Origin of the sequence: Kibdelosporangium persicum, assembly GCF_013280595.1 — a bacterium.
GTDB lineage: Bacteria > Actinomycetota > Actinomycetes > Mycobacteriales > Pseudonocardiaceae > Kibdelosporangium > Kibdelosporangium persicum.
Genome location: NZ_JAAATY010000008.1, coordinates 115343 through 171454, shown reverse-complemented (window position 1 = coordinate 171454; position 56112 = coordinate 115343). Strand labels below are relative to the sequence as shown.

General features: G+C 68.4%; 56 protein-coding genes (2 of these 56 only partly in view). 27 read left to right on the top strand and 29 right to left on the bottom strand.

All coding sequences use genetic code 11. From position 1 onward, the window contains the following. A protein-coding gene (locus GC106_RS16890; RefSeq protein ID WP_173131108.1) for an MFS transporter crosses the window boundary here: on the top strand, positions 1-1218 show its 3' portion. It extends 42 nt beyond the left edge of the window; only the last 1218 of its 1260 coding nucleotides appear in the window; its start codon lies beyond the left edge, outside the window; the stop codon is at positions 1216-1218. A gap of 7 nt (positions 1219-1225) precedes the next feature. On the opposite strand, the gene moaC is transcribed toward GC106_RS16890, so the two are convergent. Both moaC and moaA read right to left on the bottom strand, forming a co-directional pair. After that, complete coding sequence (gene moaC, locus GC106_RS16885; RefSeq protein ID WP_173131105.1) at positions 1226-1732, bottom strand: cyclic pyranopterin monophosphate synthase MoaC; 507 nt, start codon at positions 1730-1732, stop codon at positions 1226-1228. 7 nt (positions 1733-1739) lie between these two features. Beyond that, positions 1740-2774, bottom strand: coding sequence for a GTP 3',8-cyclase MoaA (gene moaA / locus GC106_RS16880; protein WP_217280598.1), 1035 nt, complete (start codon positions 2772-2774; stop codon positions 1740-1742). A gap of 295 nt (positions 2775-3069) precedes the next feature. Between moaA and GC106_RS47820 the strand changes: the two genes are divergently transcribed. Both GC106_RS47820 and GC106_RS16870 read left to right on the top strand, forming a co-directional pair. After that, positions 3070-4512, top strand: coding sequence for a cellulase family glycosylhydrolase (locus GC106_RS47820; RefSeq protein ID WP_312872692.1), 1443 nt, complete (start codon positions 3070-3072; stop codon positions 4510-4512). A 264-nt stretch (positions 4513-4776) separates the two neighbouring features. Then, positions 4777-5166 carry an alpha/beta hydrolase gene (locus tag GC106_RS16870; protein ID WP_173131099.1) on the top strand — a complete coding sequence of 130 codons (390 nt, stop codon included), beginning with the start codon at positions 4777-4779 and terminating at the stop codon, positions 5164-5166. Positions 5167-5211: 45 nt separating this feature from the next. Here GC106_RS16870 and GC106_RS16865 read toward each other — a convergent pair whose 3' ends face one another. Then, positions 5212-5724: a hypothetical protein gene (locus tag GC106_RS16865; protein WP_173131096.1), complete on the bottom strand. Its 513-nt coding sequence runs from the start codon at positions 5722-5724 to the stop codon at positions 5212-5214. Between the two features lie 129 nt (positions 5725-5853). On the opposite strand from GC106_RS16865, the gene GC106_RS16860 reads away from it, so the two are divergent. Next, positions 5854-6837: a Gfo/Idh/MocA family protein gene (locus GC106_RS16860; RefSeq protein ID WP_173131093.1), complete on the top strand. Its 984-nt coding sequence runs from the start codon at positions 5854-5856 to the stop codon at positions 6835-6837. Positions 6838-6900: 63 nt separating this feature from the next. Here GC106_RS16860 and GC106_RS16855 read toward each other — a convergent pair whose 3' ends face one another. Then, positions 6901-7326: a MarR family winged helix-turn-helix transcriptional regulator gene (locus GC106_RS16855; protein WP_173131090.1), complete on the bottom strand. Its 426-nt coding sequence runs from the start codon at positions 7324-7326 to the stop codon at positions 6901-6903. A 61-nt stretch (positions 7327-7387) separates the two neighbouring features. Here GC106_RS16855 and GC106_RS16850 point away from each other — a divergent pair, with 61 nt between their 5' ends. The 5 genes from GC106_RS16850 to GC106_RS16830 all read left to right on the top strand — a co-directional run bounded on the left by GC106_RS16850 (position 7388) and on the right by GC106_RS16830 (position 10781). Continuing rightward, positions 7388-7759, top strand: coding sequence for a VOC family protein (locus tag GC106_RS16850; protein ID WP_173131087.1), 372 nt, complete (start codon positions 7388-7390; stop codon positions 7757-7759). A 9-nt stretch (positions 7760-7768) separates the two neighbouring features. Continuing rightward, positions 7769-8149 (top strand): fluoride efflux transporter CrcB, encoded by a 381-nt coding sequence (gene crcB / locus GC106_RS16845; protein WP_173131084.1) that lies wholly within the window; start codon positions 7769-7771, stop codon positions 8147-8149. After that, on the top strand, positions 8146-8469 hold the full coding sequence (crcB, locus tag GC106_RS16840) for a fluoride efflux transporter CrcB (protein WP_173131081.1): 324 nt from the start codon (positions 8146-8148) through the stop codon (positions 8467-8469). The genes crcB (GC106_RS16845) and crcB (GC106_RS16840) overlap by 4 nt, the downstream gene beginning before the upstream one ends. Before the next feature lie 92 nt (positions 8470-8561). Further along, positions 8562-9620: an ATP-dependent DNA ligase gene (locus tag GC106_RS16835; RefSeq protein ID WP_312872691.1), complete on the top strand. Its 1059-nt coding sequence runs from the start codon at positions 8562-8564 to the stop codon at positions 9618-9620. A gap of 9 nt (positions 9621-9629) precedes the next feature. Further along, positions 9630-10781: an alkaline phosphatase family protein gene (locus tag GC106_RS16830; RefSeq protein WP_173131079.1), complete on the top strand. Its 1152-nt coding sequence runs from the start codon at positions 9630-9632 to the stop codon at positions 10779-10781. Here GC106_RS16830 and GC106_RS16825 read toward each other — a convergent pair. Beyond that, entirely contained in the window at positions 10732-12003 is a 1272-nt protein-coding gene (locus GC106_RS16825; RefSeq protein ID WP_173131076.1) for a sensor histidine kinase, read from the bottom strand. The two genes, GC106_RS16830 and GC106_RS16825, sit on opposite strands and share 50 nt — an antisense overlap. Before the next feature lie 4 nt (positions 12004-12007). After that, entirely contained in the window at positions 12008-12700 is a 693-nt protein-coding gene (locus tag GC106_RS16820) for a response regulator transcription factor (protein WP_173131073.1), read from the bottom strand. Positions 12701-12785: 85 nt separating this feature from the next. On the opposite strand from GC106_RS16820, the gene GC106_RS16815 reads away from it, so the two are divergent. Both GC106_RS16815 and GC106_RS16810 read left to right on the top strand, forming a co-directional pair. Further along, positions 12786-13379 (top strand): DUF998 domain-containing protein, encoded by a 594-nt coding sequence (locus GC106_RS16815; RefSeq protein ID WP_173131070.1) that lies wholly within the window; start codon positions 12786-12788, stop codon positions 13377-13379. Further along, positions 13376-15316 carry a glycosyltransferase gene (locus GC106_RS16810; RefSeq protein WP_173131068.1) on the top strand — a complete coding sequence of 647 codons (1941 nt, stop codon included), beginning with the start codon at positions 13376-13378 and terminating at the stop codon, positions 15314-15316. Before GC106_RS16815 ends, GC106_RS16810 begins: the two co-directional genes overlap by 4 nt. 57 nt (positions 15317-15373) lie before the next feature. On the opposite strand, the gene GC106_RS16805 is transcribed toward GC106_RS16810, so the two are convergent. The 3 genes from GC106_RS16805 to GC106_RS16795 all read right to left on the bottom strand — a co-directional run bounded on the left by GC106_RS16805 (position 15374) and on the right by GC106_RS16795 (position 17751). Next, positions 15374-15580 carry a heavy-metal-associated domain-containing protein gene (locus GC106_RS16805; protein ID WP_173131066.1) on the bottom strand — a complete coding sequence of 69 codons (207 nt, stop codon included), beginning with the start codon at positions 15578-15580 and terminating at the stop codon, positions 15374-15376. 201 nt (positions 15581-15781) lie between these two features. After that, complete coding sequence (locus tag GC106_RS16800) at positions 15782-16993, bottom strand: LCP family protein (protein ID WP_173131065.1); 1212 nt, start codon at positions 16991-16993, stop codon at positions 15782-15784. Beyond that, complete coding sequence (locus GC106_RS16795; protein ID WP_246366021.1) at positions 16990-17751, bottom strand: polysaccharide deacetylase family protein; 762 nt, start codon at positions 17749-17751, stop codon at positions 16990-16992. The genes GC106_RS16800 and GC106_RS16795 overlap by 4 nt, the downstream gene beginning before the upstream one ends. A 175-nt stretch (positions 17752-17926) precedes the next feature. Here GC106_RS16795 and GC106_RS16790 point away from each other — a divergent pair, with 175 nt between their 5' ends. The 4 genes from GC106_RS16790 to GC106_RS16775 all read left to right on the top strand — a co-directional run bounded on the left by GC106_RS16790 (position 17927) and on the right by GC106_RS16775 (position 21278). After that, complete coding sequence (locus GC106_RS16790; protein ID WP_173131061.1) at positions 17927-18505, top strand: hypothetical protein; 579 nt, start codon at positions 17927-17929, stop codon at positions 18503-18505. Beyond that, positions 18502-19182: a two-component system response regulator CseB gene (gene cseB / locus GC106_RS16785; protein WP_173131059.1), complete on the top strand. Its 681-nt coding sequence runs from the start codon at positions 18502-18504 to the stop codon at positions 19180-19182. Before GC106_RS16790 ends, cseB begins: the two co-directional genes overlap by 4 nt. Continuing rightward, entirely contained in the window at positions 19179-20408 is a 1230-nt protein-coding gene (locus GC106_RS16780; RefSeq protein ID WP_173131057.1) for a sensor histidine kinase, read from the top strand. The genes cseB and GC106_RS16780 overlap by 4 nt, the downstream gene beginning before the upstream one ends. A 66-nt stretch (positions 20409-20474) precedes the next feature. Next, positions 20475-21278, top strand: a complete 804-nt coding sequence (locus GC106_RS16775) for a thioesterase family protein (protein WP_173131055.1) — start codon at positions 20475-20477, stop codon at positions 21276-21278. A 160-nt stretch (positions 21279-21438) separates the two neighbouring features. Here GC106_RS16775 and GC106_RS16770 read toward each other — a convergent pair whose 3' ends face one another. Continuing rightward, positions 21439-21789: a hypothetical protein gene (locus GC106_RS16770; RefSeq protein WP_173131052.1), complete on the bottom strand. Its 351-nt coding sequence runs from the start codon at positions 21787-21789 to the stop codon at positions 21439-21441. 212 nt (positions 21790-22001) lie between these two features. Between GC106_RS16770 and GC106_RS16765 the strand changes: the two genes are divergently transcribed. From GC106_RS16765 to GC106_RS16755, 3 genes are all read left to right on the top strand, one after another. Continuing rightward, positions 22002-22904: a shikimate dehydrogenase family protein gene (locus GC106_RS16765; protein ID WP_217280597.1), complete on the top strand. Its 903-nt coding sequence runs from the start codon at positions 22002-22004 to the stop codon at positions 22902-22904. Positions 22905-23096: 192 nt separating this feature from the next. Continuing rightward, positions 23097-24125, top strand: a complete 1029-nt coding sequence (locus GC106_RS48815; RefSeq protein ID WP_173131048.1) for an NlpC/P60 family protein — start codon at positions 23097-23099, stop codon at positions 24123-24125. Between the two features lie 144 nt (positions 24126-24269). Next, on the top strand, positions 24270-26531 hold the full coding sequence (locus GC106_RS16755; RefSeq protein WP_173131045.1) for an ATP-binding cassette domain-containing protein: 2262 nt from the start codon (positions 24270-24272) through the stop codon (positions 26529-26531). 53 nt (positions 26532-26584) lie between these two features. Here GC106_RS16755 and GC106_RS16750 read toward each other — a convergent pair whose 3' ends face one another. From GC106_RS16750 to GC106_RS16740, 3 genes are read right to left on the bottom strand one after another with little or no spacing between them, the layout of a single operon-like run. Further along, positions 26585-26998 (bottom strand): CoA-binding protein, encoded by a 414-nt coding sequence (locus GC106_RS16750; RefSeq protein ID WP_173131042.1) that lies wholly within the window; start codon positions 26996-26998, stop codon positions 26585-26587. A 20-nt stretch (positions 26999-27018) separates the two neighbouring features. Beyond that, a complete protein-coding gene (locus GC106_RS16745) occupies positions 27019-28200 on the bottom strand; it encodes an RNA polymerase sigma factor (RefSeq protein WP_173131039.1) in 1182 nt (393 codons plus the stop codon). Further along, positions 28197-28556: a YciI family protein gene (locus GC106_RS16740; protein WP_173131036.1), complete on the bottom strand. Its 360-nt coding sequence runs from the start codon at positions 28554-28556 to the stop codon at positions 28197-28199. Before GC106_RS16740 ends, GC106_RS16745 begins: the two co-directional genes overlap by 4 nt. Positions 28557-28656: 100 nt before the next feature. Here GC106_RS16740 and GC106_RS16735 point away from each other — a divergent pair, with 100 nt between their 5' ends. Continuing rightward, positions 28657-29091, top strand: a complete 435-nt coding sequence (locus GC106_RS16735; RefSeq protein ID WP_173131033.1) for a YybH family protein — start codon at positions 28657-28659, stop codon at positions 29089-29091. Positions 29092-29145: 54 nt separating this feature from the next. Here the strand turns inward: GC106_RS16735 and GC106_RS16730 are convergent, their stop codons facing one another. Next, on the bottom strand, positions 29146-30324 hold the full coding sequence (locus GC106_RS16730) for a cytochrome P450 (RefSeq protein ID WP_173131030.1): 1179 nt from the start codon (positions 30322-30324) through the stop codon (positions 29146-29148). Positions 30325-30723: 399 nt separating this feature from the next. After that, positions 30724-32889: an ATP-binding protein gene (locus GC106_RS16725; RefSeq protein ID WP_173131027.1), complete on the bottom strand. Its 2166-nt coding sequence runs from the start codon at positions 32887-32889 to the stop codon at positions 30724-30726. Between the two features lie 280 nt (positions 32890-33169). Here GC106_RS16725 and GC106_RS16720 point away from each other — a divergent pair, with 280 nt between their 5' ends. Next, positions 33170-33880, top strand: a complete 711-nt coding sequence (locus GC106_RS16720; protein WP_173131024.1) for an AfsR/SARP family transcriptional regulator — start codon at positions 33170-33172, stop codon at positions 33878-33880. Between the two features lie 10 nt (positions 33881-33890). Here GC106_RS16720 and GC106_RS16715 read toward each other — a convergent pair whose 3' ends face one another. The 9 genes from GC106_RS16715 to GC106_RS16675 form a co-directional block, all read right to left on the bottom strand. After that, positions 33891-36698: an AfsR/SARP family transcriptional regulator gene (locus GC106_RS16715; protein ID WP_173131021.1), complete on the bottom strand. Its 2808-nt coding sequence runs from the start codon at positions 36696-36698 to the stop codon at positions 33891-33893. A gap of 148 nt (positions 36699-36846) precedes the next feature. Then, positions 36847-37455, bottom strand: a complete 609-nt coding sequence (locus GC106_RS16710) for a GTP-binding protein (RefSeq protein WP_173131018.1) — start codon at positions 37453-37455, stop codon at positions 36847-36849. Further along, positions 37433-37795 carry a DUF742 domain-containing protein gene (locus tag GC106_RS16705; RefSeq protein WP_173131015.1) on the bottom strand — a complete coding sequence of 121 codons (363 nt, stop codon included), beginning with the start codon at positions 37793-37795 and terminating at the stop codon, positions 37433-37435. Before GC106_RS16705 ends, GC106_RS16710 begins: the two co-directional genes overlap by 23 nt. An 11-nt stretch (positions 37796-37806) precedes the next feature. Then, the gene (locus GC106_RS16700) at positions 37807-38238 is read right to left on the bottom strand and encodes a roadblock/LC7 domain-containing protein (protein WP_033389312.1); all 432 of its coding nucleotides are present in this window, start codon (positions 38236-38238) and stop codon (positions 37807-37809) included. After that, complete coding sequence (locus GC106_RS16695; protein ID WP_173131012.1) at positions 38235-40835, bottom strand: sensor histidine kinase; 2601 nt, start codon at positions 40833-40835, stop codon at positions 38235-38237. The genes GC106_RS16700 and GC106_RS16695 overlap by 4 nt, the downstream gene beginning before the upstream one ends. A 14-nt stretch (positions 40836-40849) precedes the next feature. Then, positions 40850-41641 (bottom strand): ABC transporter ATP-binding protein, encoded by a 792-nt coding sequence (locus tag GC106_RS16690; RefSeq protein WP_173131009.1) that lies wholly within the window; start codon positions 41639-41641, stop codon positions 40850-40852. After that, positions 41638-42576: an ABC transporter permease gene (locus GC106_RS47810; RefSeq protein WP_173131006.1), complete on the bottom strand. Its 939-nt coding sequence runs from the start codon at positions 42574-42576 to the stop codon at positions 41638-41640. The genes GC106_RS16690 and GC106_RS47810 overlap by 4 nt, the downstream gene beginning before the upstream one ends. Next, entirely contained in the window at positions 42573-43586 is a 1014-nt protein-coding gene (locus GC106_RS16680; RefSeq protein WP_312872690.1) for an ABC transporter substrate-binding protein, read from the bottom strand. Before GC106_RS16680 ends, GC106_RS47810 begins: the two co-directional genes overlap by 4 nt. A 74-nt stretch (positions 43587-43660) precedes the next feature. After that, positions 43661-44023: a hypothetical protein gene (locus GC106_RS16675; protein WP_173131003.1), complete on the bottom strand. Its 363-nt coding sequence runs from the start codon at positions 44021-44023 to the stop codon at positions 43661-43663. A 266-nt stretch (positions 44024-44289) separates the two neighbouring features. Here GC106_RS16675 and GC106_RS16670 point away from each other — a divergent pair, with 266 nt between their 5' ends. The 4 genes from GC106_RS16670 to GC106_RS16655 all read left to right on the top strand — a co-directional run bounded on the left by GC106_RS16670 (position 44290) and on the right by GC106_RS16655 (position 48827). Then, positions 44290-46650 carry a PEP/pyruvate-binding domain-containing protein gene (locus tag GC106_RS16670; protein ID WP_312872689.1) on the top strand — a complete coding sequence of 787 codons (2361 nt, stop codon included), beginning with the start codon at positions 44290-44292 and terminating at the stop codon, positions 46648-46650. Between the two features lie 130 nt (positions 46651-46780). Beyond that, on the top strand, positions 46781-47167 hold the full coding sequence (locus GC106_RS16665) for a GntR family transcriptional regulator (RefSeq protein WP_173130997.1): 387 nt from the start codon (positions 46781-46783) through the stop codon (positions 47165-47167). Then, positions 47164-47973, top strand: a complete 810-nt coding sequence (locus GC106_RS16660) for an ABC transporter ATP-binding protein (RefSeq protein ID WP_173130994.1) — start codon at positions 47164-47166, stop codon at positions 47971-47973. The genes GC106_RS16665 and GC106_RS16660 overlap by 4 nt, the downstream gene beginning before the upstream one ends. Then, positions 47970-48827: an ABC-2 membrane transporter-related protein gene (locus GC106_RS16655; protein WP_173130991.1), complete on the top strand. Its 858-nt coding sequence runs from the start codon at positions 47970-47972 to the stop codon at positions 48825-48827. Before GC106_RS16660 ends, GC106_RS16655 begins: the two co-directional genes overlap by 4 nt. A 130-nt stretch (positions 48828-48957) precedes the next feature. Here the strand turns inward: GC106_RS16655 and GC106_RS16650 are convergent, their stop codons facing one another. Further along, on the bottom strand, positions 48958-49806 hold the full coding sequence (locus GC106_RS16650) for a DUF4429 domain-containing protein (RefSeq protein ID WP_173130988.1): 849 nt from the start codon (positions 49804-49806) through the stop codon (positions 48958-48960). Positions 49807-50061: 255 nt separating this feature from the next. On the opposite strand from GC106_RS16650, the gene GC106_RS16645 reads away from it, so the two are divergent. Beyond that, on the top strand, positions 50062-51114 hold the full coding sequence (locus GC106_RS16645; RefSeq protein ID WP_173130985.1) for a chitinase: 1053 nt from the start codon (positions 50062-50064) through the stop codon (positions 51112-51114). Positions 51115-51122: 8 nt separating this feature from the next. Here the strand turns inward: GC106_RS16645 and cobF are convergent, their stop codons facing one another. Together cobF and GC106_RS16635 are read right to left on the bottom strand one after the other, a co-directional pair. Then, complete coding sequence (gene cobF / locus GC106_RS16640) at positions 51123-51902, bottom strand: precorrin-6A synthase (deacetylating) (RefSeq protein WP_173130982.1); 780 nt, start codon at positions 51900-51902, stop codon at positions 51123-51125. A gap of 92 nt (positions 51903-51994) precedes the next feature. Further along, positions 51995-52777: an SDR family NAD(P)-dependent oxidoreductase gene (locus GC106_RS16635; protein ID WP_173130979.1), complete on the bottom strand. Its 783-nt coding sequence runs from the start codon at positions 52775-52777 to the stop codon at positions 51995-51997. A gap of 80 nt (positions 52778-52857) precedes the next feature. Here GC106_RS16635 and GC106_RS16630 point away from each other — a divergent pair, with 80 nt between their 5' ends. Beyond that, complete coding sequence (locus tag GC106_RS16630; RefSeq protein ID WP_173130975.1) at positions 52858-53556, top strand: tyrosine-protein phosphatase; 699 nt, start codon at positions 52858-52860, stop codon at positions 53554-53556. A gap of 226 nt (positions 53557-53782) precedes the next feature. Continuing rightward, entirely contained in the window at positions 53783-54322 is a 540-nt protein-coding gene (locus GC106_RS16625; protein WP_246365947.1) for an AAA family ATPase, read from the top strand. Here the strand turns inward: GC106_RS16625 and GC106_RS16620 are convergent. Then, positions 54288-55628, bottom strand: coding sequence for an MFS transporter (locus GC106_RS16620; protein WP_173130970.1), 1341 nt, complete (start codon positions 55626-55628; stop codon positions 54288-54290). The two genes, GC106_RS16625 and GC106_RS16620, sit on opposite strands and share 35 nt — an antisense overlap. Positions 55629-55667: 39 nt before the next feature. Then, positions 55668-56112, bottom strand: partial view of a hypothetical protein gene (locus GC106_RS16615; RefSeq protein WP_173130967.1) — the 3' portion only. It continues 323 nt past the right edge of the window; 445 of the gene's 768 nt are visible here — the last part of the coding sequence; its start codon lies beyond the right edge, outside the window; it ends in the stop codon at positions 55668-55670.

Genomic DNA, 56112 nt, shown 5'->3' with positions numbered 1-56112 from the left:
CTCGGTCTCAACCTCAGACCGGCTGTGACCAGCCTCGGCGCCGCTCTCGAAGATGTCTCGGCAGCACCGGGCATGACCGCCGCCGTCGGCGCGGTCCTGGTGGCCCTGCCGTTGTGGGCAAGTGGAATCGGCGGTTGGGGGACACCTTGGCTGCGTGCGCGCACCGGTATTCACCGGGCCGTCACATGCGCGCTCATCATTCTTGGCGTGTCGTTGATCCTCCGGGTCCAGGGTGGTCCCGAACTGTTGATCGCCGGGACTTTGCTCGCCTGTCTCGCAATCGCGGTCGTCGGCACCGTCCTCCCGGTTCTCGTGCAACCCGCGTCGGCGCGGACGAGAGCCAGTTACACGCTCGCGCTCGGCAGCGGCAGCACAATAGGCGCACTGGTGACGCCCACATTGGTCGCGGCTTTCTCGTGGCAGTTCGCCCTCGCCTGCTGGGCATTGCTGGCCGCGGTGACCGTCCACGTGTGGCAGAGCGCGCCACGGTCCAGCATGGTCTTCGTGCACAGTGCGCTCAGCCCGCGGAAACTGTTCCACTCGCGAGCCGCGTGGCACCTCACCGTCTATTTCGGACTTGTGTCCACATTGACTTTCCTGGTGATGGGCTGGCTGCCGGTGATCCTGCGGGACGCCGGGCTTTCCGCGAGCACCGCGGGTTTCTGCCTGGCCGTGTCGATGGCGATGGGCCTGCCGATGATGTGGCTCGTGCCGTTCTGTGTGCACAGATGGCGCAACCAATGGATTCTGGTCGTGTCGCTCGTCGCGGTGAACGCCGTCGGTGTCGCCGGATTGCTCGTCGCTCCGGCGTTCCTGCCCTGGGTCTGGTCGATCGGGCTCGGCATCGGAATGGGCGGCCTGGCCATGGCCCTCACCACCATCTCGGTGAAGGCGGCGGGCAGTTCCGATGTGACCACGGCGTTGTCCGGAATGGTGCAGGGACTCGGCTATTTCATCGCCGGAGTCGGCGCGCTCGCGTGCGGCCTGGTGCACAGCATCACCGACGGCTGGACAGCGCCGTTGGTGATGGCCCTTGTCGTCCTGGCCGGACAGGTCTGGTGCGGCGTGCAGGCGACCCGGCCCGGTGTCATCGCGCCGAAACCGGAACCCGTGTTCGTGCCCGTACCCGGGAGCTCGATGCTCGTCGAGCCGCCGATCCCGCTGCCGCGGCTGCCGATCGTGCCGACCCAGCAGGAACGAGTCGGTCAGGAGGGATGACGCCTGTTCACCGCCGGTAATCGCCGCTGCGGCCACCGGACTTCGCCTCGAGCCGGACGTCGCCGATCACCATGTCCTTGTCGGCCGCCTTGCACATGTCGTAGACGGTCAGCGCGGCCACACTCACCGCGGTGAGCGCCTCCATCTCCACACCGGTCTTCCCGGTGACGGAGACGGTCGCCGTGATGGTCAGGGTGCCCGGCCCGGTCGGGCCGAGGTCGACGGTGACGCTGTCGAGGCCGAGCGGATGACACAACGGGATCAGCTCGCCGGTCTTCTTGGCCGCCATGATCCCGGCGATCCGCGCGGTCGCGAGCACGTCACCCTTGGCGATCCTGCCGCCGGTGATCAGCTCGAGCGTCTCCGGCTTCATCGAGACCACACCGGACGCGACCGCGACGCGGCGCGTCACCGGTTTCTCGCCCACGTCCACCATGCGAGCCCGGCCCGCGGCGTCGAGATGGGTCAGCCCTGGTGTGTCGATGCTCGGCCCTGCGAGCTGGTCGCCGGACATGGTGCGCTCATCCTCCACGGGTGTGCATTTCCAGGTGCGGGTCTCGCTTCAGGGTCTCCACGCTGACGAAGACCTGCTGCCCGCGGGCGCGCTGGCCGACCCGGTCGACCGCGCCACGATCGCGTCGCTGCTGCCACGTGCCGGTGATCAGCTCACGCAGCTCGTCGGGTGACGCGCCCGCACGCAGCGGCGCGCGCAGATCGGTGCCGGTCATCGCGTACAGGCAGCGTAGCCACATCCCGTCGGCGGTGAGCCTGCTGCGGTCGCAGGTCGCGCAGAACGGCTGGGTGGTCGACGAGATGATCCCGAAAACCGTTCCGTCCGGCAGCTGGAACCGGTCGGCCGGTGCCACATCCGTTTTGCGAAGTTCTTCGACCGGACCGTACTCCCGCGCCAGGGTTTCCAGGATCTCCTTGCGGGAGAAGACTTTTTCCGGCGTCCAGCCGGTCGCGCCGCCGACGTCCATGTACTCGATGAACCGGACCTCGGCCGACATCTTCTTGCCGAATTCGACCAGATCGGCCAGTTCGTCCTCGTTGACCCCGCGCATGACGACCGTGTCGATCTTCAGGTCGGTCAGCCCGGTCGCCACCGCCGCGTGGATCCCGGCCATCACGTCGGGATACGTGCCGCGCCTGGTCAGCTCGGTGAACCGGTCCGGCCGCAGGGTGTCCAGGCTGATGGTGAGCCGGTGCAGGCCCGCTTCCCGCAGGTGTTCGGCGTGCCGGGCCAGCAGGACTCCGTTGGTGGTCATCGCGAGGTCCTTCACGCCCGGCAGCCCGGCCAGCCGCCGGACCAGTTCGGGCAGGTCACGGCGTAAGAGGGGCTCGCCGCCGGTCAGCCGCACCTTGTCGGCCCCGAGCGACACGAACACCTCGGTGAGACGTTCGATCTCCTCGAAGGTCAGCAGGTCCTCGCGGGGCAGCCAGGCGTACTCCTCCTCGGGCATGCAGTACCGGCACCGGAGGTTGCACCGATCGGTGAGGGATATCCGCAACGCGCCCATCGGGCGGCCGAATACGTCGACTGGAATGCCGTCCACACCCGAGGCTAACACCTTGATCGTGGGGCAAGTGTGAGGCGGCGACGTGATGAACGCTGCGTTGACCTGCCGCGCTCGCGGCGTCACCGGCCGCCTTCGTTCCGGATGACGGAAGAACGATGCGGCGCCGGATTGTCCAGGCCATTCAACAAGGCACATCCGGCCGTTCCGGTTGCCGATTGACAGACGGGCCGGGCAGGTGGTGTGATTCGGCTTACTGTTAGGAAAGTTTCCTATCCAATTGAGGAATCGATCCCCCGCAAGCCGCCGCCCCCGACCCCTGCAGGAGGCATCAGTGGCACGCTCGAGACGGGTCGCAGCCGTGCTCAGCCCGGCGCTGGTCACGACCGCGATCACCGCAGCCGTGTTCACCGTTCCCCAGACCGCGTCCGCCGCGCCGGTCACGTACCAGTCCGAAAGCGCGACGATCTCGCGAGGCGTGGTGGAGTCCAACCACACCGGGTTCACCGGCTCCGGGTTCGTCAACTTCGACAACGTCACCGGCAGCTACGTCGAGTACACCGTGAACGCCGCGGCCGCGGGCCGCCACTCACTGGTCTTCCGGTACGCCAACGGAACCACGGCCAGCCGCCCGGTGGACGTCACCGTCAACGGCACCCCGGCGGTGTCCGGCCTGTCGTTCCCCGCGACCGGCGCGTGGACGAGCTGGCAGACGGTCAGCACGAACGTCAACCTCGTGGCGGGCACCAACCGCATCCGCACCACCGCGACCAGCGCCAACGGCGGCCCGAACGCCGACTCGTTGACCGTGGACGTCGCGGGCACCGAGCCGCCTCCCGGCCCGGCGGACAGCCCGGTCGCCCTCAACGGCCAGCTGCACGTGTGCGGCACCAAACTGTGCAACGAGCGCAACCAGCCGATCCAGCTGCGTGGCATGAGCACGCACGGAATCCAGTGGTACTCCCAGTGCGTCAAGAGCCAGTCGCTGGACGCGCTCGCCACCGACTGGAAGGCCGACATCTTCCGGATCTCGATGTACATCCAGGAAGGCGGCTACGAGACCGACCCGCGCAAGTTCACCGACATGGTGCACGGCTACATCGAGGAGGCCACCAAGCGCGGCATGTACGCGCTGGTCGACTGGCACCAGCTGACCCCGGGCGACCCGAACTACAACACCGCGCGGGCCAGGACGTTCTTCACCGAGATCGCCCAGCGGCACAAGGACAAGAAGAACGTCATCTACGACATCGCCAACGAGCCCAACAACGTCAGCTGGGCCAACGTCAAGCGCTACGCCGAGGAGATGATCCCGGTGATCCGCGCGCAGGACCCGGACGGTGTCGTGTTCGTCGGCACACACGGCTGGTCGACGTTCGGCATCTCGGACGGCAAGAGCGAGACCGAGGTGTTCAACAACCCGATCAACGCCACCAACTTCATGTACACGTTCCACTTCTACGCGGCGACGCACCGGGACAACTACCTCAACGCGTTGTCCCGCATCGCCGACCGCGTCCCGGTCTTCGTCACCGAGTTCGGCACGCAGACCTCCAGTGGTGACGGCGGCAACGACTTCGCCATGTCGCAGCGGTACATCGACCTGATGGCGCAGAAGAAGATCGGCTGGACGAACTGGAACTTCTCGGACGACTTCCGTTCGGGCGCGGTCTTCAAGAGCGGTACGTGCGCCGGCACGAGCTTCGCCGGCACCGGCCCGCTCAAGCCGGCCGGCGTGTGGGTGCGTGAGCGCATCCGTACTCCGGACAACTTCTAGCACCGCGTTCCTCGTCAGGGAAACGCCCCCGGACGTGGCCGTCGCCGCGTTCGGGGGCGGCTTTTCGCCCGGGCTTTCCCTGAGACGATCTCAGGGTCACGTCATACTCACGTCGGTAGCCCCCGCGGTGATCAACTTGGCAGGGCGGTTGCTCACAACCTGGCCGGGGAGGAAATCCGTTGCGACCGATCATGCGGGTGTTCGGGGTGACACTCCGCGGAGTACAAGGCCCTGGAGACCGCCGAGAACACCCTCGCGCCGGACATGCGTGGCGGGGCGCTCGGGCACCGGGCGGTGACCTCGTGCGTCGGCGTCGAGGATTCCGTGAAGAACCCGCAGCACAGGCTGACCATCCGCAACGCGCCGAAGATCCTGATGCTGAACTCGTTGTACGACCCGGCGACGCCGTACTCGTGGGCCGTCAACGCCCACCGGCAGTCGAAGGACACGACGGTTCTGCTGACCTACGAGGGCTGGGGCCACGGCGTTTACGGACGCAGCGAGTGCACCACACGTCCCGTTGACGAGTACCTGATCACCCTGAAGACGCCGACCGTCAGGCGGTGCGCGGCTGTCGAGCCTCCGGCTGGGGAGAGCATGTCGGCCCACGTTCCGGTGGGACCGCAGCCCGCCATTCCGGGCTGGCTGCGTTAGCGTTCGCCAGGGTGGCCCGGCGGTTCCGCCGGGCCACCCCGCTCGTCAGCCGGCCAGCGGCCAGGCCGGGCAAGCGCGGGCGACGTACTCCGGCGGCAGCGGGATGTCGAGCTGTTCGAGCAGGATCGTGACGCGGCGTGCGTAGCTGATGAGGTCGCCCGCGCTGCCGAGCACGTGCTCGGTGCTGTTCTCGTACTCCCGCAGGCTGTAGAGGCTCATCAGCACACCGGTCGCGATGCCGTGGGCGGCGTTGACCAGACCGAGCATGGCACGGCGTTGGATTTCCGCGAGGTACGGCTCCACGGCCTTGTCCACGAGGTATGCGCAGACGTCTTCCGGGTCGCAGACGACGACGTCAGGTGCGTCCATGTCGGAGAACTCGTAGCCGGTGAGGGTGTCGGCGAGGGCCGCGCTGACCTCCTCGTGCGACGGGGCGGACAGCAGGGTGGTGGCGTGCCATTCGGCTTCGGCCGCGAGTTCCGGGTGCGAGCGCAGCAGATTCGTCAGGACTTGGGCCTGCTCGGACGTTCTGAGTGCGGCCAGTGCGGTCGCTGCCACGGGAGGTTCCTCCGATGTGTACCTGGGTGATGACATCTCATTCAGCCACTGCCCGGTTACCTGCCGGTAGTGCCGGAAGACCTACTCCATTCGTGCCGGGCGCGGGCCGTGGCGTGACATGATCGGGCGATGCTGCGAATCGGGATGCTGGGCGCGGCCAGGATCGCGCCCGCCGCGTTGATCAGACCGGCCAAGGCGGACACCGGGGTCGAAGTCGCCGCCGTCGCCGCGCGGGACACCGCGAAGGCGCGGCGGTTCGCGGCCACACACGGGGTCTCGAAGGTGCACGAGAGCTACCAGGACCTGGTGGACGATCCGGAGATCGACGCGGTCTACAACCCGTTGCCCAACGGTCTGCACGGCCGGTGGACGCTCGCCGCGCTGGCCGCGGGCAAGCACGTCCTGTGCGAGAAACCCTTCACCGCCAACGCGGCCGAAGCGAAAACGGTCGCGGACGCGGCCGGATCCAGCGGCCTCGTCGTGATGGAGGCGTTCCACTACCGCTACCACCCGATGCTCAAGCGGGCCATCGAGGTGATGCGGGACGGCGAACTCGGGGTGATCGAACGGATCGAAGCCGCGATGTGCTTCCCGTTGCCGAAATTCTCCGACATCCGCTACGACCTCGGGCTCGCCGGCGGCGCGCTGATGGACGCCGGCTGCTACCCCGTCCACTTGGTACGGTCACTGACCGGCGAGGAGCCGAAAGTCCTGTCCGCGCGGGCGAAACTGCACAAGCCGAACGTCGACCGCGCGATGACCGCGGAGGTCCGGTTCGACGAGGGCTACACCGCGGAGATCACGTGCTCGTTATGGTCGGCCTCGCTGCTGCGGATGTCGGCGACGGTGTACGGCTCGGACGGCCTGATGAGCCTGACCAACCCGTACATGCCCCAGATGTGGCACCGGATGACGGTGATGTCCAACGGCGGCAAGCGGACCGAGCGGTTCACCAAGCGGCCCACCTACGCGTTTCAGCTGGATGCCTTCAAGAACGCGGTGGAGAAGGGCGAGCCGACGCTGACTCCGCCGGAGGATTCGGTCAGGAACATGGCCGTGATCGACGCGATCTACACGGCAGCGGGGCTGGAGCCGAGGGTACCGAGTAGCTAGCGCTGAACAAACCTCGTGAGTGTTTATCCGGGTTCTAACCCTGACAAACACTCACGAGGTCGTTCAGGCCTGCTGGAAAGCGTTGTGCTGTAAGCGGTTCAGCACCTGTTCGAGGACGTGGACCTCGCTGTCGCTGATGCCGTCCCGCAGCCGCGCGTCGAAATCCTGGGCGACCCGGACAAGTCGTTGCCAGAGCGCCTCGCCTGCCTCGGTCAGCTCCACCAGGTGAACCCGGCGGTTGGCCGGATCGCGCCGCCGGGTCACCAGTCCGTCGGCCTCGAGACCGTTGAGGTGGTGGGTGAGTGTCGCGCCCTGGATCGCCGCCGCCTCGGCCAGTTCACGCTGGCTGGCCGTGGCGCTCGTCTTGAGTGCGAAAAGAATGGTCCATGTGGACAGTGAACCGCCCGTCTCGGCCAGCACGTCGTCGAACGCGCGCCCCAGCACCTTCGCCGTGCGCGCCACGGTCAACCCCACGGGAACCTCGGACATGGGGGAATGGTAACCGTCGAAACGTTTGACGGCTAATCGTTAGACGTCTAACGTCGAAGTCATGGCTATCGACCTGAACCACATCATCGTTCCGGCCACCGACGCCAAGGCATCCGCGCGGTTCCTCGCCGACATCCTGGGGCTCGAAGCCGGTGCCCAGTGGGGCCCGTTCTTCCCGGTCCAGACCGCCAACGGGGTCACGCTGGACTACGCGGACAACACGGACTTCTCCAGGCAGCACTGCGCGTTCCTGGTCACCGACGAGGAGTTCGACGCCTGTTTCGCCCGGATCAAGGAGAAAGGCGTGCCCTACTGGGCCGACCCGCACCACGACAAGCCGAACGAGATCAACCACCTCTACGGCGGCCGTGGCGTGTACTTCGACGACCCGGACGGCCACGTCATGGAGATCATCACCGCGCCGTACGCCTAGTCTGGCGGCGTGCCGGTAGTTCTCGCTGTCTCGCTGGGCGGTGGCCTGGGCGCCTTGGCCCGGTACGGCGTCGGCTTGGCGTTCCCGGCCGCACCGGGCGCCTTCCCGTGGGGCACGTTCGTCGTCAACGCCGCCGGATGCTTCCTGATGGGCGTGCTGATGGTGCTGGCGACCGAACTGGTCAGGGCGCATCGGCTGGTGCGGCCCTTCCTGGGCGTCGGCGTGCTCGGGGGTTTCACCACGTTCTCGACCTATGCGGTGGAGACCCGTCAGTTGCTGGCCGACGCGCCGGGAGTGGCCGTCGCCTACCTCATCGGGACCGTGCTCACCGCCATCGTGGCGGTTCTGGCCGGGGTCTGGCTGGTCAGAAGGCTGGCGAGGCGTCCGTGAACGCGGTGTTCGTGGTTCTCGGCGCGATGGTCGGCGCGCCGCTGCGGTATCTGGTCAGCCGGGCCGTGGCGTCACCGTGGGGCACGTTCGTGGTGAATGTCGCCGGGTGTTTTGTGCTCGGGCTGCTTACGGGAGTCTCAAGCGGACTGCACGCCCTCATCGGCATCGGATTCTGTGGCGCGCTCACGACATACAGCACATTCGCCTACGAAACGCTCCAACTCGTCGAACGGAAGGCCTACCGGACGGCCGTGGCGAACGTGGTGCTGAGCGTCGTGGCCGGGCTGGGCACCGCAGCCCTGGGCTACCTGGCCGCCTAGCCCGCACAGTCCATAGTGGATTGTCAGGATGCGGCGATGCCGACAGGGCGGATCCGCTCGCATCGCCCTGACCTGTGCTTTAGGGTCGAGGTGTGGACCTGCCCGTGATGCCGCCGGTGAAACCGATGCTGGCCAAGGCCGTGCACGCGGTACCGCGCACGCCTGGCCTGAGCTACGAGCCCAAGTGGGACGGGTTCCGGTGCATCGTGTTCCGGGACGGCGACGAGATCGAACTGGGCTCGCGCAACGACCGGCCGCTGACCCGGTACTTCCCGGAACTCGCCGAGTTGCTGCGCGAAGCCCTGCCGCACCGGTGTGTCGTGGACGGTGAGATCGTCATCGTCACGGGCACCGGCCTGGACTTCGAGGCCCTGCAACTGCGGCTGCATCCCGCGGCCTCGCGCGTGCGCAAGCTGGCCGAGGAGACCCCGGCCAGTTTTGTCGCCTTCGACCTGCTGGCGCTCGACGACCGATCGCTCATGGACGAGCCGTTCGCGCGGCGCCGCCGCCTGCTGGAGGACGTGCTCGACGACAAACTCGCGCGGGTCCACCTGACGCCGTTGACGACCGACCCGGACGTCGCGACCGACTGGTTCACCCGGTTCGAAGGGGCGGGATTCGACGGCGTGATGGCCAAGCCGACGGATTTGCCGTACGAGCCGGACAAGCGCGTGATGTGGAAGGTCAAACACGAGCGCACAGCCGACTGCGTGGTCGCCGGGTTCCGCTGGCACAAGGACGGCGAGTCCGTCGGGTCGTTGCTGCTCGGGCTGTTCGACGACGAAGGCACGTTGCATCACGTGGGCGTGGCCAGCAGCTTCACCGCGGCCAGGCGGCGCGAACTGGTCGACGAACTGGCGCCGCTGCGCGAGAACGCGCTGGCGGGCCATCCGTGGCGGGAGTGGGCGCAGGCGCACGCCGAGCAACGGATCCCCGGCGCGTACAGCCGTTGGGCCGTCGGCAAGGACTTGTCCTGGGAGCCGTTGCGGCCGGAATGGGTGGCCGAGGTCCGTTACGAGCATGTTCAGGGACGGCGTTTCCGGCACGGCAGCAGGCTGGTGCGGTTCCGTCCGGACCGCACCCCCGAATCGTGCACGTATGCGCAGCTCGACCAGGTCGCGCCCGCCGAACTGGCAACACTTTTCGGCTAGGTTGGGATCATGGGATCGCCCTTGGTACCCCGCTACGGCAGCGGTTCGTTGTCCGATGTGGTGCCGTCGATCATGGCGGGACTCGGCGTCCCGGGCCTGACCCCGGCCGTACCGCTGCCGGAGGCCCGCAAGGTCTGCCTGCTGCTGGTGGACGGCCTCGGCTGGGCGCAGCTGAAAGCACATCCCGGGGACGCGCCGTTCCTGACCAGCCTGGCGGGCGCCGAGATCACCGCCGGTTTCCCGGCGACCACCGCGACCAGCCTGACCACGATCGGGACCGGCGTCCCGGCAGGCAGGCACGGCATCGTCGGCTACACGTTCGCCGCGTCGGACGACGAACTGATCAACGCGTTGAGCTGGGGCCTGCACGCGGGCGGCCGGACCGAGGACTTCCGGGAGAAGTACGTGCCCGAGCAGTTCCAGCCGGTCGAAACGCTGTTCCAGCGGGCGGCGGACCACGGGGTGCGCGTCCGGGTCGCCACCCACCGGACCTTCGAGGGCAGCGGCCTGACCAGGGCGGCGTTCCGCGGCGGCGACTTCGGCGGCACCCTCGCGATGGGGGATCTGGCCATGACCGCCGTCGAAGCCCTGACCAGCGGTGACCGTACGTTCTGCTACGCGTACCACTCGGAGCTCGACCTGCTCGGGCACGTGTTCGGGCCGGGCAGCATGGCGTGGCGGTTCCAGCTCAGGCAGGTGGACCGGCTGGCCGAGACCATCGCCGGGGAACTCCCGCCGGACGGCCTGCTGGTCGTCACCGCCGACCACGGCATGGTCGCGGCGCCCGAGGAGGACCGGATCGACTTCGACTCCGCCGAAGACCTCCGGTCAGGCGTGCGGATGCTCGGCGGTGAGGCGCGGGCGCGGCACGTGTACACCGAGCCTGGGGCGTTGGCGGACGTTCAGGCGGCGTGGTCCGCTCTGCTGGACGGCCGGGCGTGGCTGCTGCCCCGCGACGAAGCGATCGCGGCCGGGTGGTTCGGGCCGGGCGTCACGGACTACGCCCGTGGCCGCATCGGCGACCTTGTCGTTGCCGCGCAAGGGACTTCGGCGATCATCCGGTCCAAGGTGGAACCGAGGATGTCGCTGCTGAGCGGGCAGCACGGGTCGCTCACGGCTGAGGACCAGCTGATTCCGTTGCTGACGGCAACAGCAGCGTGAAGGTCGAGCCTTCGCGGTGGGTGAGCCGCCCGCCGTCGGCCTCGGCCAGGCTGCGGGCCAACGCCAGGCCGATGCCGTGTCCGTTGTGCACACGCCGGGCGAAGACGTCGTGCCGCGACGAGATTCCGGGGCCGTCGTCGGACACGTCGATCGCCAGCGCGTCCCCGGCATCCCGGGCGGTGACCCGGACCGTGCCCGCGCCGTGCGTGAAAGCGTTGTCCACCAGGACGTTCAGGATCTGACGGACCGCCGCCTCGGCCGCCCGCGGCTGCGGGGCGCCGTGCGCGTTGATCTCCAGCGCACGCCCGGACGCCGCCAGTGGCTCGCCCCAGGCCGTGGCCACGTCGGTGAGCAGCGCGTCGAGGTCGGCGACCGGCGCGGGAGAGCGATCCCTGGTCAGCGTGAGCAGGTCGTCGACTGTCCGTTCCAGACGGTCGACTGCCGCCACGCTCTTGCGGATCGCGGGACGCGGGTCGTCGGGCGACTCGAGCGCGGCCTCCAGTTGCAGCCGCAGCCCGGCGATCGGGGTACGCAACTGGTGAGACGCGTTGGCCGAGAACGCCCGCTCGCGGTCCATCGTGTCCCCGATGCGCTGAGCCGTGCTGTCCAGCGAAGCGCCGACGGAGTCGATCTCAGGTACCCCGCTGCGGCTGGTCCGCACCGTGAAGTCGCCGTCGCCCAGCACTTTCGCGGCCGCCGACAGCTCCTCCAGCGGTGCCGCGAGGCGCGCGGCCATCCGGCGGGCGAGCAGCAGTGCCACGCCGACGGACACCACCGCGAACCCGATCATGAAAAGCCACATGACGGCGGTACGGACACTGGAGTACCGGTGTGACTCCGTCGCCCGCAGCACGCCGACCAGGGTGCTGCCGTCCCAGATCGGGACCGCGACCACCATGCTGTCCTCGACGTCCATCACCTCGATCTCGCCGGCGGCGGCCCGTCGCACGGCTTGGTCCGCCATGACAGGCCCGCCGCCGGTGCGCAGTTCACCGGTCGGGGCGTAGAGCCCCAGCATGATCTCCGGGGGAGTGATCGGCAGCGTGGCCGTCCCCGGCAGATCCCTGGCCACGGCGATCGCCGCGATGGCCGTGGCGCGTTCCAGGTCGGTCCGTTCGTCGTCCCAGTTGTACTTGGCCACGAACGCCGCCAGCGGGAAGCCGAACAACGAGATCGCCAGTGCCACGGCGGTGATCGCCAACGTGACTATTCGCCTGCGCATCCGTTCACCTCACCGGTCGTTCCAGCCGGTAACCGTGCCCGCGCAGGGTCGAGATGCGCGGCGCCTGTTCCGGCGACGGCGCGACCGCGGCGAGTTTTCGCCGCAGTGACGCGATGTGCACGTCCAGAGTCTTGGTGGAGCCGTACCAGTGCGCGTCCCACACCTCGGTCATCAGGGTGTCGCGGCTCACCGCGTTGCCGACCGCGTCGGCCAGCCGGGCGAGCAGATCGAACTCCTTGGCCCGCAACACGACCTCCTGCCCGGACACGGTGACCTGCCTGCTCGCGGTGTCCACGACCAGCTCACCGACGGAGATGGTGTGCCGCGCGCTGGACGGGCCGCGCCGCAGGTGCGCCCGCACCCTGGCCAGCAGCTCACCCAGCCGCACCGGCTTGACCAGGTAGTCGTCCGCGCCTGCCTCCAGGCCGACCACCACGTCCATCTCGTCCTGGCGCGCGGTCACGATCACCAGCACGGCCTGCGGCTGCACGGACCGTAGCCTGCGGCACACCTCGACCCCGTCGAGGTCGGGCAGGCCGAGGTCGAGCAGCACCAGGTCGAACGTGCTCCGTTGGGCCTCGTGCAGCGCGACCGCACCCGCACGGGACCAGCTCACCTCATAGCCGTGCAGGCGCAGGCTGGATTCCAGCGCCTCACCGATCGTGCGGTCGTCCTCCACAAGAAGCAGTCTGGCCACGACCGCCACAGTAGTCAGTAAACGACAGCCGTCCGGTAACCCGAGATAACCATCCGTTTGCCTTCGGCTTCCTAGCCTCGGTTCTGTGCCTCCCGTCCTGAACCTCAGCCGTGTCGCCCTGCTGGCGTCGGCGGGCGCCCTGCTGATCACCGCGTACCTGAACTTCGCGTGGGTCCAGCAGGTCGACCCGCTGCTCGACCCGGTCAGCGACTACGTCTTCCACAACGGATTGCTGTTCGTCGCCTCGGTCCTGTCGCTGATGGCCGGTGGTTTCGCGGTCACCACGGGGATGAAACGGGCGGGCATCGACTACCCGAAGGTCGCTTTCGGACTGTGGTTCGCCGGACTGGCGCTGGTCGCGATCTTCCCCGGCAATCCGAGCGTGGACGTCTCCACGGTCGCCGGGGAGATCCACCGCTTCGGCGGCGCGATGTTCCTGGCGTCCCTGCCGGTGGCCTGCTGGCTGCTGGCTCGGACGATGGCCGCGGATCCCGTGTGGACCGTCGCGGCCGGACCGATTCGTGCCGTCGCGGTGGTCGGCGCGCTCACGGCGGCGTCGTTCGGGGCCTCCCAGTTCGTCGTGTGGCTGCCGCTGGGACTGCTCGAACGGTTCGCGCTGGCCGCTGAGATCGCGCTCGTCGTCGTGCTCGCACTGACTATCCGGAGGGCCGCCCGATGATCGTCCTCGCGGTGTTCCTCGCGGTGGTGGCCGCGTGCTGCTTCGCGATCTCGGTCGCGATGCAACACGGCGCCGTCCAGGAAACCGGCTTCTCGCTGCGGGTCCTGCGGTCCCGGCGGTGGCTGATCGGCACCTCGCTCGCCGTTCTGGGCGCGGGACTGCACGTCGTGGCGTTGTGGCTGGCGCCCTTGGTGATCGTGCAGCCGATCGGCGTGCTGAGTCTCTTGCTGACGGTGGTGCTCAACGGTCGCGGCAACGTCCTCGCCCTGATCGCGGTCGGTGTCGGCACGGCCGGGTTCGTCCTGGTCGCCGCGTCCACCGGCGCGGACATGAGCGGCGTGCAGACCGGCTCCATCCAGACGTTCGTGCTGGGCGCGTTGGCGTTCGCGTGCGTTGCCGTGCTGGTCCGGAACTGCCTGCTGCTGGCCGGCTCCGCCGCGGTCCTGTTCGGACTCGGCGCGGCCGTGATCCGGGCGGCGACCGCCGAATTCTCGATCCTGCTCGGTGCCGAGTCGGCCCTGCTGATCCTGCTCGGCGGTTGGCTGGTGCACCAGGCTTACGCGGTCGGATCGACCGCGGTGGTGGTCGGCAGCACGACCGTGCTCGACCCCTTCACCGCTGTGGCCGTCGGCCTGTGGGTCTACGGCGAAGCAGCGTTGTTCTCACCCGTCCAGGCCATCGCCTTGGCTGTGTTCGCCCTGTTGTCCGTGGCCGGCGTGATCGTGCTGGCCAGAACCCCTGAACCTGAGGAGACGACCATGCTCGCGAAAGACAACCGGCTGAGGATTCTGATCGGCGCCGACACGTTCCCGCCGGATATCAACGGCGCGGCGAACTTCGCGGGACGCCTGGCACACGGTTTGGCCGATCGCGGCCACGACGTGCACGTCGCCTGCCCGCAGCACGCCGTGCCCGTCGAGGACACCGCGATCACCATGCATCCGTTGACGTCGAAGAAGACGCCGTTCCACCCGACGTTCCGGATCTCGCTGCCGTGGCAGGCCGCGCGCGAAGCCGAGGCGCTGATCCGGCGCGTCCAACCGGACATCGTGCACGTCCAGTCGCACTTCCCGGTCGGGCGCGCGGTGTTGCGGGCGGCGCGGCGGCACGGCATCCCGGTCATCGCCACCAATCACTTCATGCCGGAGAATCTCCTTGGCTACGTTCGGATCCCCCGGCCGCTGCGGGCGGCTGCGATCCGCTGGGCCTGGCGTGACCTGGTCAAAGTCTTCCAGGCCGCCCAGCTGGTGACCGCCCCCACCCCTCGTGCCGTGGACCTGTTGACCGCCAACGGCCTGCCGGGCTCGCCGCGGGCGATCTCCTGCGGTATCGACCTCGGCCACTATCCCGCCCGGCAGACCAACGGCAAGCAGGTGCTGTTCGTCGGACGGCTCGACGAGGAGAAGAACGTCCACGAACTGATCCGCGCGGTGGCCCGGCTGCCCGAGATCCGCGCCGAGATCGTCGGCGACGGGGCGTGCCGGGCCAAGCTCACGGCACTCGCCGAGAGCCTCGGCGTGAGCGACCGGGTGGAGTTCCGCGGCTTCGTGTCCGATGAGGAACTCGTTCGTGCCTACCAGCGTGCGGACCTGTTCTGCATGCCGGGGACGGCCGAGTTGCAGAGTCTGGCCACCATGGAGGCCATGGCCGCCGGGCTGCCGGTCGTCGTGGCCGACGCGATGGCCCTGCCGCACCTCGTGGAACCGGGCGTGAACGGATTCCGTTACCCGCCAGGCAATGTGGCCCTGCTGGCCGTCGCGATCGACGAGGTCTTCCGTGACCCCTCGGTGACCGCCGCGATGGGCGAGGCGAGCCGCGAGATGATCGCCGTGCACGACATCGGCCGGACCCTGGCCACGTTCGAGGACGTCTACTACCGGGCAGCGGGCATAACCCGGCAGTCGCTGCCAGTGTCCGTCGTGCGATCCGCAGCATGAGCCCTCGTGAGTGTTTATCAGGGTTCTAGCCCTGATAAACACTCACGAGGGGGAGCTTCAGCTCGCCAGCTGGTAGCCGGCCTCGGTCACCGCGGCGCGCACCTCGTCGACGTCCAGGTCGCGGTCGCTGGTGACCGTCACCTTGCCGGTCGCCAGGTCGACGTCGACGGCCCGCACGCCCTCGATCTGCTCGACCTCCTCGGTCACCGAGCTGACGCAGTGGCCGCAGGTCATGCCCTGCACGGTGTAGGTCGCCTGGGACATCTTCGCACCCCTTGTCTGATCGGCTACCCCGATTTATACCCCTAGGGGGTAGGGGTGCGGCAAGGTGGTCTCGATCACGGGGACCACGACGGCCGGACTCGCCGCTCCACCCGGGCGGTCGCCCGGGACCGCAGGGCGAGGCCGCCGACGGCGATGGCGCCCGGCCCGAGCACCGCCGGCCATCCGGGGACCATCGGAACCCTAGTCCACACAGGGGATCGCTCCGGCGTTGATGGGCTGGACACTGGCGATCTTCTGCACCCTTTCCGGTTTCTGCACCTCGATCCGCTTCGTGTCCGGGGCCGGCGGCTGTTCCTCCTGCTGCTGCTGGACGGGAGGTTCCAGCAGGTCCTGGACGAACGCGCGCACCTGGTCGGGGTCGACCTCGACCGCGCTGCCGTCCGACGGCGTCGGGAGGTTGATCCGGCCGGTCGGGATGGTCTGGAACTGGATGTTGTTCGCGCTCAGGTCACCGAGCTGCTGGGCGAACGACACCAGGTCCCAGCCCTTGTCCAGGACGACGGCCCTGGTCAGGGCGCTCACCAGGTCGGTGATCTTGGTGGGGTCGGTGAGCGTGCCGGCGCTGAACATCCGGTTGGCCAGCCCCGCCAGGAACGCCTGCTGACGACGGACCCGATCCAGGTCGCCGTTGGTCAGGCCGTGCCGCTGACGGACGAACTTCAACGCGTCCACACCCTGCAAGGTCTGTTGTCCCGCGGGGAAGTTCGCCCCGGAGTACGAGTCACGCACCGGGTTGTTCAGGCACACCGGGACACCGCCGACCGCCTTGGTGATCTCGCTGAACCCCAGCAGGTTCACTTCCGCGTAGTGGTCGATGCGCAGGCCGGTCAGCTGGTTGACCGTGGCGATCAGGGTACGGCGGCCGTCCGTGGTCGACTCACGGTCCACAGTGGCCTGATCCCTGCCCTGCTGCCGGAGCTGGCCTGCCTTGGCGTTCTTGCCCCTGGCGTACGCGGAGTTCAGCTTGTGCCTGCCGAACCCGCCCTTGATGTCCACATAGGAGTCACGGGGTAACGACAGGCCCCACGCCTTCTTCGCCGGATCCGCGGGCACGTGGATCACGATCATGGTGTCGGTGTTCTGTTCACCGCCGGCGTTGCCCGCCTGTAACTGGTCGAGCAGGTCACGGGGCAACGGGTTGCCCTGCGCGTCGGTCCGGCTGTCCATTCCCACCAACAGGATCGTGGTGTCCTGCGGTGGCTGGCGCAGCGGCGTCGGGCCGCCGCTCGTGCTCGTCTGGGGCGGGTCCGGAACGATCACGTCGTCCGTGGCCAGGTTCGTCGTGGCGGTCCGGTAGGTCCACCAACCGGTCGCGGTCACGGCGAGCACGGCCAACGAGACGGTCGCGATCAGGCCCTTGGTCAGGATCGACAGGATTTTCGTGGTTCTCATCGCAAGTAGTCCGTCAGTAGTGCGGGCCGCAACCCGTTGGCGCGGGCCTGGGTGACGAACGCGGTCACGTCCGCCTCGAAGTTCTCGGTGAAGTGCATGAGCACGATCGATCCCGGCCGGAACTCACGCGGGCCGCTGAACCGGATCTGGCCGCCCTTGATCTCCGAACCCCAGTGCACGACGTACTTCGCGCCTGCCTCACCGGCCGCCTGCAACGTCACGTCGTCGCTGTTGCCGTAGGGAGCGCGAAACAGTGTCGGCCGCTGGCCGAACTGCCTGGCATAGGTGTCGGAGACCGGGACGATCTCGGCTTCCTGCTGGCCGAGCGGGCGGCCTGCGAGGTTCTCGTGCGACTCGCTGTGGTTCTGGATCACCGATCCGGTGTCGTCGCGCAGCTTGCGGAAGAAGTCCGGGTCGCGCCGGACGTACCGGTTGGTGAGGAAGAACGTCGCCTTGACGCCGTCGCGCCGCAGAATGCCGGCCATCGCCGGATCGCGGTGGGCGCCGTCGTCGATGGTCAGGAACACCACCGGGTCGGTCGTCTCGACTTTGTAGACCAGTTGTGCGGGGCCGATCCTGGGCGCGGGCCTGCTCTGGTGGTCCGCACCGTGCACCACGTCGGACGTGGCCGCCGTCTGCTCGCCGGTCGGGCGCGAGGGCGGTTGCTCCCGTTCCTCGACAACCAGGATGATCGCGGCGACCAACAGTGCGACCGCTGCCAACGCCACGTACCTGAACGGCTTGAGACGCTCCAGCATGGTCACCTGACTCCCGGCGTGTTACAAAAAGTGATCTCCTTCGAAGTTAGGGACGCTTTCCGGCGGTACGCCGACGGTCGTGTAACAGCCCGCCCGCAGCTGTCCGGCGGCTCTGTAACAGCCGAGTGGCCGGTCCGGCGCGGCTCGGCAGAATGGAGTGACGAAGGAGGGCCGAATGCGCCGACTGGCACTGGGGCTGGTGTGCCTCGGGCTGCTGGCCGGGTGCGCGACCGCGGGCGGGGTGCGCGTGGAAGGCGCCGCCAGCCAGGTCACGCCGCCGCCGTCGACACCGGCGCCGCCCAGTGGCGCGACGCCCTCGTTCGACCCGGTGGCCCTGCTGCGGGCCGACACCAAGGTCAGCGACAAGATCAAGAGCCATCTGACGCCCTGTGCCGGCGGCCGTTTCCCGGTCGACTCCCGGTATGTCGACGTGACCGGGGACGGCGTCACGGAGCTGATCGTGTCGGTGATGGTCTGTGACCTGAAGCCGGTCGTGGACAACGGCGGGCTGGATCTCGAGGTGGTCCGGGGCAATGGTTTCATCGCCAACTACGTGTACGACATCCTGGCCAAACCCCCGGTCGCCCTGCTGGCGCTGGAGGAACCGGGCATGATCCTCGACCAGAGCAAGGACGGCGTGGTGCAGATCATCCACTGGCAGTACCGCGCGAAGGACCCGTCGTGCTGCCCCTCACAGCAGGTGTACAAGTTCTTCAGGTGGACCGGCACCACGTTCGAGCAGTTCAGGCGATGAACCAGACGCACATCCTGCTGGTCGAGGACGACGCGGTGATCAGGGAAGCGACCCAGCTGTCGCTGGAACGCGACGGCTTCCGGGTCACCGTCGCCGAGGACGGCATCACCGGCCTGGAGAAGTTCCGTTCCCTGGCACCGGACGTGGCACTGCTCGACCTGATGCTGCCGGGGATGAACGGGGTCAGCCTGTGCCGGCAGATCCGTGAGGAGAGCCCGGCCCCGGTGATCATGATGTCGGCCCGGGCCGACCCGATCGACGTGGTCCTGGGCCTGGAGGCGGGCGCGGACGACTACGTGACCAAACCGTTCGACAGCACCGTGCTCGTGGCCAGGATCCGCGCGGTGATGCGCCGGATGGGCCGGGCGGAGGAGGTGAACGGCGAGCAGCCGCTGCGGTTCGGCGACCTGGAGGTGCACCGCAACGGCCTGGAGGTCCGCGTAGGCGGCAAGCCGGTCGAACTGACCCCGACCGAGCTGCGCCTGCTGCTGTGCTTTGTGGACTCTCCCGGCAGCGTGCTGACCCGTGACGTCCTGCTCGAACAGGTCTGGGACTACCAGTGGGGCGGCGACTCGCGGGTGGTGGACGTGCACGTCCAGCGGTTGCGCGCGAAGGTCGGCCAGGACCGGATCGAGACCGTGCGAGGCTTCGGGTACAAGCTCAGAACAGCGTCATGAAACTGCTGCCCGCCTCGATGCGGTGGCGGCTGAGCGCGGCCATCGCTGTCGTCAGTGCTTTGGTCGCGACGGCGTTGAGCCTGCTCGTGCGGACGGAGTTCGCCCAGACCCAGCTGACCGACGCCCGTCAGCTGCAGGACCAACGCATCCAGCTCGTGGTTCGCGAGTACGCCTTGTCCGGCCAGGCTTCCCTGGGCAGCGAACTGGATTCGCCGAACGTTCCGCCGGAGTTGCTGAGCGCGGTCCGGGGCGGGCAGCGGGCGACGTACTTGCAGCGGACCGCTGAAGGCTCGTGGATCTGGGCGGCCGCGGAGACGGACGGCAGGGTTTTGTCCCTGCGCAGTCCGTATTCCGACCGGGACGAGGCGTTGTCGCGGCTCGACAGGGTTCTGCTGATCGGGTCCCTCGGTGTCGTGGTGCTGAGTTCCGTCCTCGGTGTGCTGCTGGTGAGCCGCCTTTCCCGCCGGTTGCGGCTGGCCGCCGGGGCCGCTCGCCGCGTGGCCGACGGCGACATGACGGCACGGGTCCGGGACGTGATCCGCGATCGGCCCCGCGACGAGGCCGCGGAGCTGGCCCAGGCGATCGACGGCATGGCCGATGCCTTGCAGGAACGGCTTGTGGCCGAGCAACGCGTGACCGCGGACATCGCGCACGAGTTGCGTACGCCGGTCACCGGGCTGGTCACCGCCGCCGAGCTGCTGCCGCCGTCACGTCCGGCCGAGCTGGTCCGGGATCGCGTGCGGGTTCTGCGTGTCCTGGTCGAGGACATCCTGGAGGTCGCGCGTCTGGACACCGCGACCGAACGGGCCGAGTTGTCCGAGCTGGCGTTGGGGGAGTTCGTTCGGCGCCGGGTCGCCGGAGTCGCTCCGGACGCGGTCGTCTCGGTGGCCGGGGAGAGTTCGGCCCGGACTGATCCACGGCGGCTGGAGCGGGTGCTGGTGAACCTCCTGGCCAACGCCACCAAGCACGGCAAGCCACCGGTCGAGGTCACTGTGGACGGTCTGACGGTCCGGATTCGTGACCACGGGCCCGGATTCTCCGAGGAGCTGCTGCGGGACGGGCCCAGCCGGTTTCGCACCGGCAGCAGTGACCGCGGCAGCGGGCACGGGCTCGGGCTGACGATCGCCGTGGCCCAGGTGAAGGTCCTGGGCGGCACGCTGACGTTCGCCAACGCCGGGGACGGTGGCGCGCTGGTGACCCTCACGCTCCCGGAGACTCCGGCCTGATCAGCCCTGATCCGGTCCGGTCACGACAACTTGACACTGGCTAGTTGCGGCTGTCAGTGTGCCCCCATGGGGTCCTTCAAAGAGGCCACCGCCATCGAGGCAGTGGGCGATGGCGAGTTCACGGCCGACCTGGACGCGCAGTGGAGCGTCGGCGGGAAACTGCACGGCGGCTACCTCCTCGCCGTGGTCGCCCGTGCCGCGGCCGAACTGGGCGAGCACCCGCACCTGACGGCGATCAGCGGCGCGTTCCCGACCGCGCCGCAACCCGGCCCGGCCACCGTGCGGGTCGAGTTCCTGCAGTCCAGCCGCACCCTGACGCAACTGCGCGCACGGCTGACGCAGAACGGCACTCCGTGCGTCGAAGCCCTGGTCACCCAAGGCGTGCTGAGCGAGGACGACCCGTGGTGGACCAACACCCAGCCGCCGGAGATGCCCGCTGAGCAGGACAGTTTCCGTTTCCCCGCACAGGCTCCCGGCAACGACTTCGAGATTCCGATCCTCGACGTCGTGGAGACCCGCGTCGACCCCGCGGCGATCGGCTGGGCCACCGGCCAACCGGCGCGGCAGGGCGCCATCTCGACCTGGCAGCGGCTCGCTGACGGCTCGGACTGGGACCCGTTGAGCCTGCTCGTGGCCCTCGACCCGGTTCCGCCGGTGTCCTACGAACTCGGGGCCCCTGGCTGGGCCCCGACTTTGCAGTTCTCGGCGTACATCAGGCGGTTGCCCGCGCCAGGACCGGTGCGGGTACGGATGAGCGCGAACGACGTGACCAGCAACCGCATGGACGAGGCAGCGTTCGCGTGGGACAGCAGCGGACGGATGGCCGCCCAGGCGACCCAGTTCGCCGCGGTCCGTCTTCCGCGTGGCTAGGTCGTGTTTCGAATGTCCCGGTCGATGAGAGTCGGGATCGGGGCGGTTCCTGGCGTCGCCGCGGGATCGCCGCGAATACTGGTTGTCTTTGGGCGGTCCCGCGGTGGCGTCAGGGGCCGCATCCGGCCCGGCTATCGCGATCGGGCATTTGAAACACGGCCTAACCCGGGATCACCAGGCAGGACGTTCCCGCGCTCTCGATGCGGCGGGCGATCGCCTGGGCGTATCTGTCCCTGATGGGCACGACGACCGCACGGACCTCGGTCGTGCGCAGGGCTTCGAGCAGGGCGGCCATCCCCGGCCCGAAGCCGGGATGGTCGTCGTGGAACACCTTGCTCAGCATCCACCCCTGCTCGAACGTCCAGCACGTCAACAGGTCCTGGTTGTCGTCGTGCGCCGGGCCCCACACGTACCCGTACACCCGGGGTTTGCCGATGTTCTTGATGGCACTGGGCAGAACATGCACCCGCAGAGTTCGCCCGACGGGAATGACACGGTCACGGATCGTCACGGTGTGCTCCAGGTGTTGCGGCCATAGGTACTGAAGGGACGCCGTGATTCGCGTTCCATGACGCGGATCACAAGGAAAATCGCGGCCGGCTGATCTTGGTCGTGACCACGCGCCCGGATGGGGGACGCCGCGCGACACGTTCGTGGCCGTGTGAGCACTGCTACCTTCGTTCTTCAGCGGTGCCGCGATCCGTGGGGCGAGGAGGTCGTTCGGTGAGCATGGGGTTCGTCGGGGTCAGCACCAGCGAGTCGTCGATCAGGAGGATCTTCCCGCTGTGGGCGGAGATCCTCGGGTTGCCGACGCGCGAGCTGATCGGGTTCGACTTACCGCTCGACGCGGACCGCGAGCGGTACCGGGACGTGATCAGGCGGATCGCGGACGATCCGCGGATGCGCGGTGCCCTGATCACCACCCACAAACTCGGTGTCTACGAAGCCGCGCGGGACCTCTTCGACGATGTGGACCCGGAGGCGCAACGGTTCAGGGAGATCTCGTCGTTGTCCAAAAAGGACGGCCGGTTGCGCGGGCACGCGCTGGACGCGGTCACGGCCGGACTGGCGATGGAGGAGTTCATCCCGGCCGGTCACTTCGGCCGGACCGGCGGTGAACTGCTCTGCCTGGGCGCGGGCGGCGCGGGCACGGCGATCATCTGGTACCTGCTGCACCGGCCGGACCGGCCGCGGCGGATCTTCTGCACCGACAAGGTCAACCGGAAACTGGTGGCACTGCGGGCGATGCTGCGACGGGCCGGGATCGCCACGGCACACCTGGACACCCAGGTGGTGACCGGGCCGGCCGACGGCCTGATCGAACTGATGCCGCCGGGCAGCCTCATGGTCAACGCGACCGGCATGGGCAAGGACACCCCCGGCTCGCCGATCTCGGCAGCCTGCCGTTTCCCGCCCGGCAGCCTGGTCTGGGAGATCAACTACCGGGGCAGCCTCGAGTTCCTGGCGACCGCTCGGGCACGTCAGGCCGTCGACGATCTGACGGTCGTCGACGGCTGGCGGTACTTCGTGCACGGCTGGGCCCAGGTGATCGCGACCGTGTTCGACGTGCCGCTGACCCCGCGGACGATGGACGACCTGTCCGACGCCGCCCTGACCCTCCGCTGACCCAGCTCCCCCCTCGTGAGTGTTTATCCGTGTTCTAACACGCGAAAACACTCACGAGGGGGAGCTGGGGGAACATGCATGGGCTGCCCCCACTGTGGACTCACGCTGAGTGATTTCGTAACCTTGCCGAGATCTTTGGCCGCCGTGTCCGGCCAGCAGGTGCTCGGTCGAGTGAGAAGGAGACACGCGCGCGTGTCGAGCAGACTCAAGCGCGGAGTGCTGACGGCCTCCGCCGTGATCACACTTGTCGGCGCCCTGGTGCCGGTCCCGGCGTTCGCCCAGCAGGAGTCCCCGACCCTGCAGCGTTACCGCGAGCTGAACACACAGGCCAAACAGCTCAACGAGGACTACCTCAAGGCCGTCGAGGACCGTGACGCCCGCCAGGCCGACATCACCAAGGCGGGCGAGGACATGACCGCGGCCAACAGGACCAAGGCCGAGGCGAAGGTGAAGGAGGACGAGTTCCGCGGCCAGGTCGACACGCTGTCGCAGGCCACCTTCCGAGGTGCCCGCTTCGACAAGCTCTCGGCGTTGCTGACCGGGACCTCGGCCAAGGACTTCCTGGCCCGCTCGTCGGCGCTGAACGTCCTGGCCACGGACAACAACAAGGCCCTGCAGCAGCTCGTCGGCGCGGTCACCGCGGCCGCGGACGCCGAGGCCAAGGCCGCCGACGCGCAGAAACGCGCGACCGAGGCCCGCGACGCGGCGGCGAAGCTGGCCGAGGAGATCAAGGCGAAGAAGGCGGAGCTGGACAAGCAGATCAACGAGATCACCACCTCGTTGGACAAACTGTCCCCCGCGGACCGCGCGGCCCTGCAGGGCGAGCTCGACAAGGGCGTGTACCTGCCCGGCAACGGCATCGCGGGCAAGGCGGTGACCTCGGCCCTGAGCCGCCGTGGCGACCGGTACGCGCTCGGCGGCACGAAACCGCCGGTCTTCGACTGCTCCGGCCTGGTGATGTGGGCCTACGCGCAACACGGCCACAAGCTGCCCCGGACGAGCCGCGAACAGTTCAAGGTCGGCCGTCCGGTGTCCAAGAGCGAACTGCAACCAGGTGACCTGCTGTTCTACGGCAACAGCGCGGCCACGATCCACCACGTGGTGATGTACATCGGCCGGGGCATGATCGTGCACGCCTCGGACTACGGCATCCCCGTGCTGTCCGCGCCGATGGAAAAAGGCGGCAAGGACTTCTTCGGAGCGAAACGCCCCATCGGCTGATCCCATCCGGCGGCGAGCGCCCCGCGGCTTGAGCCGCGGGGCGTTTTGCTGTGCCTGGGCGCGGCCCGCAGAACGTCCTGTCCAGGGCTTGACACCGGCCTGCTAAACTATCTCCTTACGGCGTAAGCTATCAGGAGGGGTGTCATGGGGGACCATCTTGCGGACAGTCACGGCGTCATCCAGGTCCGCGGCGCGCGGGAGAACAACCTGAGGAATGTCTCGGCCGACATCCCCAAGCGCAGGCTCACCGTGTTCACCGGGGTGTCCGGCTCCGGCAAGTCCTCGCTGGTGTTCGGCACCATCGCGGCCGAGTCGCAGCGGCTGATCAACGAGACCTACACCGCGTTCATCCAGTCGTTCATGCCGAGTCTCGGCCGGCCGGACGTGGACGCGCTGTACAACCTCAGCGCCGCGATCGTGGTCGACCAGGAACGGATGGGCGCCAACTCGCGCTCGACCGTGGGCACCGCGACCGACGCGTACACCATGCTGCGCATCGTGTTCTCCCGGCTGGGTGAACCGTATGTCGGCACGTCCGGCGCCTTCAGTTTCAACCTGCCGGAAGGCATGTGCCCGGAGTGCGAGGGGCTCGGCCGGGTCTCCGCGATCGACGTGGACGAACTCGTCGACAAGAACCTGTCGCTGCGCGAAGGCGCGATCACGGTTCCCGGCTTCACCGTCGACGGCTGGTACTGGCAGAGCCTGGCACTGTCCGGGTTCGTCAACCCGGACGTCCGGCTGGCCGACTACACCGAGCAGGAGTGGCAGGACTTCCTGTACAAACCGGCGACCAAGATCAAGATCGGCACGACGAACACCACCTACGAAGGTCTCGTGGTGAAGGTGCAGCGGCTGTATCTGGCCAAGGACCGGGAGTCGATGCAGCCGCACGTCCGTGCCTTCGTCGACCGCGCGGTCACGTTCGACACGTGTGGCCTGTGTAGCGGGACGCGGCTCAACCAGGAGGCGCTGGCGTCGAAGATCAACGGCCGCAACATCGCGGACTGCTCGTCGATGCAGATCAACGAGCTGGCCGAGTTCGTCCGGGAGATCACCGACGAGTCGGTGGCGCCGTTGCTGAGCAATCTCCGGGAGACGCTGGACTCCCTGGTCGAGATCGGACTGGGGTACCTGAGCCTCGACCGGGAGTCGGCCACGTTGTCCGGCGGTGAGGCGCAGCGCGTGAAAATGGTGCGGCACCTGGGGTCCAGCCTCACCGACGTCACGTACGTCTTCGACGAACCGACGGTCGGCCTGCACCCGCACGACATCCAGCGGATGAACGATCTGCTGCTCCGCCTGCGGGACAAGGGAAACACCGTTCTCGTCGTCGAACACAAGCCCGAGGTCATCGAGGTCGCCGACTACGTCGTCGACCTCGGCCCCGGCGCGGGCTCCCACGGCGGCAACATCTGCTACGCCGGTGACCTGCGAGGTCTGCGGGAGTCCGGCACGTTGACCGGCCGCTACCTCGACCACAAGGTCAAACTGCGCGACACCGTCCGGCAGCCGACAGGCCGGCTCTCGATCACGGGCGCGAACCTGCACAACCTGAAGGACGTCAGCGTCGACATCCCGCTCGGTGTGCTGACCGTCGTGACCGGTGTCGCGGGGTCCGGCAAGAGTTCGCTGATCCACGGCTCGGTGTCCACAAGGGACGACGTGAGCGTCGCCGACCAGTCGCCGATCCGCGGCTCCCGGCGCAGCAACCCGGCCACGTACACCGGCCTGCTCGATCCGATCCGGACCGCCTTCGCCAGGGCCAACGGCGTGAAACCGGCGTTGTTCAGCGCCAACTCCGAAGGCGCGTGCCCGAAGTGCAAGGGCATCGGACTCGTCTACACCGACCTGGCGATGATGGCCGGGGTGGCCTCGGTGTGCGAGGAGTGCCAGGGCAAGCGCTTCACCGCCGAGGTGCTGGAGTACAAGTTGCGCGGCAAGGACATCAGCGAGGTCCTGGCCATGTCGGTGACCGAGGCCCGGGACTTCTTCACCACCGGCAACGCCCGGTCGATCCTGGACCGGATGGTCGACGTCGGCCTGGGTTACCTCGGCCTCGGGCAGCCACTGACCACATTGTCCGGTGGCGAGCGGCAACGCCTGAAGCTCGCGATCTACATGGGGGAGAAGGCAAGCACGTACGTGCTCGACGAGCCGACGACCGGCCTGCATCTCGCCGACGTGGACCAGTTGCTCGGCCTGCTCGACCGGCTCGTGGACGACGGCAACACGGTCATCGTGATCGAGCACCACCAGGCCGTGATGGCGCACGCCGACTGGATCATCGACCTGGGCCCCGGCGCGGGCCACGACGGCGGGCAGATCGTGTTCACCGGAACCCCGGAGGAACTGATCACCAAGAGCGATTCCCTGACCGCCCGGCACCTCCGCGAGTACGTCGGCTAATCCCCAGCGTGCTGTTCGTGAGTGTTTATCCGGGTTAGAACACGGATAAACACTCACGAGCCGTACTGGGGCCATTCGATGGCCGGGCAGCGGTCCATCACCATTCGCAGCCCGGCTTCGGTGGCGCGGTCGAAGGCGCCGGGGTCGACCACGCCGAGCTGGAACCACACCGCTTTGGCGCCGATGTCCACGGCTTGGTCGGCGAACTGGCCCGCCTGCGAAGCACGCCGGAACACGTCGACGCAGTCCACGGCGAACGGGATGTCGGCCAGCGTGGCGTACCCCTGCTCGCCCCACACGGTCTCGGCCGACGGATGGACCGGGACGATGCGTTTCCCCTGCTGTTGCAGGAAACGGGCCACGCCGTGTGCGGCGCGGCGAGGGTTGTCGGCCAGGCCGACGATCGCCCACGTCTGGCAGTTCTCCAGGATCCACCGGATGCTGTCCGGCCGCGCCCACCGCTCCATGATTCGAATCTACGTCGGATCTACGCCAGCCGCGCGGCACGGGACCGCAGGTAGCGCTGCTCGGGCAGGCTGAGGGTGCGGCGCGCGGCCAGTTCGTACTCGGTGCGTGCGGCGTCCGGGTCACCGGCACGGTCGAGCAGATGTGCCCGGACGGCGTGCACCCGGTGGTGGCCGGCCAAAGCGGGGTCGTCCTGTGCTGAGGACAACCGGTCCAAGGCGGTTGACGGCCCGTGCACCATCGCCACGGCCACAATCCGGTTCAGCGTGACCATCGGTCCCGGTGCGAGACGGTCCAGCACGTCGTAGAGCGCCAGGATCTGCGGCCAGTCCGTGTCCTCGGCCCTGCGCGCCTCACAGTGCACGGCCGCGATCGCGGCTTGGATCTGGTACGGCCCGAGCTCCGCCGTGGACAGCGTCGAGCTGATCAGGGCCACACCTTCGGCGATGGCGGCGGAGTTCCAGAGGTCCCGGTCCTGTTCGGCGAGCGGCACCAGCGCGCCGTCAGGGCGGGTACGGGCGGGCCGGCGCGCGTCGGTCAGCAGCATCAACGCCAGCAAACCGGTGACTTCGCCGTTGTCCGGCAGCCGGGCGCGTAGCTGCCTGGTCAGACGGATCGCCTCGCTGCTCAGCTCGACCCGGTGCAGCGTCTCACCGGAGCTGGCCGTGTAACCCTCGTTGAAGATCAGGTACAGCACCTGCAGGACCGCCGGGATGTCACCGGACTGCTCGAACGAGGCTCCGGCGGCCTTGATCTTCTGCTTGGCCCGGCTGATCCGTTGCGCCACGGTCGCTTCCGGCACGAGATAGGCCCGCGCGATCTCGGCCGTGGTCAGCCCGCCGACCGCCCGCAGGGTGAGCGCGACCTGCGAAGCCTCGGTCAGCGACGGGTGACAGCACAGCAGGAACAACTCAAGCGTGTCGTCCACACCAGGCACGTGTGACGGGTCGGCGGGCACCATCGTCGCGACCGTCTCCTCGCGACGCTGACGTGCCGTCTCGCTCCGCAGAAGCTCGATCCGCCGCCGCGCCGCGACCGTGATCAGCCAGTTCTTCGGATTGTCCGGCATGCCCTGCCCGGGCCACTGCACCGAAGCGGCGAGCAGCGCCTCCTGGACGGCGTCCTCGCACGAGTCGAAGTCGCCGAACTTGCGCACCAAGGCACTCAACACTTGCGGCGCGAGGTCCCGGAGCAGAACGTTCACGGAAGCTCCATCACCGGCCGTACCTCGACAAGGCCCAATCCGGCCTCCGGCAGCCGGGCGGCGTGCTCGATCGCACGGTCGATGTTCTCGCAGTCCACCAGGTAGAAGCCCGCCAGGTACTCCTTGACCTCGGCGAACGGCCCGTCGGTCGTGGTGACGACGCCGTCCTTGACGTTGACGCGCCTGGTCAGCGAGACGTCCGCCAGCGCCTCGGAGACCACCAGCTCACCCGACGCCTCCAGCCGGGACACCATGTCCTTGTGGAGCTGGTAGCCGTCCGCGCGCTGCTCGTCGGTCAGGCTCTCCCACATCGCTCTGGCCGACGGGTTCATCTGGATCATGATCAGGTACTTCACGGCTGCCTCCCCGAAAAATTTCTCGCCGGGCATGTCGAGAACGTCGTGCCGGCCTCTACGTCCCCGGTGCAAGGTACTCACACCAGGGAGGAAGAACATCATGACCAGCCAAGACGAGGCCCGTATCCGGCAACTCGCGGGCGGCTACCAGGCCGCGATGACCGCGGGCGACGCGGAGGCGATCGTCGGCCAGTACTCGCCCGGGATCGTCAAGTACGACCTCGCCCCGCCCCTGCGCAACACCGCACCGCGGGACGCTCAGGCGCTGAGGACCTGGTTCGCCACCTTCGACGGCCCGGTCGACTACGAGATCAGGGACCTCGAAGTGATCGCGGGCGCGGACGTGGCGTACACGCACAGCATGCACCGGCTGTCCGCGGTCCCGCTCGGCAGCCCCGAACGGTTCGACCTGTGGTTCCGGGTGACGGTCTGCCTGCGCAAGATCGACGGCGACTGGCGCGTCACCCACGAGCACAGCTCGACACCGTTCCACATGGACGGCACCTTCTCCGCCGCCCTCGACCTCAAACCGTAAACCCGCAGGTCACCCCTCGTGAGTGGTTATCAGGGTTAGAACACCGATAAACACTCACGAGGGGGAGGTGAGCAGGACGGGGAGTTGCTCGGTGCCGTGCTGGACGAATCCGCGGGCGCCGTAGAAGAAGTTCAGCGGGCGTTCCAGGCGGATACCTGGGAAGCGGTCGAGCAACGCGTCGAGCGCGGCCCGGACCTCGATCCGTGCCAACGGGGCACCGACGCAGTAGTGCGGTCCCAGGCCGAAACCGAGGTGGCTGGGTCGCCGTTCGAGGTCGTACACCTCCGGCCGCGGGTACGCCAGTTCGTCGAAGTGCGCGGCCGCGATGCAGAGGTAGACCATGTCGCCCGCCTTGACCGGCACGCCGTCGACGTCCACATCGGACGTGACAAGGCGGTACAGGCCCGCGGACGGGCTGGCCCACCGGAACGCCTCGTCGATGGCGGCATCGCACAGGGCGCGGTTCGTGTTCAGCCGCGCGAGGGCGTCCGGGTTCAGCAGCAGCGACGCGATCGTGGCCGACAGCATCTGGATGGTGGTCTCCAGCCCGCCGAGCAGGAGACTGACCACGGCGACCGTGCACGCGTCGACCGAGAAGCCGCCTTCCTCCAGGTGTGCCCGCACGATCTCGCCGAGCAGGTTGTCGCTCGGGGCCGTACGCTCGGCCTCGACCAGCTTGGCGGCGTACGCCCGCAGTTCGTCGAACGCGTGCTGTCCGGGAGCGGCGAGTTCCTCGTTCATGGGCGACCCGGTCCAGGCCACGATCGCGCGCACCCATTCAAGCCCTCGGTCGCCGAGGTCGTTCGGAATGCCGAGCAGGTCGAGGAAGACCTCCATCGGGTAGCGCGCCAGCACGTCGCCGACGAGCTCGGCCCGGTCCAGCCCGACGAGCCGCTCGAAGTTCCGCTCCGCGATCGGCACGACCCGCGAGGCATAGCGCTCGCTCGCCGCCGGGCTGAAGAAGCGGTTGTGGATCCGGCGTTGCCGGGCGTGCTCGGCGCCGCCGTGGGCGATCATCATCGAGGCCATCGGCCCGACGCCGTAGAAGCTGGTGCTGAACGTGTTGGGGTCGCGCAACCCGGCGGAGACATCTTTGTGCCGCAGGACAACCAGCGCACCCATGTACTCGTCGAAGACGGTGCCGTGCCGACGGCCGAGCTCGGCCAGATCACGCCCGAACGACGCCGGATCGGCTGAGCCGGACGCGAACCTGCTTTCCGCAGCCGTGATCATGGAGCCTCCTCGAGTAGGTCGTCTGCCACTACATCGCCGGGACGGGCCGGCTGTCATCGGCCGCGGGCCGATGATGACCCATTCGCCACCCGATAGGGCACGAACGGAATCACCCAAAGCGAAGCGCGCGCGACTCTGAGTGTTCGCCTTGGGCCGAAAGGTCGTGTCCGGGGACCCGGTCGGCGGCACGAATCGTGGCTGTGTCATCCTGTGACGCAGATCGGCAAGATCACGAACCAGCCGCCGAGGAGTAGCGAATGCGGAATCTCCCGAAGTTCTGTCGGGTGATCGCTTACGGGTCTGTCGCTCCGGCGCTGGCCGGACTGACCGTTCTGTGGTATGGAATGACGTCAGCCCCGGCCTGATGCCGTGGTGGGAGGCGCGTCGGGGCGCCTCCCCTTACGAATTGTCCTTGCTGTCCACGATTTTTGTGGAGTCCGGCCGTGGGTCCGGGATGCCGGACATGGCCCGTTCGATCGCCCTGAGCTGTCGCTCCGCCTCCGCCGCATCCGGATCTCCCAGGGCCACAAGGGTTCTGTGCACGAGAGCCCACGTGTCCCTGGCGTTCGCCAGATCACCGGTCTTCTCGTGGATCGCGGCGAGCACAGTCAGCGCCTTCGCGTGCTCATGCGGATTCAGGTCCCGGTAGATGTCCACGGCGGCCTGTGCGTGCGCTGCCGCCTGACTTGGCTCGCGGTCCGTCAACGCCGTCGCCAGCGTGCACAGCGTCTGGGCGGTGTTGGCCTGGTCCGCGGTCTGCCGGTGCACGCGCAGGCTCGCCTCGCAGTAGTCGATCGCCGCGCCGACGTTGCCCTGCGCCACGTTCAACTGGGCCAGTGCCGCCAGCGTGATGCCTTGCCCACGCACGTCGTTGATCTTCGTCCGCAGTGCCAGCGCCAGGTGGTAACACCGTGCCGCTTCGTCGAGCTGGTCGAGGGCACGTCGGCAGTCACCGAGTTTCTGGTGGACGTGCCCCTGGGACCACTCTTTCTCCATCTCGACGAATTCGGTGAGCACCTCTTCGTACACGGTGATCGCCCGCCGCGGATCGCCGCGCAGCAGGCGGATCGTGCCGAGGTTGTGCCTGGCGATCGCGGCGCCGTACCGGTCGGCTTCCTCGTGGAAGATCGGCAGCGCCCACTCGAAGCACTGCTGTGCCTCGTCCAGCCTGCGCAACGAGATGAGTGCCTTGCCGAGGTTGTTGAGATTGCCCGCGGCGGCCTTCATGTTGCCGACCCGCGTCGCCGACTCGTGGCCGAGCTCGAAGACGTCGACCTGCTGATCGAGATCGATGAACCGGTCGGCGAGACCTTCCATGGCCGCGGCCAGCCGCCAGGTGTGGTTGTGCAGGCCGTGCCGTGCGGCCAGCCGGGTGACGGCGACCAAAGTGGAGCGCTCGTCAAGACACCACCGCAGCGCTTGGGCGCCGGTGCCGAACGTCCGCGGCCGCAGGTCTACATCGGACTGGAGCAGTGGCACGGGATGGTCGTCGGGAATGAGATGTTTGCGTGCGTTGGTCGCCGTGCGCAGGTACCAGTCGACCAGTCTTCTCAGCGCCGCGGGGCTTTCCGGGTCCGACGCCGCGAGGTCGGCCGCGTACGCGTGGATCATGTCGTGCAGGAAGTAGCGATCGGCGGCGCTTTGCTGGATCAGGTGGGCGCCGATCAGGTCGTCCAAGGCCCGGTGGACGTGTTCGTGGCCCAGGCCCGAGACGGCGGCCGCGGCCTGGGCGCTGAACCGAGGCGTCGGGTGCAGCCCCAGGCACTGGAACAACCGGGCCGCGTGGGCCGAAAGTGCCCGGTGCGACCACGAGAACACCGTGCGCAGGCTCGTGGTGACGTCGTCGCCGTGCGGTCCCGCGTCCAGCAGGCGCCCCGCGTCCCGGAGATCCGCCACCAAGTCCTCGATGGGCGCTGTGTCCCGCGCGGCGACGTGTTCGCTGACGATCCGCAGCGCCAACGGTAATCGTGCGCAGAGGGTCGCCAAGGCCGCCACCGCCTCCGGGGAGTCCCAGCACCGGCTGCCGATCCGCCGGAACAGCAGCTCCTTCGCCGCGTCCTCGCTGAGCGGCCCGACGGTCAGCCGTTCGGCGCCTTCGTGGTAGACGAGCTTCGTCAGCTGCTGCCTGCTCGTGATGATCACCGGGCACGGCGTCAGGGCCGCCAGCAATGGCTGGACGTGGGAGGAATCCCGGACGTTGTCGAGGAACACGAGCACCTCGCGGTCGGCGAGCAGGTGCCGCAACACCGCTGCACGCTCCTCGGTGCTCGCCGGTGCCGTCGCGCCCAGGACGTTCAGGAACGTCGTCATCACGATCGCGGGGTCCTCCGGCGGGCCCATCGCGTAGCCCTGGAGGTCGGCGTAGAGGACGCCGTCGCGGAAACGGTGGTGACGGGTGCGCGCCCAATGTGTCACCAACGCTGTCTTGCCCGCTCCTGGCGGACCGTCGATCGCCACGATGGCCGGACCGGTCAAGCGGTCCAACCGGGCGAGCAGGTCCTCCCGCCCGGTGAAGGACGGTGTGTCTCTCGGCAGATCACGAAGCACGGGTACGCGGAACTCCACCAGCACCACCCCTGGCTGGTACGGCTACACCACTGGCCAGTGTGAGCCGAACGGACCAGGACTTTCGCCATGATCACTCACTGATACGCCATTGTTACCTTGAGTGATTACGTGGTGTGGTCGGTCCGGTCGGACGCGCAGTGACCGCCGAGCACGCCCGACTGACCGCGCGAGTGACCCCGCGTCCGCCGAAACGGCTCTGAGCTGCGGTTTCGCCGTGAGTTTAGGCGGTAACAAAGCACTCACTCTTTGTCCACACCTGCTGCCTACTGTCGTCACCATGACAAGCATCGAGCTCCTTGGCCCGGTCCGGGTCCTGCAAGACGGCAAGGAGCTGGCCCTGGGCTCGGCGCGGCAACGGGCAGTGCTCGCCGTGCTGGCGTCCCACGCCGGCCAGGTCGTGTCCCGTGACGCGATCATCCGTGCGGTCTGGGGCGAACCCGAGCCGGCGAGCGCGGCCAGCAACCTGCACAGCTACGTCTCGGGGCTGCGCCGCGTCCTGCGAACCGAGGTCGAGAGCGCGCCGAGCGGCTACGTCCTGCGGGTCGGCAAGGACCAGTTGGACGTCGGCCGGGTGGAACGGCTCTACTGGCGCGGAAAAGCCGCGAGGTGCCCGAAGGAGGCCGAAGAGGCGCTCACCGCGGCCCTCGCGCTGTGGCGCGGTGACGCGTTGCAGAAGGTCCCGGGCCCGTGGGCGGACGCCGAACGGCGGCGGCTGGCCGAACGGCGGCTGCAGGTGCTCGAAGAGCTCTACCGCGTCAAGCTGCGCCGGGGCGCGCACCTCGAACTGATCGCCGAGCTTGAACACCTGGTACGGATGCACCCCGGCCGGGACGTGTTCGTCGAGCTGTTGATGACGGCGCTCGCGCTGGCCGACCGGCGCGCCGAAGCGCTCGCGCTGTACCGGGAGATCCGGAATCCCGCGCCTGCCTTGCGCCGGTTGCAGGCGATGGTGCTCGCCGGCGAGGAGGTGTACGTCGAATCGGCGTGACCAGCGCTGGTTACGAACTGTCGTGGTGTGCCTTGATCCGCGCACGGACTTCGTCGCTCTCGGGCAGCCGGAGCTCCTCGAAGATGGCCAGCGCGGTCTGCCAGGCGGAGATCGCCTCCCGGGTGGCGGTGGAGGTGTTCATCGTGTCGCCGAGCAGGATCAGCACGTTCGCGGCCTCGGCCAGCGCGTGCACCTCACGGTAGATCTCCACGGCCTGTTTGAGGCTGTGCACGGCCCTCTGGTGGTCGCCGAGTGCGATGTGGATCCGGCCGAGCGCTTCCCAGCTGTTGCCTTCGCCGTGCCGGTCGCCGATCGCGCGGTAGATCTCCATGGCCCGGTCGGCCAGGTCCAGCGCGTCCTCGTTGTGGCCGAGCTGTCCCGCGTGGGTCGCCAGGACCTGCAACGAGATCGCCTGGCCTTTGCGGTCGCCGGTCTGTTCGTAGAGGTCCAGCGCTTTGCGGTGGTACTCGGCGGCTTCCTCCGCACGCCCCATGTCGGCCAGGACGGTCCCGTAATTGCTGTACACGTAAGGGAAACCGCTCGTGTCGTCCAGTTCGGCCAGCAGTTCCTCGGTGCGCTTGAGGTGTTCGAGGGCCCGCTCGGGTCTTTTCAACAGCCACTGCGCGCCCGCCATGCTGCGGTGCATCCTGGCCAGCACGTAGGTGTCGTCGGCCAGGATCGCCGCTGCCAGTGCCGTGCTGGCGGCGGACTCCCACTCGTGGGCGAGCCCCCTGCGTTGGTAGTAGTGCTGGATCGTGATGGCCAGATACCAGGTGTACGGCAGGAATCCGTGCTCCGCCGCGGTTTTCACCAGCAGGCCGATCACGTGCCGCTCGGCGGCGAACCAGTTCAGCGCGGCCGCCTGGTCCGGGATGTCCACAATGGGCACACCGGGCCGTGGTGGCGGTGGTGGCGGGAAGACCTGGTGCGGCGGCAGCCGCAAGTACGCCTGATACGTGTTGTGCACGTAGTAGTCCAGCAACCGGCCGAGGGCCTCGTGCGTGTCCTGCGCCGAATCCAGCTCCATGCGCTGTTCGACCGCGTACGTCCGGATCAGGTCGTGTGCGAGGTACCGGCCAGGCTCGTGTTCGGTGAGAAACCGGATACGCGTCAGCTCGTCGAGCAACGCCTGCGCACGGCCGACCGGCAGCCCGCCGATACTGGCCGCCGCCCCGACCGAGGTCTCCGCGCCGATGTGCACCGACAGCAACCGGAAAAGCCGTGCCGCCTCAGTGCTGAGGATCCGGTACGACCACGAGAAAGCGGTGTGCACGTCCAGTTCGCCGTCGTCGTCGCGGAATCCCTGCAAGGTGCCCTTCGCCTGTTTGAGCTTGGCGATGATGGCGCTCAACGGGAAGTGCGGATAGGCCGCGGCCCGGGCGGCCACGATCGCCAGCGCCAGCGGCAGGCGGCCGCACAGGGCGATGATCTCCTCGACCGCTTCGGCCTCGTGCTCGACCTTCTCCCGGCCGAGCCTGCGGATCAGGGTCTCCCTGGCCTCCTCGGCCGAGAGCGCGTGCAACGTCATCGCCTGCGCGCCTTCGGCGGCGACCAGCCCGGCCAGGCGGTTGCGGCTGGTCACGATCACCAGGCAGCCCGCCGACGCGGGCAGCAGCGGCCGGATGTCCGCGACCTCACGGGCGTTGTCGATCAGCACGAGCACCCGGCGGTTGGACAGCACGCTGCGGTACAGCGCCGACTGCGCGTCGACGGTGGCCGGTATCCGGCTTGTGTTGATGCCCAGGGCGTCGAGCAGCCCGCGCAGCGCTTCGGCCGCGGTGAGCTGGGCGTGGTCCGGGTCGAAGCCGCGCATGTTGATGTAGAGCTGGCCGTCGGGGAACCGGTCGGCGACCCTGTGCGCCCAGTGCACGGCCAGCGTCGTCTTGCCCGCGCCGGGCATCCCGTCGATCGCGATCGTGACCAGGCCCCGCGGCTGGTCCGGCAGCCACGATTCGAGCTGCCTGAGCTCGGCCGACCGGCCGGCGAACGCGGGCAGGTCCGGTGGCAGCTGAGCGGGCCGGACCACCGGCGCGATCAGCGGTGTCTCGTCGGGCGCCGGTGACGTCAGCACCTCGCGGAACGCGCCCGTCAGCTCAGGACCCGGGTCGACGCCGAGGTCGTCGGCCAGTTTGTCGCGGATGGTCTCGTACGTCCGCAACGCGGCGGCCTGGTTGCCGGTCGCGGCCAGCACCCGCATCAGCCGGGCCTGCATCGCCTCGTTGTACTCGTCCAACGACACCGCCATGCGCAGGAACGGCACGAGGTCGGCGGCCCGGCCGCACTCCAGCGCCACGTCGGCGGCCTCGCAAACCACCTGACAGCCTTCGTGGTCCAGGTCGAGGAAGATCGCCTTCGCGCGGGCAGGCGCGACCACGCCGTGCGCGACGCGGCCTTGCCACAGCTTCAACCCCGCGAGGTAAGCGCTGACGGCCTCGCGCTGAGCGCCCGCCTCGGCCAGTCGCCGGGCCCGGGCGGTGTTCTGCCGGTACTCGACCACATCGGACGACTCGGCGGTCACCGCGAGCCGGTACGAGCCCGCCTCCCTGATCAGCCACGAGCCGGTGGCCCTGGTCGGCAGGTCCGGTTCGAAGAGCCGCCTCAGCGTGCCGACGTAACGATGCACCACGTTGACAGCGCTGGACGGCGGTTCGTCCTCCCACAGCAGGTCGACCAGCGAGTCGAGACTGACCGGTTTGCCACCGTTCACCAGCAACAACGCCAGCAGCAGACGTTGCTGGGGTGGTCCGAGGTCGATCTCGGCCCCGTGACGCCATGCTCGCAACGGCCCCAGCAGTGCGAACCTGACGGCTGAGCTCACCGGCACCTCTCCCTGCTCCCCAGAGGTGGACTGCTCCCGGGCGCAATGATGCCATCATCCCGCGGCCGGTGAAGATCAGCCGGTGAAGATCAGCCGGGTGATGAGCCAGTGCCGTTCAGCCAGCGCTGTTCGGGCGGGGCTGTCCGGGTCAGGGTGCCGCCGCGCGGGCCTGCGCCCGGCTGAAGGTGTTGCGCAGCACGGCCAACAGGGCGTCGCGGACCGACAGCTTCTCGCGGGCGTCGAACGTGACCAGCGGGACCTCGTCGGACACCGCCAGCGCCCAGCGCACGTCGTTGAGGTCGTGGTTGAGCATCCCGTCGAACTTGTTCACCGCCACCACGAAGGGCACGCCGGCCTTCTCGAAGTAGTCGACCGCCGGGTAGCAGTCGTCGAGCCTGCGGGTGTCCACGATGACCAGCGCACCCAGCGCGCCGACCACCAGGTCGTGCCACATGAAGCCGAACCGGTCCTGGCCGGGCGTGCCGAACAGGTACAGCTTGACCTCGTCGTCGATGGTGATGCAGCCGAAGTCCATCGCCACGGTGGTGGTGGTCTTGGCGGGCACGTGCCCGGTGCGGTCGATCTCGGCGGCCGCCGAGGTCATCACGGCCTCGGTGCGCAGCGGCGGGATCTCGGAGATGGACGCCACGGCGGTGGTCTTGCCGACGCCGAACCCGCCCGCGATGACGATCTTGACCGGTGCCGGCGGCTTCTTCGGCGCCCCGGACGTCGGTTCAGCGAAGGGCTTCGAGTCCACGGATGACCCTTTCGATCATGCGGAGGTCCTGCGGGGTTTCGGCTTCTGGTCTGCGCACGACGACGTAACCCAGTGCCGCGAGGTCGGCCACCAGCACCCTGGCCACGCCGATGTGCAGCTTGAGCATCGCGGCGATCTCGGCGACGGACATCGTCCGGCGGCACAACGAGAGGATGTCGCGCCGCTCGAACGTCAGGTTCTGCACCGAGTTGGCCCCCAGGGTGCTGGTCATCACCTGGGCTTCGATCTCGATGGTGTGATCGACGGGTTTGGTGCGCCCGGACGTCATCAGGTACGGGCGCAACAACGAGACGTCGGGATCGTCCTGTCTGCCGGTCATGCCTGCACCCCCTATTGGCCGACGGAGTTCTTGAGTTCCTCGATCAACTGCGGGGTCAGCACGGCACTGGCCCGGTTGGCGAACATCGCCATCTCGTAGGCGATGGTGCCGAGACTGGCCTGTTTGGTGGCCAGCACGCCGAGCGAGCAGCCGATGCTGATCGTGCAGACGAGCAGGTAGCCGCGCTCCAGCTCGATGATGATCTTGTCCGGCTGGCCGAGCGGGTGCGTGTCGGACACGCCGTTGGCCAGGCCCAGCATGGCCGACGCGATCGCCGCGAGACGGTCGGCGTTCTGCCGCGCCAGATCCGAGGACATCGCGATCAGCAGGCCGTCGGCGGACACCGCGATCGCCGCGATCGCCCCGGCGGTGCCCTGGGCGAAGCGGCTCACGAGCCAGTTGAAGTTCTGGGCCTCGGTGCTGACTCCAGGGGGCGTGATCATGGGGTGCTCTCTTTCGTCGGATCAGGGTCAACGCCGGTCCTCCGTGCTCCGGCACGAGCGAGTCCGCTGGCGAACGCGTCCAGCGAGGCCTTCTCGGCCTCCGGGTCCCGTGCCTTGTACTTCGGCTGGGCCGGTAGGGGAGGTGCACTCGTCGTCTTCATCGTGCGCAGACCGGGGGCGAGGCTGGCGCCCGGCACCCGCCGGGTGAGGCCGTCTCGCGTCGCCGGCCGTGCCTCGGGTGCCTGCGGCTTCGCCGGGGCCGCACCGACCGGAACCGGGGCCGTCACGCTCGGCGGCTCGGCGGCCACCTTGGCGAAGGCCTCCTGGAACCCGTCCAGGGCCGTACGGGCCGCCGCCGGGTCGTGGGGCGTCACGCGCGCCGCCACCGGTGCGGACACCACACCCGGTTTGGCCGGAATCGCCGCGCCGCCGGGGATCTGCGCGCCCGCGACTCGCCGCTTCAACCCGCCACGGGCCTCCGGTTCGCCGTTGCCCGCCGGGGCCGTGGCGACCGGTTGCGCCACCGGTGGCGGAGGATCGGGTGTCACGTCGGGGTGGTGCTCGGGGAACCACGAGAACCCGGCGCTGTGCCGCGCGGGCGGGATTCGCATCTCCGGCACGTCCGGCATTTCCAGCCGGGGACGTGCCGCGCCTTGCTGAGCCGCGCCCGCGAAGCCCGCGGGTTCGGGTGGCGGAGCGGGCCGGGTGAACAGCGTGGGCGGAATGGCGACTCGCGCCGTGACACCGCCGCCGTGCGTGGGAACCAGGTCGACGGCCAGCGAGTGCCGCCGGGCCAGCCGCCCGACCACGAACAGGCCGAGCACACTGGTCGGTGCCACGTCGAGACGTTCCCGGTCGACCAGACGCCGGTTCTCCTCGGCCAGCTGCTGCGGCTTCATGCCGATGCCGTGGTCGACGATGCTGATCATGCACGCGCCCTCGTTGGTGAACGCGGTGTTGACCTCGACACTCGTGTCCGGCGGGGAGAAGGACGTCGCGTTCTCCAGCAACTCGGCGAACACCAGCACCAGGTCGGTGCCCAGCGACGACGCACACGTGACCTCATCCATGTCGCCGAGCCGGACCCGTTGGTAGTCCTCGATCTCGGCGAGTGCCGAGCGCATCGCGTTGGCCAGCGGCATCGGCCCGCCCAGCCCGGTGTCGGTCCGGGTACCGGCGACCACGAGCAGGTTGTCGGCGCTGCGGCGAAGCCGGGTGGAGAGGTGGTCGAGCTGGTAGAGCCGTTCCAGCAGACGGGAGTCCTGCTCGTCGCGCTCCAGTTCGTCGACCAGGGCGAGCTGGCGGCCCACCAGGTTCTGGGTGCGCTGGGCGACGTTGGCGAACATCAGACTGACGTTGTGCCGGGTGATCGCCTGGCGCTCGACCAGCCCGGCAGCGGTCGACTGCACCCGGTTGAACGCGACGGCCAGCTGGCCGATTTCGTCGCCGGAGGGGACCTTGATTTCGGTCAGCCGCGGTGCCTGTGCCTCGGCGGTCTCGGTGTCGCTGACCCGGACCAGTTCGGACTCGGCGAGCTGGGCGACGTTCGTCGCCGCGTCGGTCAGCTGCCTGAGCGGCGACGCGATCGACCTGCTCACGATCACGGTCAGGAACGCCACCAACGCGAACAGGGCGGCAGCGCCGCCGCCGACCAGCCACGCGACGCTTTGCGCGCTGTCCGCACGGGACGTCGCGGCATCCGTCAGCTGACTGGTGACGCGGTCCTGGACCGTACGGCGCAGACCTGACTGCGCGCCGACGGTCGTCAACGCGTCATTGGCATACGCCTCAAGGGCGGCGGGATTGCGGGTGTCCTGGGGCATCCGCGCCGCGAGGTCCTCGACGGCCTGCGCGGGATCGCCTTCCGCCACCTGCACGACGAGTGCGGCGTGCTCGACGTCCGCCTGCTGGACGAACCGCTCGGTGAACATCTTCGCCTGCTGGGCCGCGTCGTCCAGCAGGACCTGACCGGTCGTCCGGTTGAGCGCGGTCGCGATCAGCGCCATACCGCGCAGCTCGCCGTATTCGTTGGCGCGCAACAACGCTTCGAGTGCGGTCAGCTGCCTGGTGCCCTCGGCGTCACTGGTCACCTGCGGCACAAGGCGAAGCGAGTCGATGATCGCCTGGACGATCGCGTGGAACGTACGGGCCACGCTGTCGGCCGACACGCCGCGCCGCGACGCGCCCTGCCGCAACTCGTTCAGCGAACCGACCCGGACCAGCGCCGACGAGAGCTCGTCGGAGATCTCGCCGCCCAGCGACGACCGGACCTGCCCGACGGTGTCGTCCACCTTGCGCTGCTGGCGTTCCATCGCCGAGCTGTCCGCGCCCGGCGAGGCCAGGTACGCGGTGGTGAGCAGCCGCTCCCGCTGCAGTTCCCACACCAGGCCACCGACTTCACGTGTGTACCGCGCGGCGTCCGCGGTCTGGCCCGCCGAGGCGGCACTGTTGGCCTGCACGATGACGAACGGTGTCGCGACCATCAGCACCGCCGCCAGCGGCAGCAGGAGGAGCAGGTTCAGCTTGCCCCGGATGCCGAGCCTGCCGAGCAGCTTCCCGCCGCCGTCCCGCCCCGGCGGTCTCTTCAGGTGCTTCATGCCGCCTCCTCGGCTCAGCCGGTCGCCTGGCCGGCCGTGTGGTGCTGGGCGCGAACGAGATCCTCGATCCTCGCCCGCAGGGACAGGAACCCGGGGGTGCGTTTGATCGCCAGGTCCCGCTCGGCGGGAAGGTCGACGGCGATGTCCGCGGCCACCCTGCCCGGCCCCGACTCCAGCACGACCACCCGCTGACCGAGGAAAACCGCCTCCTCGACGTCGTGCGTGACCATCAGCACGGTCGTCCCGGTATCCTGCCAGACCTGACGGATCAGCACCTGCATGTCCTCTTTGGTCTGCACGTCCAGCGCACCGAACGGTTCGTCGAGCAACAGCACCTCCGGTTCACAGGCCAGCGCCCGCGCGATCGCCACGCGTTGCTGCTGACCGCCGGAAAGCTGTCGTGGCAACGAGTTCCGCAGTTCCGACAGCCCGGTCTCGGCGAGGTACCAGTCGACCCGCCTGGCCCGCTCGGCCGGGCCGACCGGCAGCAACTCCAGTCCGAAAGCGACATTGCGTTCCACCGTCCGCCACGGGTAGAGGCTGTCCGCCTGCGGCACCAGGCCGCGATCCGGGCCGGGGCCGGTCACCGGGACTCCGTCCACAGTGATCCTGCCCGCGGTCGGGGTGTCCAGGCCGGCCACCAACGACAGCAGCGTGGACTTGCCCGATCCACTGGCACCGCAGACGCACAGGAAGTCACCGCGCGCCACTCGCAGGCTGATGCCGTCCAGTGCGAGCACGTCCCGGCCGCGTGCCTGGAACCGCTTGCCGACGTCCTGGATGTCCAGCAGAGCCGTGCCGGTCATGTCGCCCACCGCCCGATCCGGTTGCGCAGCAAGCGCAGCAGCATGTCGATGACCACACCGCAGATCCCGATCACGATCAGGATCGCGAAGATCTGGTCGGTCTCCAGGAACCGTTGCGACTGCATGATCCTGCGGCCCAGGCCGGTCGTGGAGACGACCACCTCGGCGACGACGACCAGGTTCCACGCGGCCGCGATGTTCACCCTGATCGCGTCGATGATGCCGGGCAACGAGTGCGGCATGATGACCTTGCGCAGCACTTCGTCACGCCGGGCGCCGAGCGTGTACGACACGTTGATCAGCTGGGCCGGAACGGACCGGACCACATCGGCGGTCATGAACGTGTTGAAGAAGACAGTCCCGAGGAACAGCACCCCGATCTTGGACTCCTCGTCGATGCCCAGCCAGATCATCATCAGCGGGATGAACGCGCTCGCCGGCAGGTACCGCACCATGCTCAGGAACGGTTCGAACAACGCCCGGCCCGCCATGAACGTGCCCATCGCGATGCCGACCGGCACCGAGACGAGCACGGCGAGACCGAACCCGTACACGATGCGCCGCAGCGTGTCCCACAGGTCGGTGAACAGCTGGCCGCTCTGGGCCATCTCCCAGCCCGCCTGCAGCGTGGCCACCGGGCCGGGCAGGAACGTGGGGGAGACCACCTGGGTCGCGCTCAGCACGACCCAGGCCAGCAACGGGATCACGAACGAAAGGACGGTCAGCGTCAGCTGAGCCTTGCGGGAGATCGGTTTGCGGATGCTCAGCAACGACGACGGCGGCTTGGCCGCGCCGCGTCGCGGAAGCGCGGTCCAGTCCTTGCGATCCTGCCGCGCCGACGCGGAGCCCGGACCCCGGCTCGCGCGTTCGGCTTCGAGGAACCGGCCGGCGGCCTGCTCCTCGCCGGGCCCCGGTTTCACCCCGGCGGGTTTCACTCCGGCACCGCCTTGACGAACGCGTCGTTGAACAGGCCGTCGAGGTTGGGGGTGTTCTTCGCCAGGCCGGTGCTCATCAGGAAGTCCGACGCCAGGCGGGCCTGGTGGTTCAGGTGCTGCGGGGTCGTGCCCGGGGTGAACGCGTCGATGTTCTGCTGGCGGGTGAAGATCGTCGTGCCCGAGTCGTAGGACTTGTAGTCCTCGACGCTGACACCGTTGCGCTTGGCCATGATTCCGACCGCCGCGTCACGGTTGTCCTTGATCCACGCCAGCGTCGCGAACCAGGTGTTCACCACGCCCTGCACGACCTGCGGGTTGTCCTTGACCAGGTCGGACTTGACCACGAGGTGGTCCGGGATGGCGCCGGGGAACTCGGCGGACGTGGCGATCGCCCGGCTGCCCGGCCGTTCGAGTGCCTTGGTGGTGAACGGGGCGAACGCGCCGACCGCGTCGACCCTGCCCGCGACGAACGCGGCGGCCGCCGCGTCGGTCACCAGCGGGACGAGCTCGATGTCCTTTTCGGACAGCTTCGCCTCGGCCAGCGCGAGCAGCAGCAGGTAGTGGTCCACGGTGCCCTGCTCGACCGCGACCTTCTTGCCCTTCAGATCGGCGACACCGGCGATGCCGTCCCGCGAGATGATCTTGTCGTTGCCGGTGGAGTTGTCGTTGACCAGCACCACGGTCTGCCTGGCGCCACCGCTGACCGACATCAGCGTGTCGTTGAGGGTCTGGCTGTTCGCGTCGATCGCGCCGGTGGCCAGCGCGTTGAGGCTGTCGGTGTAGCTGTCGAACCACTTCAGCTCGACCTCGACGCCGTTCTGGGCGAACAGGCCTTGCTCCTGCGCGACCTGCCACACGTTCCAGCCGGGCCAGGCCGAGAAACCGAGGGTGATCTTTCCGGACGCCGGCGAAGCGGTCGAGCCGGTGCAGCCGGACAGGCCTGCCACACCGAGCATTCCGACGGCGCAGAGGACCGCGGTCAGCAGACGGGTCAGGGGACGGGATCGCACAACGAACTCCTGGGGACGGGGTAGGGAGTCGGCGAATCGGGGACGGGGCCGGTATTCGGTTGTCAAGCGCTGCGTCAGTCGTGCCGGGACGTGCGGCCGCCGACGCCGATCCACCCGGGATCGTTCGGCGGCACAGGGAAAATGAGCGATGGGCCCGAGGCGGACACGATCACGTCGTGGTCGCGCCGGGTTCGAACGTCCTCACCGTACGGTGCTTTGAGGAACGTGCCGATGGCCGCGGAGCGCGGCGGTGTCGCGCGGGAGAACGTCGGAATCCGGTTGTCCGTGAGGGAATCCGTATCCGGCAGGCCGAAGGCAGGACCGTGTGCCGCCGCACGGACCCGTGCGGTCGCCGGTAACCGTGCCTCACGCTCCACGGCACCCCGAGCTGTCAGCCCGTAGTTGTCGCGCAACGGAGCGTCACCAGACCCGGTCATGCTGGTTTACCCTCCACACCGCTTGCCTCGCCGGCGAACGCAGTGGACTCTTCGCCGAAACCCGGTCGCTTCCCTCGTGAATACCTGGCGAACCGTGCGCAGAGTCCGAGTCCCTTCGCCTCCCGGCGGACAGCTTAGCGACCACCGCAAGTACCTGATCACTCATCCGTCCGGCGTTGATGTCGTGGCTGAGGGAATTTGCACCGATTTAACGTACGGAAAGACATTCGGACGGTTCCGGTTGCCGGGATGTCCCACCTGGGACTATGTGGGGCATGACCCATCCGCTGATCCTGTCACTGCATCATCCGGCTGCCGACCTGGCCTCCGTGGGCGGCAAAGGAGCCTCGTTGGCCCGTCTGGCGCAAGCGGGATTGCCTGTGCCGCAGGCTTTTTTCGTGACCACCAGCGCGTATCGCGATTTCGTATCAGCTAAAGGTCATACTATTCCTTCGGATGTCGTAACTCTGATCCGTTCGGCCTATGCCGGACTGTCCGGTTCGGTCGCTGTGCGTTCCTCGGCCACAGCGGAAGATCTGCCGGATCTTTCGTTCGCCGGTCAACATGACACGTTCCTCAACATCAGCGGAATCGAATCAGTACTCGACGCGATCCACCGTTGTTGGGCGTCACTGTGGACTGACCGAGCGGTTCACTACCGGGCTAGTAAAGGCTTGTCGTCGCCGGATATCGCGATGGCTGTCGTGGTGCAGGAAATAGTGCCGGCTTCGGCCGCGGGGGTGATGTTCACCGCCGACCCGACCACCGGTGTGCGGGACACGATCATGGTCAACGCGGCGTGGGGACTCGGCGAAGCCGTCGTCAGCGGTGACGTCACACCGGACACGTATGTCCTGACTGGAGACGTGCTGCGTACCGAAATCGCCGACAAGGCCGTGATGACCGTGCTGGTTCCCGGCGGCACCGCGACGGCACCGGTTCCGGCCGGGAAGCGCTCCCAGGCAGTGCTCTCCGCGGCGCGGGTCCGGGAACTCGCGGCGTTGGGCAGGCGGATCGAGGAGCTCTACGGCACGCCGATGGACATCGAGTGGGCGCTCCACAACGGACGGTTCGTGATCCTCCAGGCCCGGCCGATCACGACCCTGCCCGCCCGTGAGGTGTGGAACGACTCGCTGATCGGGGACTATCTGTGGACCTGTGCGAACCTGCGCGAAGCCGTGCCGAGCGTGATGACCCCGGCGACGTGGTGGCTGGCGCGGTCGCTGGCGGTGCCGTCGATCGGCGGGCACCCGACGTCCGGCAACATCGGCGGCCGGTTCTACCTGAACGTCAGTACGGCGATGGCCGTGATGACCGCGCTGGGACTCGGCGGCGCGGCACGGCGGATGGCCGGGCAGGTGTTCGGCCGGATTCCTGACGATGTGGTGATCCCGCCGTTGCCGATGTCCCGGTTGGCCGTCCTGCGTGCCACGGTGTCCGCGGCTGTCCGGGTCGCCCGGGACTTCCGCGCCTACCGCAGGAACCTGGACTCGCTTGTGGCCGCGAACCCGGCACGGTGTTCGGCACTGCGTGCCAGGATCGCCGCGGCATCGTCCACTTCGGAGCTGGCCAGGTTGTGGCGGTCCGACGTGGCGGACCTGTTGACGGCGTGCCGGACGTTCGACGCGGGTGCCCGTCAGGCCGGAGCCGCTCGCCTCGGCGTCCGGCTCGCCGAGCGGGCCGGGCCCTCGGACGCGGCGCTGCTGTTGTCCGGCCTGCACACGCCGGCGGATGAACTGGTCAGCCTGGGCCCGGTGATCGGCTTGGCACGGCTCAAGCGCGGCGAGATCACCGCGGAGCAGTACACCGAGGCCTGGGGACATCGCGGGCATGACGAGTTCGAGATCTCGGTGCCCAAACCGGGGGAGGACCCGGCGTGGATCAAACGCTTGCTCGACGGGATGACGTCGTCACCGGAAGAACTGCTCACTCGTCAGGCTTCCGCCCGTGCCGCGGCTTGGGAACGGTTGCGGGCCGCACATCCCCGCTCGGCTCCCCGCCTCGCCCGTCGACTGTCCCGCGCGGCGGCTTCGGCGCGTAAACGGGAACGTGCCCGGTCGGAGTTCGCGCGTTCCTTCTGGGTGTTCCGTGCGTTCGTGCTGCGAGCCGGCGAGCTGGTCGGCGAGGACCTGTTCTTCCTGCGCTTCCCGGAGATCATCGAGGTCCTGGACGGCGCCAAGGCGCCCTTGTCGTCGATTCCCGCCCGGAAGGCGGCTTACGAGCACTATTCGGCGCTTCCGCCGTACCCGACCTTGATCCGTGGCCGCTTCGATCCGGAGAACTGGTCCGCCGAGCCGGCCGAGTCCTCGGCGATCACCGGCTTTCCGGGGGTGCCCGGTGTGGTCGAGGGCGTGGCCCGTGTCGTGTCCACAGTGGAGGAAGGGGAGCTGCTGCGGGACGGCGAGATCCTGGTGACCACGGTGACCAACATCGGCTGGACCCCGCTGTTCCCTCGGGCCGCCGCCGTGGTCACCGACATCGGGGCGCCTCTGTCGCATGCCGCCATCGTGGCCCGCGAACTCGGCATTCCCGCCGTGGTGGGCTGCGGCAACGCTACCGCGGTGCTGTCCACAGGCGACCGTGTCCGGGTCGACGGCGGCAAGGGCACCGTCACAGTGATCGACTGACCGGGTGCTCCCGCCCCGGGCAACCGTGAGCTCCGGAGACAGGGTCCCTGATCAGGGCTTTTCGTCTCGACCACGTTCCGAGCCGATGTTCTACTTGACTAGTGTCTTAGTCAAGTAGAACACTTGCCGGGTGTCGGTAGTCGAGTTCCGGATTGACCGTGGCGCTGGGGTGCCCGCATACCTGCAGCTTGTCCGGCAAGTGCGGGAGGCGTTGCGGCTGGGCTGGCTCAAGCCTGGGGACCGGTTGCCGACCGTGCGGGAAGTGGTGCGTGCCAGCGGTGTCAATGCCAACACCGTGCTCAAGGCGTACCGCGAGCTGGAGCTTTCCGGGTTGGTGGAGGCGCGGCAGGGTTCGGGGACCTTCGTCAAGGCGTCGCTGGGGTCCGCCGACCCGCACATCATGGCGGAGTTGCGTGAACGGCTTGCCGGCTGGGTGAAGCAGGCGCACGCGGCCGGGCTTGAAGACGAGGACGTGCGAGCGCTGCTGCGGATCGTCCTCGCGGAAAGGGAGAAATGACTCTGCGCGTGCAGGGCCTGGGCAAACGGTATGGCGATTCCTGGGCGTTACGCGACTGTTCGTTCGAGCTCGAGCGGGGCAGGGTGACTGCGCTCGTCGGCGCGAACGGCGCGGGCAAGACGACCCTGCTGACGATGCTCGCGGGGGTCTTACGACCGGACGAGGGGACCGTTGAAGCCCGCGGCCGGATTTCCTTCGTCGCGCAGGACAAGCCGCTGTACGGGCATCTGGACGCCGGAGGGATGTTCCAGATCGCCAGGCGGCTCAACGACGTCTGGCACCAGCAGCGTGCGGAAAGCTGGGCCCGGCGGTTCGACGTGCCACTGGACCGCCGGTGCCGCAGGCTTTCCACCGGCCAGCAGACCCAGGTCGCGCTCGCCGTGGCACTGGGCTCCCGGCCTGATGTGCTGTTGCTCGACGAACCGCTGGCCAGCCTGGACCCGGTTGTCCGGCGGGACGTGATGAGGGAACTGCTCACCGAAGCGGCCGACACCGGGATGGCGTTGCTGATGTCCACCCACGTGGTCGCTGAGATCTCCGGCGTCGCCGACTCGTTGGTGTTGCTGCGGGGCGGGAAACTCGTGCTGTCCGGTGACCTGGACGAGCTCATGTCCAGTCATTCGAGGTATGTCGGGCCACCCGCGCGAACGCCGCCGGCCGGTGAGGTCGTGCACGCCAGCCACCACGAGCAACAGTCGGCGTTCCTGGTCAGGGGCGGCGATCGCCCAGGCGAACCGTGGGTCACCGAGCCGGTCACTGTGGAGGATCTGGTGCTGGCCCACCTGACCGGCGGAGGTGCGGCATGATCTCGTTGGGACTGCTGACGTTGCGCCAGCGGCGGTTCGCGGTCGCGGCGATCACCGCGATCGCGGCGCTGGCGTCGGTCGTCATTGTGGTACTGAACCACATGGTCGCCGCGACACCGCCGGATCTCGTGGGAGCCCGCCCGTGGCTGGCATACGGAGACCTGACGTGGGAGGTGCTCTACTTCCCCACGGGTTTCGGCGCGCTGGTCGCCGTCTTCGTCGGCGCACCGCTGGTCAGCCGCGAGTACGAGAACCGCACGCATGTCCTGGCCTGGAGCCAGGATGTCCGGCCGAGGCGCTGGCTGGCCGGGCACGTCCTGTTCCTCGCCGGGCTCGCGGTCCTGCTGTCGGTCCTGCTCAGCCTGCTGACGATCGATCTGCTCGGCACGCTTGAGCACGTCCTCGGTGCGCGTTACCCGATCGATCCGTTCGACGCCGAGTCGTTCGACGCGAGCGTTCCGGTCATGCTGGGGCACACGGTGTTCGGCTTCGCGCTGGGGTTGGCCTTCAGCGTGCTGACCAGAAACACCTTGCTGGCAATGGGTCTGACGCTCGTCGGCTTCGTCGGTACGCGGATGTTCGCCGCGGTCGTCCTGCGGGAGCACTACTTGCCGCCGATCCGTACCTGGCGTGCGGACTCGCCTGAACCGTACATCCCGCAAGTACCGGCAGACGGGCGCAGGGTGGACAGCGGCGTGGAGTTCGTCAACGGGGTGCGCGGGCATTTCGCCGAGTTCCAGACGGCGGACCGGTTGGGGACGTTCCAGCTGATCGAGACAGGGTTGTTCCTGCTTGTGGCGGCAGGTTTGCTCGGTTTCGCGTTCTGGTGGGTCGGCCGTCTGCGCCGGATCTGACCCCGGCATACTCCGGGAACAGCGGGGGCTGGATGAGCAAACGCGCTTCGCTTACATGGTCACGGCGTTGTTGAGCTGGCAGTCAAGATCACCGGCAGTAAGCTGGTTCCCGCCGCTGGACTGACGGCGTTCACAGCCCGAGAAGCTTCTGTTTGGCGGCGGCGAACTCGGCATCGGTGAGAATGCCGGACCGGTGCAGTTCACCGAGTTCCCGTAACCGCCGGAGCATGGCGTCCGGATCGTCGTCCGGACCCTTGCCCTCGACCTGGGCCGGAGCGGCCAACGGATGGGGAAGACGGTAAGTCACGGCCGCCGCGAGAAGCGCCGTGTGCCCGCCTTCCCGCTGAACGCCCCACGCCAGGCAGTTCCGGTCGTGTTCGGGCGCGGGCAGGCCCGACACGCCCTTGGTGCGGAACCGCAGGCAGCCGTAGCCGAAACCGCTCTGCGGATGCCACTCGACGGAGGCCACATCGGACAGTGTCAACTGGACAGGTCCGGCGGCCGACTTGCTCTCCTTCGCCATCCAGTTCCAGTCGAGCCGGATGTGCTCGCCGTCGAACGTCGCGGTCCCGTCCCCGGCCGTCGCCGCGATCGGCACGCCAGGCCCAGGCAACAGGTAACTCGTGACCGGAGTCGAAGGCACCTGGTTGACCATCAACGCGGTCCGCACCGACTCGGCGAAGTACTGGCTCGTCGCGGCCTGGTTCGCGTCGACCGCGAGCTGGTACGGGTCGGCGTTGTCCCCCAGCCTCCCGCCGGTGGCCTGCATCAGCGGGTCCGCGCCTTCCCGTACCCGCAGCCGCAACCGGCCGCCCTTCTTGCCGGGCTCGTACGAAACACCGGCGATCGCCGCCAACGGAACGGACACTTCCCCGATCGCCTGCCGCAGTTTGTGCACGCCCCGGCCGTGGCTCGGCACGATCCGCAGCGTTTCCAGGTCGAACGCCCACGTCCCGTCCCGCCCCAGTACCTCGTCCATGCCAAAACCCTGCCATGACTGGTCACCGGGTGCGGGTGTGGGTTGGCCTGCCGGCTTCGCCGGTGCGGTTCGTCGGTCCTGCCGTGACCAGCGGCGAACGGTCGGGAGCCATCACCGTGCGTGTTCAGTCGAAAGCGGGGTTGTGACCAGTGGTCTAGGCCATTAGCGTCACAGGCACCCTGCAGTCGACTGCTCTGGCGGCGCGGACCGGCGGCTGACGCCGGTTGCCAGGCTGTGCCCCAGAAGGGAGCCGTGATGGCTCGACGGTCACGTTTGCTCGGTATCGGCCTCGGCGTACTGCTGCTGGCCGCGCCCGTGCCCGCAACCGCGCAACCGGTCCAGGTCCAGGCCGACGTGTGCGCGGTGAAGTCCAAGCCCGCCGGAAAGGTGCTCCAAGGGTACTGGGAGAACTGGGACGGCGCCGCCAACGGCGTGCACCCGCCGCTGGGCTGGATTCCCATCACCGACGCGCGGATCAGGAACGCCGGGTACAACGTCATCAACGCGGCGTTCCCGGTGATCCGGTCCGACGGGACGGTGTTGTGGGAAGACGGCATGGACGCCACGGTGAAGGTCGCGACGCCAGCGGAGATGTGCGCGGCCAAGGCCGCGGGCGCGACGATCCTGATGTCCATCGGGGGTGCGACGGCCGGCATCGACCTCAGCTCTTCGGCCGTGGCGGACAGGTTCGTCGCCACGATCGTGCCGATCCTGAAGAGGTACAACTTCGACGGGATCGACATCGACATCGAGACCGGGCTTGTGGGCAGCGGCAACATAACCTCGCTGTCGCCGTCGCAGGCCAACCTGATCCGGATCATCGACGGCGTGCTGGCGCAGATGCCGTCCGACTTCGGCCTGACGATGGCGCCGGAGACCGCGTACGTCACCGGCGGCAGCGTGGTCTACGGCTCGATTTGGGGCGCGTACCTGCCGATCGTCAAGAAGTACGCGGACAACGGGCGGCTGTGGTGGCTGAACATGCAGTACTACAACGGAAGCATGTACGGCTGCTCCGGCGACTCCTATCAAGCCGGGACCGTGCAAGGGTTCCGCGCGCAGACCGACTGCCTCAACCGCGGCCTGGTCATCCAGGGCACCACGATCCGCGTGCCGTACGACAAGCAGGCGCCGGGCCTGCCCGCGCAACCGGGCGCGGGCGGTGGCTACATGTCGACAAATCTCGTCTCGCAGGCCTGGAGCGGGTACAACGGCGCCCTGAAGGGTCTGATGACCTGGTCCATCAACTGGGACGGGTCGAAGGGCTGGACGTTCGGCAACAACGTCAAGTCGCTGCAGGGCCGGTAGAACCGCGCTCAGGGCGCCTCGCCGGACGCCGGCGGGGCGCCCCGCCGCAGCAGGTACGTGTCCATGATCCAGCCTTTGCGTTCCCGGGCCTCGGCGCGCGCCGAGACGATCTCACCGGCCACCTCGGACAGTTTGCCGCTGATCAGGATCTCGTCCGGGGTGCCGATGTACGCACCCCAGTAGATCTCCGCGTCCTGGGAAACGTGCTCGGTGAAGGCGGTCCGCGCGTCGAGCATCACCACGACGTCGTCCACGTCGTCCGGCCACTGTTCGGAAAGCCTGCGCCCGGTGGTGATCTGCACCGGCCTGCCCACCTGGTTGAGCGGCACCCTGTGCCGGGCGACGAGCGCGGACACGCTGCTGATGCCGGGAATCACCTCGATGCCGAGTTCGAACCCGCGCGCGGCGATGTCGTCGAGAATCGCCAGCGTGCTGTCGTACAGCGTCGGATCGCCCCAGACCAGGAACGCGCCGGTCTGGCCGTCGGCCAGCTCGGTGCTGATCATCTCCTGGCAGACGTCCGCGCGGCGCTTGCGCCAGTCGTCCACGGCCTGAACGTACGCGTCGGTCGTCCGGTCACGGTCCGGATCACGGCCGTAGACCACCCGGTAGCCGGAGTCGGGGGCGTAACGCCGCAGGATCTCCTGCCGCAGGTCGACCAGTTCCTGCTTGACCTCGCCCTTGTCCAGGACGAAGAACACGTCGACGGCACGCAGCGCGGTGACCGCCTGCATGGTGATGTGCTCCGGGTCGCCCGCCCCGATGCCGATTACCAGGATCCTGCGCATGGCCCCAGTCTCCCTTATCCCAGCTCACCCCTCGTGAGTGTTTGTGAGTGTTCTAACCCTGATAAACACTCACGAGGGGTGACCTGGGGTTACTACGGCAGGATGGCGTCCACGTAGCCACCGTCCACTCGCACCGCGCCGCCGGTGGTCGCCGAGGCGAGCGGGGAGCTCAGGTACACCACCATGTTCGCGATCTCCGCCGGCTCGATCAGCCGCTGCAGCAACGACTGCGGCCGGTGCAGGCGCATGAACTCCCGCTGCGCCTCGTCCCACGGCAGGCTCTTGTCGACAAGTTGGTACACGAAGTCCTCGACCCCGCCGGTGTGCGTCGGCCCGGCGATCACCGAGTTCACCGTCACCCCGCTGCCCGCGGCGCTCTTGGCGAAACCCCGTGACACACCGAGCAAAGCCGTTTTGGACACGCCGTAGTGGATCATCTCGGCCGGGGTGACGATGGCCGAGTCGCTGGCGATGTACTGGATCCGGCCCCAGCCGCGCGTCATCATGCCGGGCAGGTACGCCCTGGTCAGCCGGACCGCGGCCAGCACGTTCACCTCGAAGTAGCGGCGCCATTCGTCGTCGGTGATCTCCAGCGGCTGCTGGGCGCCGAAGATCCCCAGGTTGTTGACCAGGATGTCCACATCGGGCACGGCGGCGAGCACCTGCCGGGCGCCTTCGTCGGTCGAGACGTCCCCCGGCGCGGCCACGAAGCCGTCGCCCTCGAGCCCGTCGATCGCGGCCCGCACGCCCGGCGCGCTCCGGCCGTTGATCGCCACCCGCGCCCCGGCCGAGGCCAGTCCCGCCGCGATGGCCGTGCCGATGCCCTGGGTCGAGCCGGTGACCAGCGCCGTCCTGCCGGAAAGATCCAATCGCATGCCGAAGTCTCCTTGTGAGGGTCCCGTGGACCATCATCCGGCAGGCAACCTGATCACGCAGTGCGACGTCTGTACCGGGCATGGAGGGGAGAAACCTGGCGTGGCCCGGCTGTTTCAACGTCCGTGACCTGGGCGGGCTGGCCACGACCGACGGGAATCGCACCCGGATGAAGGCCGTCGTACGCGCCGACGCGCCGGACAAACTGACCGAGCAGGGGTGGGCGGCCTTGCGTGCGTACGGCATCCGAACCATCGTGGACCTGCGGAATCCCGCCGAGCGCGACAAGATGCCGGACCTGGACGACATCGACGTGGTCAATGTGCCGATGGATCCGGTCGACGACGTGGAGTTCTGGACGGAATGGGGCAACGGCCTGCACGGCACCGCGTTGTATTTCCAGCCGTACTTGGAAAGATGCCCGCATCTGCCATGGGCCGTGTTGCGGGCCGTCACCCATGCCCGGCCTGGGGGTGTGCTGATCAACTGCGCGGCGGGGAGGGACCGTACCGGGTTGGTGGCGCTGCTGTTGCTGGCGTTGGCGGGCGTGCCCGGCGAGGTGATCGCCGACGACTACGAGGCCAGTTTCCCCAGGCTGTCGGTGATGGCGCAGACCCTCGGCATCGAGGACTACGAGCCCCTCACCAAGGCGATGGTGGCCCAGCGTGGCACGACCACGCGTGCGCTCGTGCTGGAAACCGTGCGATCGCTGGACTTCACGCGGTACGTGAGCCCGGACGACCTGCTCGTGCTGCGCGATCGTCTGGTAGGAGCCGACTAGGCCGTGTTTCAAGTGCCCGATCGCGATAGCCGGGCCGGATGCGGCCCCTGACGCCACCGCGGGACCGCCCAAAGACAACCAGTATTCGCGGCGATCCCGCGGCGACGCCAGGAACCGCCCCACCGAGCCGATTCCGGCCTCCGGCCGGGGCAGACTCTCATCGACCGGGACATTCGAAACACGACCTAGGGCGAATTGTCTTGCGTTGGTGGGCATGATGTCTCGTATGACCCACCAGGCGATCATTCTGCTGACGGGAATCCAGGCGGCGGGCAAGTCGACCATCGCGCAGTTGCTGGCCGAGCGGCTTGACCGGTCCGTGCACGTGCGGGGTGACTCGTTCCGGCGCATGATCGTCAACGGTCGTGCGGACATGACGCCCGATCCGCCGGACGAGGCGTGGCGGCAACTCCGGTTGCGGTACAGGCTGACCGCGATGACGTGCGAAGAGTACTTCCGGGAAGGGTTCACGGTGGTGGCTCAGGACGTCATCCTCGGCGAACCGCTCGGCGAGATGGTCCGGATGATCAAGCAGCGGCCCTTGTTCGTCGTCGTGCTCGCGCCGCGGCCGGAGGCTGTTCTCGCCAGGGAAACCGGCAGGTCCAAGGCGGACACGTACGACCGGTGGACGATCGAGTCGCTGGACAGGGGCCTGCGGGAGGACACCCCGAGGATCGGGTTGTGGCTGGACACGTCCGACCAGACGCCCGAGCAGACGGTGACCGAGATTCTCAGTCGCGTGTGGACAGAAGCCGCCGTCGACTGAACCGCCAGATCAGCACGACGATCGCGGCGAAGAACAGCATCATCGCCATGCACAGCAGCTGACCTGGCTCCGGCGGCACGCCGTTGCCGGGCAGCGGCACGACCGCGGCGGCCGTGGCGACGGCCAGTCCGGCCGCGCCGCCGACGTTCTGGAAGGTCGTCAGCATCCCGGCCGCCGTGCCGTGGTGTACGGGTTCGACCGCGTCCACCGCCATGATCGTCGACGCCGGGTAGCACAGCGCGATGCTGACGCCGATGACGATGAACGCGGGCAGAAGCCCTGCGGCGTAAGGCAATCCCATGCCTGCCGTGCCCAGGTAGCCCAATGCCGCCACGATCATCGACATGCCCGCGGTCAGCACTTTCCGCGCGCCGAACCTGGTCACCAGGCGTGCGCCGAACATCGTGGCGATCGCGTTGCTGACGCTCTGCGGCACGAGCGCGAGGCCGGCCTCGAACGCGCTGTGGTCGGCCTGCAAGGCAAGGCTGGCCAGGTACATCGACGTGGTCAGGGCCGAGAAGACCCCGGCCAGCGCGAAGGAGCCGCTCAGCACGCCGGCGGATCTCGTGACCTCCGCCGGAAACAGGCGCCGTCCGCCCAGACCCAGCGCGACCGCGACGGCCAGCTGCGCCGTCGTGCCCCACCACGGCGCCTGGCCGACGTCGCCGATGGCGTGCACCGCCAGCATCATCGCGACGGTGACCGCGATCGCGGCGAACGGATCGACCCGTCCGCCGGAGGCGGGAGACCGCTCGATCGTCTGGCCGACCACGAGCATGGCCGCGACCACCGGCAGGTACACGAGGAAACTGGCGCGCCATCCCAGTTCGGTGACCACGAACGCGGGCAGCACGAGGCCGAGCGAGAATCCGACCGCGCCCATCGCGGCGTACAAGCCCATTGCCTGGTTACGCGTCCGTCCCGGCGGCAGGCCCGCGATGATCAACGCCACCGCCGCCGGCGCGCTCAACGCGGCACCCGCGCCCTGTGCGAACCTGCCGACGACCAGCCACAATCCGGACATCGCGGCGGCGCAGAGTACGCATCCGAGCCCGAACAGCGCCACACCCAGCAGGAAGACCGTGCGGCCGCCCCGCGTGTCGACCCATCTCCCGGCCAGCGGCAACAGCCCGGCGTACGCGATCAGGAACGCCCCGACGACGAGTTGCAGCAACGCCGGGGACAGCCGGAAATGGGACTCGAGTGCACCGATCTGCACGTTGATGCTGGACGAGCTCATCCCTTCGAGCAGCAGCACCGCGCAGATGAAAGCGATCCGCCACCACGAGGTGACGCGCTCGGCCACAGTCACCCCCCGTGATCGGCTGTGACCGAGTTTATCCGGTCAGTAGCCGCGGTGGGGTGGATAGCCGTAAGGCGGCGGCTGTTGCTGGTACTGCCGCGGTGGATAAGGCTGCTGGTACTGGGCTGACGGGTGGTGGGCCGGTGGGTGGTGGGCCGGCACCGGCGGGGGAGCGGGCTGGTGCACGGGCAACACCGACACCAGCGAGGCCAGTCTGCCCAGCGTCTCGACGATGTCGTCGGGCTTGGTCCGGCTGAAGATCGGGTGGTCGACGTAGATCAGCTCGTTGCCGGCCAATGACCAGTTGTGCAGTTTGAGCTGCCGCATCGTGCTCATCACCGGTGGGGTGAGGACCTGCATGGCCGCGTGCGGGTCGGTGTTGATCAGCTTGTACCAGCGGTTGAACTTGCGGTCCGGTGTCGGCGGCTCCGGGTACTGCTCGGTGTCGAACGCCGAATCGACGCTCGACACGATCTGGAAGGGCGGC

Excerpts from the sequence above, each read along its gene's own strand:
- moaC (WP_173131105.1), bottom strand. The coding sequence starts at position 1,732 with ATGTCCGGCGACCAGCTCGCAGGGCCGAGCATCGACACACCAGGGCTG.
- GC106_RS16870 (WP_173131099.1), top strand. The coding sequence starts at position 4,777 with ATGCGTGGCGGGGCGCTCGGGCACCGGGCGGTGACCTCGTGCGTCGGC.
- GC106_RS16860 (WP_173131093.1), top strand. The coding sequence starts at position 5,854 with ATGCTGCGAATCGGGATGCTGGGCGCGGCCAGGATCGCGCCCGCCGCG.
- GC106_RS16855 (WP_173131090.1), bottom strand. The coding sequence starts at position 7,326 with ATGTCCGAGGTTCCCGTGGGGTTGACCGTGGCGCGCACGGCGAAGGTG.
- GC106_RS16850 (WP_173131087.1), top strand. The coding sequence starts at position 7,388 with ATGGCTATCGACCTGAACCACATCATCGTTCCGGCCACCGACGCCAAG.
- GC106_RS16830 (WP_173131079.1), top strand. The coding sequence starts at position 9,630 with ATGGGATCGCCCTTGGTACCCCGCTACGGCAGCGGTTCGTTGTCCGAT.
- GC106_RS16825 (WP_173131076.1), bottom strand. The coding sequence starts at position 12,003 with ATGCGCAGGCGAATAGTCACGTTGGCGATCACCGCCGTGGCACTGGCG.
- GC106_RS16810 (WP_173131068.1), top strand. The coding sequence starts at position 13,376 with ATGATCGTCCTCGCGGTGTTCCTCGCGGTGGTGGCCGCGTGCTGCTTC.
- GC106_RS16805 (WP_173131066.1), bottom strand. The coding sequence starts at position 15,580 with ATGTCCCAGGCGACCTACACCGTGCAGGGCATGACCTGCGGCCACTGC.
- GC106_RS16800 (WP_173131065.1), bottom strand. The coding sequence starts at position 16,993 with ATGAGAACCACGAAAATCCTGTCGATCCTGACCAAGGGCCTGATCGCG.
- GC106_RS16795 (WP_246366021.1), bottom strand. The coding sequence starts at position 17,751 with ATGCTGGAGCGTCTCAAGCCGTTCAGGTACGTGGCGTTGGCAGCGGTC.
- GC106_RS16790 (WP_173131061.1), top strand. The coding sequence starts at position 17,927 with ATGCGCCGACTGGCACTGGGGCTGGTGTGCCTCGGGCTGCTGGCCGGG.
- cseB (WP_173131059.1), top strand. The coding sequence starts at position 18,502 with ATGAACCAGACGCACATCCTGCTGGTCGAGGACGACGCGGTGATCAGG.
- GC106_RS16780 (WP_173131057.1), top strand. The coding sequence starts at position 19,179 with ATGAAACTGCTGCCCGCCTCGATGCGGTGGCGGCTGAGCGCGGCCATC.
- GC106_RS16775 (WP_173131055.1), top strand. The coding sequence starts at position 20,475 with ATGGGGTCCTTCAAAGAGGCCACCGCCATCGAGGCAGTGGGCGATGGC.
- GC106_RS16755 (WP_173131045.1), top strand. The coding sequence starts at position 24,270 with ATGGGGGACCATCTTGCGGACAGTCACGGCGTCATCCAGGTCCGCGGC.
- GC106_RS16750 (WP_173131042.1), bottom strand. The coding sequence starts at position 26,998 with ATGGAGCGGTGGGCGCGGCCGGACAGCATCCGGTGGATCCTGGAGAAC.
- GC106_RS16735 (WP_173131033.1), top strand. The coding sequence starts at position 28,657 with ATGACCAGCCAAGACGAGGCCCGTATCCGGCAACTCGCGGGCGGCTAC.
- GC106_RS16730 (WP_173131030.1), bottom strand. The coding sequence starts at position 30,324 with ATGATCACGGCTGCGGAAAGCAGGTTCGCGTCCGGCTCAGCCGATCCG.
- GC106_RS16720 (WP_173131024.1), top strand. The coding sequence starts at position 33,170 with ATGACAAGCATCGAGCTCCTTGGCCCGGTCCGGGTCCTGCAAGACGGC.
- GC106_RS16705 (WP_173131015.1), bottom strand. The coding sequence starts at position 37,795 with ATGACCGGCAGACAGGACGATCCCGACGTCTCGTTGTTGCGCCCGTAC.
- GC106_RS16700 (WP_033389312.1), bottom strand. The coding sequence starts at position 38,238 with ATGATCACGCCCCCTGGAGTCAGCACCGAGGCCCAGAACTTCAACTGG.
- GC106_RS16695 (WP_173131012.1), bottom strand. The coding sequence starts at position 40,835 with ATGAAGCACCTGAAGAGACCGCCGGGGCGGGACGGCGGCGGGAAGCTG.
- GC106_RS16690 (WP_173131009.1), bottom strand. The coding sequence starts at position 41,641 with ATGACCGGCACGGCTCTGCTGGACATCCAGGACGTCGGCAAGCGGTTC.
- GC106_RS16675 (WP_173131003.1), bottom strand. The coding sequence starts at position 44,023 with ATGACCGGGTCTGGTGACGCTCCGTTGCGCGACAACTACGGGCTGACA.
- GC106_RS16670 (WP_312872689.1), top strand. The coding sequence starts at position 44,290 with ATGTGGGGCATGACCCATCCGCTGATCCTGTCACTGCATCATCCGGCT.
- GC106_RS16660 (WP_173130994.1), top strand. The coding sequence starts at position 47,164 with ATGACTCTGCGCGTGCAGGGCCTGGGCAAACGGTATGGCGATTCCTGG.
- GC106_RS16655 (WP_173130991.1), top strand. The coding sequence starts at position 47,970 with ATGATCTCGTTGGGACTGCTGACGTTGCGCCAGCGGCGGTTCGCGGTC.
- GC106_RS16650 (WP_173130988.1), bottom strand. The coding sequence starts at position 49,806 with ATGGACGAGGTACTGGGGCGGGACGGGACGTGGGCGTTCGACCTGGAA.
- GC106_RS16645 (WP_173130985.1), top strand. The coding sequence starts at position 50,062 with ATGGCTCGACGGTCACGTTTGCTCGGTATCGGCCTCGGCGTACTGCTG.
- cobF (WP_173130982.1), bottom strand. The coding sequence starts at position 51,902 with ATGCGCAGGATCCTGGTAATCGGCATCGGGGCGGGCGACCCGGAGCAC.
- GC106_RS16635 (WP_173130979.1), bottom strand. The coding sequence starts at position 52,777 with ATGCGATTGGATCTTTCCGGCAGGACGGCGCTGGTCACCGGCTCGACC.
- GC106_RS16630 (WP_173130975.1), top strand. The coding sequence starts at position 52,858 with ATGGAGGGGAGAAACCTGGCGTGGCCCGGCTGTTTCAACGTCCGTGAC.
- GC106_RS16625 (WP_246365947.1), top strand. The coding sequence starts at position 53,783 with ATGACCCACCAGGCGATCATTCTGCTGACGGGAATCCAGGCGGCGGGC.